The following is a 57671-nucleotide window of genomic DNA, read 5'->3' as shown; positions in this document are numbered from 1 at the left end:
GGTCGTCAGGACCCGCGGACGGCGGCGGCACCGACCCAGCGGTGGTAGGCGTCCACGTCGACGTTGCTGCCGCACACGACGGTGACCACGTGCCGGCCGGCGAAGCGGTCGCGGTCTTCGAGGACCGCCGCGATGCCGAGCGCGGCCGACGGTTCCACGACGAGACCGGCGTGATGGAGGAGCATCCGCATGCCGGCCATGATCGACTCCTCCCGGACCAGGACGGCATCGTCGGCGACCAGGAGAAGGTCGTCCAGGACGGCCGGGACGGGACACCGGCCGGCGACGCCGTCTGCGATGGTGTCGGCCGAGTCGGTGACGACGACACGCCGCTCGCGCCACGAGCGGGTCATCGCGGGTGCGCCCAGCGGCTGGACGGAGATCACCTCGACACCGGGCGCCAGAGCCTTCACCACGTGCCCCACACCGGTGGCCAGCGCCCCGCCGCCGAGAGCGATCAGGACGGTGTCGAACGACGGCGCGGTGCCGACCAGTTCCAGGCCGATGGTCGCCGCGCCCTCGCAGGTCTCGATGTCCAGGCTGTCCTCGACCAGCCGGATGCCCTCGCGGCGCGCGACGGCCGCCGCCCGCTCACGGGCCATTTCGTGATCGCCGTCCACCAGTTCCAGCCTGGCCCCCAGCGCGCGGATGCGGTCGAGCTTGGCCGCGGTCGCGAAGCGCGACGCCACGACGGTCACGTCGAGTCCCCGGACCCGACCGGACCAGGCGAGCGCCTGGCCCAGGTTGCCCGCGCTCGCACACACCGCGGCCGCTTCCCCGCCCTCGGCGAGCCGGCTCGCGACCACTTCGGTGCCGCGGCCCTTGAAGCTGCGGACCGGGTTCGCCGTTTCGAGCTTGATGCTCACCCTGCATCCCAGACCGGGTTCCAGCGCCTCACAGCGGTACAGCGGAGTGTCCAGGAAAACCGGGTCGATCACCCGGCGAGCCGCCCGGATCCGAGCCGTGTCGAGACGTGTCCCCCGCATGACACGGCAGCGTAGCGCCGCCGGCGGGGTGCTGGGGTGGTGGAGCCCCGGCCGAGGCGAGGGCCGTGGTGTCACATGCCACGGCAGGCCGTGGCCTTGAACCGCGTCAGGGGGACGACGGCTGTGAACTCGTCGCCGTCGTCCGAGAAGTCGTCGTACAGGACTTCTCCCGGCGCGAGCCGGTCCCGGTCGGCCCGGGTGAAGAAGACGTTCCCCGCTGACCAGGAGTTGTCCCTGGTCCAGCCGTAGAGGGAGTAGGTGGTCCCGGCGGTGAGCGGGGCGAGCGCCCGGGTCGTGGTCCAGCCGGCGGCGGGAGAGTCGAGGGGCCAGATGACGAGACCGGCCTTGTGCGGGCGGGCGGACGTCCACGAACCGACCGTCACCGTCTTGTCGGGGCCGTCGCTGTCCACGTAGAGGGTCGCGCCGTCGATGTGATGCCCGCAGATCATCATGACGCCGAGCAGATGTCCGTCGCCGGTCACGGAGACACCGGCGACGGCGTCGACGGGAACCGTGCACCCGGACGCCGCGGCCAGGGCGACGCCGGCCACGACGGCACCGACGAGGCGCCGGAACACCGGCCGTGAAATGGCCAACCGCACGGTCCCCCCCCGTCGCCCGGGGGGCTCCCCACCCCCTGCCCCCGGATGCTAGGGGCGAGCGCCGTGGGGTGGGCGGCGTCGCCGCCCACCCGATGCACGCCTGTTGCCGCCCCGTAGCCACGGCCGCCGGGTCGGCCAGGTGGCCGGGTCAGCAGCCAACGGCGTCGTTGCCCGGGGCCTAGTGCCGCAACAGGCAACGTTCGCCCCGTCACGACGCCCGGCACGCACTCTCGCCGCACCAGCCGAAAGCCCAAGTACATCCAGTACGAGGACTTCCGGCCGGCACGCCGAGAGCACGCACCGGACGCCGCTCCTTGACGGGCAAACGTTGCCTGCCGCGGCACTAGTCAGGCGCTCAGCCGCTTTCGGTCACCCATCACCACGACCGGGTGACGACGGGGATCGAGGGTGCGCAGCAGGGTCTTCATGCCGGACTCGGGAACGGTGACACAGGCGGACGTGCCGTCGCCGTGGTCCAGGTGCAGCCATATGCCGCCGCCCTTCTCCACTCCGTCGGGGCGGCTCCAGTCGAACGGCGGGACGCCCTTGAGCCGGTTGTAGTTGATGGCGATGACGTAGTCGAAGTCGTGGACGTGCTCGTCGCCGTCCTCGATCATGGAGGCGAAGGCGTTGTCGTCGTACCAGTAGCGCAGGCGGCTGCCCGGATCGTCGAGCGATCCTCCCGCATCCGTCACGGAGAACACGCCGACGGGACTGCGCTCGTCGTCCATGCGATGGTCGGTCGTCCAGCCCAGTCTGCCGTTGTGCGCGGGCCAACTGCCCTGGCGTTTCCAGGCGGTGCCCTGTTTCTCGTAGAGCACGACGGTGCTCTCGGCGGAGTCCGCGTCGTCGCCGTAGACGACCACGGCCTGGCGGGCGTCGGCCGGTACGCGCTTGCCCAGGCGGCTTCCCACGCCCGGAAGGCGCGGGCCCGCTTCCGTGCCCGGGGAGCCGGACGCGGCCGGGTTGTTGACACCCGGTGCACCGACGTGACTCCTGTGCCCGTCGGCTCCGGCGCACGCCGTGGTGCCGGCCAGCAGCAGCCCGCAGGCGAGGGCCGCGGGTATGGCATGACGCGCCCCGCCGCGCCGCACCGGAGGAGAACAGGGCCGTATCTGGGAAGTTGTCCGCATGACAGGGATCTTGTGGCGGTCCGCCCGGGCCCGCACCCCGAGGACGCCATCCGGCCTAGCGGCCGGGCGGGCCGGCGGGTCAGGGCGGAGGCGAAGTGCCGTCGGCACAACGGGATCCCAGGTGTGCACGAACGGAAGACCCCTTCGGTCGTCCCGACGAGGGGTGACGCCACCGTGCATCGTGGTGTGCGTGCTCGGTGGTCAGCCGGCGTTGCCGAGGACTGCGGCGGCTGCTGTGCGGAAGTCCTTCACGGCCTCGTAGAGGGCGCGTTCCCGCGCGGCGGCGAGAGCGGTGTCCGCGGGCTTCCCGGAGGTGTCCCCCGCATGGGCGTTCCGCACCATGCGGCGCATCACACCGGAGAGCTCGCCGGACCTGCGCGCCACGCGGTCGGCTGCTTCCGCCGTGGAAGGGGGGCCTTCGAGCATGACGACTTCCGCGGCGCGGTGGACCTCCCGAGCCAGGGCGACGAAACGGTGGACCTTCTCGTCCACGTCCCGCAGGTCGGGAGCCTCGGGCCGCAGTGCGTCCAACACCGCGTCCATGGCGATGTCCCGGTGGTCGCGTAGGCATCCCTGCGGTGCTGCCGGCGCCACTGGCCGGACTGCGCGCGTGCCGTCGCACGCCCGTTCACCGTCGCGGCACCGAGGGTGGCGAGGGAACCTACGGCGGAGCCGAGCAGCGCGGAGAGTCCTGCATCCATGGCCTCCATACTGTCCTTCGCCGCCGGCCCGCCGGCAGCGAAGTACGCGGTCCGCGCCGGTTGTTGGGTCACGTGGGTGGGGGTGGCAGGGGCTGCTCCGTCCAGACGGTCTTGCCTTCGTGGGTGTAGCGCGTGCCCCAGCGCTCGGTGAGCTGCGCGACCAGGAAGAGCCCGCGTCCGCCCTCGTCCGTGCTGAGGGCCCGCCGGAGGTGCGGCGAGGTGTGGCTGCTGTCGGACACCTCACAGATCAGGCAGTGCGTACGGATGAGGCGCAGGGTGGCGGGGCCGGTCGCGTACCGGTAGGCGTTGGTGACGAGCTCACTGGCGACCAGTTCGGTGGTGAACGCCAGCTCGGTCAGCCCCCATTCGGTCAGTTTCACCGCCGTCAGCTCCCTGGCCCGGGCGGCTGCGGTCGCCTCCAGAGGCAGCTGCCACGAGGCGACGTTCTCCGGCGGCAGCACCCGGGTGCGCGCGATGAGCAGCGCGATGTCGTCGATGGGCCGGTGATCCTTGGGCAGCAGCGCCTCGACCACGGCGTGGCAGGTCTGCTCCAGAGGTTCGGTGACATAGCCGAGACACGTGTGCAGGTCCTTCAGCGCGGCGTCGACGTTCCCGTTGCGCGCCTCCAGCAGACCGTTGGTGTACAGCGTGAGCAGGCTGCCCTCCGGGAGGTCGAGTTCGTACGTCTCGAACGGCAGGCCGCCCAGGCCCAGCGGCGGCCCCGCGGGCAGTTCGAGCACGGTCACCTCGCCGTCTGGGGAGGACAGCAACGGCGCCGGGTGGCCGGCGCGCGCCAGGGAGCAGCGCTGGGAGATCGGGTCGTAGACGGCGTAGAGGCAGGTGGCCCCGACGACCTGCTCGATCGCCATGTGATTGCCCTCGGCGTTCGCCTCCAGCTCGGCGGCGAGCAGGCTGACCAGATCGTCAAGGCGCGCGATCACCTCGTCCGGTTCCAGGTCGAGGCTGGCCAGGGTGCGCGCAGAGGCCCGCAGCCGGCCCATCGAGGCCGCGGCGTGGATCCCGTGGCCTACCACGTCCCCCACGACGAGGGCCACTCGGGCCCCCGACAACGGGATCACGTCGAACCAGTCGCCCCCGATCCCCGGCTCCCCGCTCGCGGGCAGGTACCGGCAGGCCACCTCCACGGCCGGCAGGTCGGACGCCACGCTGGGCAGCAGACTGCGCTGGAGAGTCAGCGCGGCGCTCTGCTGCTGGGTGAAGCGGCGCGCGTTGTCGATGCACACGGCCGCACGCGAGGTCAGCTCCTGGGCCACCGCGGCATCGTCGTCCTCGAACGGCTCCGCATGGCGCGACCGCCACAGGCTCACCACGCCCAGGACGAGGCCGCGCGCGACCAGGGGCACCGCGATCAGTGAATGAACGCCGAGACCCGAGGCGATCTCGATCCGCCGCCGGTCCATGGCGTACCACTCGGGGCGCAGCGACAGCAGCCCTTCCAGGATCGGGCGGCGCTCGGCCAGGCACCGCGCCTGCGGCGAGTCCGCAAGCAGCGGGACCACCTCGCCCTCCTGGTACGGCACCCGCGGTTCCGGCGGCGCGAGGGCGGCACGGAGCAGCGGGCCCGCCGACTCCGCGACGGGTTCGTCGCCGAGCGTGACCGATGTGAGGAGGTCCACCGAGCAGTGGTCGGCCAGGCCGCGGACGGCCACCTGGGCCAGTTCCCGAGCGGTCTGTGTCACATCGAGTGAGGTACCGATCAGGCTGCTCGCCTCGTTCAGCAGCGCGAGCCTGCGTTGCGCCCGGTGACGGTCGGTGACGTCCTGGATCGTCTCCGCCACACCGAGAACGCGGCCCGCGGAGTCCTCCATCCGGAAGGCCGAGACGGACACGATCCGTTCCCGGCCGGGGTCGTGGCGTGCCCGGGCGGACTGCTCAGTGAAGATCAACGGCTCGCCGGTCTCCAGGACGTGCCGTACCCGGTCGTCGGTCGGACCCGCGTCCTCGCCGACCATGAACTCCGAGGGGTGATGGCCCACCGGTGCCTCGGCCGGGACGCCGCTCGCCTTCTCGACGGCGCGATTGACCCGGATCACCGTCCTGTCCGGGCCGTAGGTGACCAGACCGATCGGGGAGCGGCGGTACAGGCCGTCCAGCAGCGCGCGGTCCCGTTGCCAGGCGATGACCTCCGCGGCCGGAGCACCGACCAGGAGCCACTCCTGACCGCCCCCTTCCCGGGTGATCACGCGGGCCCGGAAGCCCATCTGCACACGGTGCCCGTCGCGGTGCCGGACGGGCAGCACACCGAACCAGCCCCCCGCTTTCACGGCGTCCACGACGACCGACCGCACGACGTGCAGGTCCGCGGCGTCCACCAGGACGTCCTGCCACGCCCGGCCGAGCACCTTGTCGGCCGGGTAGCCCAGCAACTCCTGCGCACGTGCGCTCCAGCCGACCACGGTGCCTCGCGCGTCGAGCGCGGCCGAGGCGCCGCGCCCGAGCGCGAACGGGTCCTCGGGACTCTCGCTGAAATGCGCCGAGGGCATCCCCATGGCCATCACCTTGCCTCCGTGCCTTCGATGGTCCTCCCCGCGCCCTCCGTCCGCGACTCTCCGCTCGACCCGCCGGAAACCGTAGGGGGCGGTCGGGTCCCGCGCGGCCTCACATCCGGGATCTCGGCACGTGGACCGCACAGCCCGGCGCGGAGGGGTCGAAGCCGTGCTCGGTCAGCCAGCGGCCTGTCAGCAGGCTGCGCGACGACCACCACGCGTGGATCACGTCGAGGTCGGCGCCGTAGCCGGCGAGGACGTCGCCGAGGTGCTCCTCGTGGCCGAGCGTGAAGGTGGCGAGGTCGTACAGGGCATCGCCCCGGCCCGCCTCGGACTAGGCATTGATGCCCGTGACCTCGTGGCTGTCGATGGTGCCTGTGACCTTCGTGGCCGTTGATGGTGCCTGTGACCTTCGTGGCCGTTGATGGTGCCTGTGACCTTCGTGGCCGTCGATGGTGCCTGTGACCTTCGTGGCCGTCGATGGTGCCTGTGACCTTCGTGGCCGTCGATGGTGCCTGTGACCTTCGTGGCCGTCGATGGTGCCTGTGACCTTCGTGGCCGTCGACGGTGCCTGTGACCTTCGTGGCCGTCGATGGTGCCTGTGACCTTCGTGGCCGTCGATGGTGCCTGTGACCTTCGTGGCCGTCGACGGTGCCCGTGACCCTCGTCGCCGTCGACGACGACGTGCGCGATCTGCAGGTCGCCGTGTGTGAACGCCGCAGGCCACGGCCGCGAGCCACGGCTGCGGAAGCCGGAGCGCCGCGACGCGGCCTCGGCGACATGGCGGTTGCGGGTGACGAGGCCTGTGGGCGCGACGCCGTCGCGCACGAGCGCCTCGCACTCCCGGGCAGTGCGGCGAACGCGAGCACGGGCGGCTTGCGCCGGAGGACCTCCAGGGTCGGGACCGGCGCCGGCGCCTCGACCTCGGCATCGACCCGCGCCTGATCGGCGTCCACGTTCAGGACCACGTCCCGGACGCGCAGAGTCGCGCGCTCGGAATGGCGACGACTCTGACCTCATCCGTGGCCGCAAGTGTCCCGGGGGGCTGACCGTGCTCAGAGCCGGCTGTACTTGTCGATGTCCTCGGTGAACTCCTCGATCGTGTGCGGGGTGAGAGTCGGCCGGGTGTCACGGATGGCGGCCATGTAGTCCTCGGTGGTGGCCGCTCGCCCCTGGCGGTGCGTGACCTCGTACTCGAACGCCGCCTGCGCACCCTTGCGGGCGGCGAACTCGATGTCGGCGGGGGTGAACAGCTCGCTGGCCTCGACCAGTTGGCCGAGATCCACCGAGTCGCCCGTGGACCTGAGATAGCGGGCCCAGATCGCCGCGCGGGCGGTGGGGTCCGGCGGGCCGATGGGGATGACGTAGTCGAAGCGGCCCGGCCGCAGGAACGCCGCGTCGAGGGAGCGCACCGAGTTGGTGGCGCAGGCCAGCAGCCGCGCGTCGTGCTCACGGAAGACGGGGATGAGCTTGAGCAGTTCGTTGGTCACTCCGTGCCCGGGGTCGACAGCCTTCCCCGAGCGCACGCCGGCGATCTCCTCGACCTCGTCGATGAAGAGCAGCACGGCGTCCAGTTCCGCCAGGTCCGCGAAGGCCTCCCGCAGCGCCACGGCCAGCCCCTCGCTCGTGTCGGCCGCGAGCCGGGAGGGGAAGAGCTCGACGAACGGCCAGCCGAGCCGCGAGGCCACCGCCTTGGCGAAACTGGTCTTTCCGGTGCCGGGCGGACCGAACAGGATGATCGACTTGGGTGGCACGACGCCGTAGCGGTCCGCCAGCGCCGGCTCGGTCAGCGGCAGCACGACACGACGTTCGACGATCTGCTTCTCCCGGTCCATGCCGGCCATGGCGTCCCAGAGGCCCTCGGGCAGCATGCGGCCGCCCAGCGCGGCCAGGACGTCGGCGTTGGCGGTGCCGGGCGGCTCGAGCTTCTCGTAGTAGGTCAGGTCGGCGCGGGACCGGTAGCCGGAGTTCTCCAGAGCCTTCGTCCCGGCGGCGCCGGCCGGCAGCAGGGCACTGACGTGGCGCACGCCCAGTGCCCGTAGACGCCGTTCCAGCTCGGTGAGGAGCGCGCTGCCGATCCCGCGTTCCCGCCATCGTGCGGCGAGTGCCACCAGCAGGATCCATCCCCGCTTGTCGTGGGCCTGCGCCACGGCCATGCCCACCAACTGGTCACCGACCACGGCGACCACCGCCGTCTGACCGGCCTTGGCCGCGGCCATCACCTCGGAGACCGGAAACACCCGGTGTTCGTCGGCCTGCCGGCTCTGGTCCCAGATCTGGATGGCCTGGTCGAGATCGTCGTCGTGATAGTCACGCAGATGCCAAGCGGGCATCGCCATCACCTCACCCGGCGCGGAACTCCCATTTTCCCCCATGGTGTGACATGCAGCGAGCCCGATCGTCCGGCCGACGAGCCGGCAGCCGTGGTCGCCGGGCGGCGGCGTCCGCCTGCCGGGCGGCCACGGGCTGACGTGACCCGCGCGGGGCCGGGGAGCGCGGTGTCGGAGGGCGCGGGAGCCGGGGATCGCGGGGTCAGAACCAGTGCGGGCAGTGCGGCGGGCGGTCGGCGCGGACGAGGGCGTCGGCGAGGGCGGCCGCGTCCGGGTGGTGGGCTCGGACGTGTGCGGCGCGTACGAGCGTGCTCGGGGCGGTGCCGCCGAGGTACAGGGAGCCCAGGTCGCGCACGTCCAGGGAGAGGTCGGGCTGCCGGTCCGTGGGGACGCGGTACCTCGACCGAGCCGCTGTCACCCCCGCTGTCCGACCCGTTGTCCGGGCCGCCGGCCCGCAGGTCGGCGAGCTGTCGCCGCATCATCGCGGGCCGCCGGCCCGCAGGTCGACGAGCTGTCGCCGCATACTCGCGCTGAGCACGCCCCGGCGCCGGTGTGAGGGCAGGACGCCTACGGCGGTCACTCCGGCGGCCGGGACGAGGGTCCCACCGGGCAGGTGAGCTCGGGCGGCTGGTGTCCGGCCACAGTGGAGTGCCCCCCGTGGCCGGGGCAAGCGAATACGGCCAAGCCCGCGGCCGGAGACGGCACGGCCCGGTCCGAGTCCGGCACAGGCGCACGGCCCGGCCGGGTGGCAGGCGGTCGCCGGTCACCGGGATGACGGCGGCAACGAGCCGACATTCAGGGCGACTTTTCCCTGCCAGGCAACCAGCGCCGGCTTCCGCCCCTTTTCACAGAGGGCACACAAACACCTCCTTCCGTGCCCCAAGACGTGCACGACTCGTCCCGACCAGACGCAGAAAGAGCACCCATGACCAGACACCACCCCACCGCTTTACGGCGTTCGGCGGTCATCGCCGCTGCCGCACTCACCGTCGGCGCCGCCGCAACCCTCGCCGCGCCCGGCGCGGGAGCGGCGACACCGGCGGGCACGCCGAAGCTCGAACTCATCGCCGCCACCCCCGCGGTGACCGTCGACCGATGGGAGGGCGAGCCGGGGGTCTACCTGGACCTCGGCACTTACCTCACGGTCGACGGGGGACCGTTCGAAGTTCGGGTGACGCGCAAGTCCTACAACGACCCCGTCGTCGCGTCGCAGGTGATCCACTCCGGCGGCCGGACGATCACCAAGACCCTGCCGAAGGGTCTGGTGAAAGACTTCTCGGGCCTGCCGGGCTTCCTCAAGGTCAGCATCAGCGACGCGTCGGGCGTGAAGAAGGTCGACACCACGCAGTCGTTCTGCCCGAACAACCGGGCCGGCCGGATCCGGCCGGACGCCCCGGCCACCTCGAAGTACCCCGACGGCTGCTCCGACAACCCGTTCGCGCTCGGTGGTGTGTGGGGTGTCGAGAAGGGCTGGGCGGCCGCCACCTCCCAGGGCTTCCGTGGGGACAACCCGATCGACCTGCCGGCCGGCGTCTACACCGCCAAGGTGTCGGTGGCGAAGAAGTACCGCGACCTGTTCGGGATACCGGACAAGACGCAGACCATCCAGGTGACGGTCCGCCAGCAGGACTCCGGCGGCGGCCAGGGTCGGGCCGGCGCACAGCGCGGGCGGAAGGGCGCGTCGAAGAGCCTGAAGGCGCCCGCCGGCCGCCCGGTCGGCAAGGTGGCCGTCGCCGCCGACATGCCCAAGCCCGACCTGCGTGCCCTCCCCGCGTACGGCATCGCGATCACCGACGGGGGCGAGGGCGGAGAGGGTGCCGTCGCCGGCAAGGACTACCTCGCCTTCAGCGCCACCGTCTGGAACGGCGGCCCCTCGCCGCTGGTCGTGGACGGGTTCCGCAAGCCCGGCGCGGAGAAGATGGACGCCTACCAGTACTTCTACGACGCCAAGGGCAAGCAGGTCGGGTACACGCCCACCGGCACCATGGAGTGGGACCCGCGGGAGGGCCACCAGCACTGGCACTTCAGCGACTTCGCCAGCTACCGGCTGCTCGGTGCGGACAAGAAGGAGATCGTCCGCAGCGGCAAGGAGGCGTTCTGCCTGGCCAACACCGACGCCATCGACTACACGGTGAAGAACGCCAACTGGCACCCGTACAACACCGACCTGGCCACCGCCTGCGGTGAGGAAACCGCCGTCTCGGTGCGCGAGGTCCTCGACGTCGGCAACGGCGACACCTACAGCCAGTACCGCCCCGGTCAGTCCTTCGACGTCACGGACCTGCCGAACGGCACCTACTACATCCAGGTCATCGCCAACCCCGACAACCGGCTCAAGGAGCAGAGCACGGCCAACAACGTCACCTACCGCAAGGTCGTCCTCGGCGGCACGCCGGGCGCCCGCACAGTGACCGTGCCGAAGTACGGCCTCATCGACGCCCCCTGATCATCTGGCGGCGGGCGGGGGCAGGCGCCTCCGCCCGCTCACCGGCAGGCCGCCGGACGCCGGACGCCGGTCCGCGGCTCCGCCACGGCCCGTTCTGCCCGGACACCAAACCGACCGCGCACAGCGCGGGGCGCACCGCCTGCGGCCGGCACGCTCCGTCGGATCGAGCAACGGGTCGAAAACCGGTGGTCATCCGAGCTGGCCGATTCCACGCTGTACGCCATGGAAGAACCGCTCCACAGGATTCGCGCGCTCCACACGGCGTCCACGATCACCGTCTACCAGGCGTACTCGCCCGAGATCGGACTGCCCGCCATCCGGGACGGCCGTTTTCCGGCAGCGTGGAAGCCCGACCGCATGACGTGGATCAAACCCAGTTTCATGTGGATGATGTACCGCTCCGGCTGGGGCACGAAGGAGGGGCAGGAGACCGTCATCGCCGTCGAGATCAGCCGCGACGGCTTCGACTGGGCACTACGCCGTGCCTGCCTGTCGAGTTACTTCCGCGGACTGCATCCCGACCGTGGCACGTGGCAGCGTGACCTCAAGCGCGCACCGGCCCGTGTCCAGTGGGATCCCGAACGCGATCTGCACCTGCGTCCCTTGCCACACCGCTCGCTGCAACTGGGGCTCTCGGGAGAGGCGTCGGCGCGTTATGCGGACGAGTGGATCGAGTCCATCAGCGACGTGACCCCGCTCGCCCAGGAGATCCACTCCCTCGTCAAGGACGGCGAACTGGACTCAGCCACCCGACTCCTCCCTCAGGAGCGGGAATATCCCGCCGGCGCAGAACTCCTGACCCATCTGCGTCCCTGACCGGCAATCCGCGCACACCAGCCGACACCACCCCGGGTCACATGCAGCACAGGTCTGTGAACGCCGGGTGAGCCGGATCAAGCCGCGTTGGCAAACCTCCACGGAGCAGGACCGGACCAGGACTGCCCTGCTCCGGTAGCAGCGCTCACCACGGCATCGCCTCAGCCCGGTCACGCCTCGGCGCTGCCACCCCCTCCTTTGCCGCCCGATCGACGGGGGCCGAGGGACCGCGGACCGATCAGAGCACCGCAAGTGATTTCCGTATGCGCCGCGATGCGCCCTCGTGCGTGATCCACCTGCTCAGGGTCTCCAGTTCGAGCCGTGCTGTCCGGTCCCCGATCAGAGCCAGGGCGACAATGCCCGCCTCGGCCACCCGAGGGGCGCGGGGAGCGTCTCCGGACCGATGGTCCAGGGAGGTCTCGACGAGGCCGGCGAGGGCATGGACGGTGTCCGTCCGGGGTGGAAGGAAGGAGAGCATCCAGGCGAGACCACGCAGCACGTGTGAGTTGTAGGGGTCGAAGCACACGTTCACATCGAACGGGAGATGCGGATGACCGAGAAGCGGGAGCGTCCGGTCACGTCCGACCAGTTCGAACCACCTCAGCACCGCGCGCCGCGCCTCCTCCGGGCCTACGGCGTCCAGCAGGGCCGATCCGGCGTTTCTCCACTTCGCGGAGGGGACGTCGGCCGTCGCGGGAGCCGCGTGCTCCAGCAGTCGCTGCCACGGCTCTCCTCGGGCGGCTGCATCCCGGAGCGCCGTGTCGGCCCACGGTTCACCAGGGTTGAGCGTCGGACCGGGGTAATGGGCCAGCAGGTTCCGCATCCCGGGTTCCCTGCCGTTCGCGGCCGCATGTGTGCGCCGTACAGCCGGCAGGTGCACGGCCGCACCTGTACGCCGGAAGACGGCCAGGACGGCCGGACCGGGATTGCGTCCGGCGGCGAGTTCCGCATCGGCCAGCTCCCAGATCCGGTGGCCGGACCAGACGACGAACTGGTCCTCCAATCCGGAGAGCACGTCCTGGCGTTCGGCAGCCAACAGGTCTCCGTCAAGGTCACGGACGACACCGGAGGCGACCATGAGCAGTTCGGTGCGGAGGTATCCCGAATCCCGCCCGAACTCCTCGGCCGAACAGTCGTCCTCCACGTGGGCGTACCAACGGGCCCACATGCCACCGAGCTCCAGCCGGTCCTGGTCGGACAGTCCGCGGAGAAGCTTCATGTTCTCGGACCCCACGCCGGTCATGGAGCCGTTGTGGCAGGCGGCCCGCAGGACGGCGCGAGACAGTTCCGGAAGACTGCCACGCTCGGCGAGGGCACGGAACTGAGCGGCCTGTTCTGCCAGGACCTTGGTGTTCGCCATCCATCTGCTCATGGCGGCAGAGTAGGACGGGCCACTGACACCGCATCGTCACCCATGAGGGGAGGAGGGTCAGATCCGGGCGCAGGCCTCCGACGGCAATGAGGCAACGGTTTCAGTGCTGGGGTCGGCGCTACTCACGTCGGTGCTCTCGCCGCATTGGCCGACGCCTCGGTCGAGTGGGGGCCGAAGCGACGGCTCACGTCAGTACCAGCGCACTTGGCCGGCTGCTCCACAGCCCGTGGAGGCGGCGTGGCGGAGAACACGGAGCGGGCCGTCAAGAAGTTCGTCCGCGTCGTGGTCGGGGTCGTCCCCCACACCGGTCATCCACGCGGGAGAGGCCGTTCCGCGGCCGGGTCAGATTGGCTGCGGGGCCGGTGGCAGGAGTGCCCGTAGCGGGCCCGTGTCGGGGTGGTCGGCCAGCGCGGCGGCCACCGCGGCGTGCAGCGCGGCCTCCGTGCCCGTCTCGCCGTCGAGGTCCGGTGCGCGGGTGCCCGTGGCCGCCGCGAGTTCCCGCACCAGCGCCCACAGCCGGGGCTCGTCGGCCTCCGTGACCGGGATGCCGGGCGGGTCCTCGCCCATGGGGGTGCGGAGCATGAACATCCCTCGGACGACCGGGACCGCCAGCAGCAGGGAGACGATCACGATCTTCCCGGCGAAGGCGTCGGGCGCCCACGTCACCGCCGCCACGTCGACGACGGCCGCCACCGCCAGCAGAACGAGGCTCAGCAGATAGAAACCGCAGAGCAGGACAAGGGCGCGCAGCGCCCGCAGAGTTGCGCCCATCGGGCAGATCCTCCCACCAACGGAAACCAACCGGACTCAAGCGCCCCGACGAGCGCTGCGGGTACCCCCGGCCGACGGCTGGGGGAGGAACCGCGCGATCAGCCCCCGCTCACCCCTCAGCCGGCACGCGACGTGTCTTTCGTCGGCCCCCTCAGCTGTGCAGCGTCGCCGGGCTCCCGCCGTTCGCCTCGTAGCCCGCCACCGCCAGGGCGCGGAAGAGGGCGAACTCGGCCGCCGGGTTCGCCGACAGCGTCCAGGGCAGGGCGCCGACATGCCCGTCGACCCGTATCAGCTCGCCCATGGCCTCCGCCCAGCGCTCCGAGCGGACCAGGAAGAAGACCAGCAGGTGACGGACGTGCGCGAGCATCGGGTCGTCCTGACGGGCCGAGTGCACCGCGTGCAGGGCGCCGTGCACGGCCTTGGTGACGACCTCGCTCTGGTAGAAGCTCACCACCAGGTTCACCTCGGGCAGGTGCTCGAAGACCGCGAACAGCGGCATCGCGGCCAGCAGCGAGCCCTGCGGGGCGCGGGCGGCGGCGGCCTCGGCGAAGGAGTACGCCAGCTCGCGCGAGCCGTGCCACTTCTCGCACCAGTAGTGCAGCGCCGCGAGGTGCGCTCCCATGTGCGTGGGCGCGCGGTCCAGGATCTTCAGCCACAGCTGCTCGAACTCCGGCTGCGGGTAGTTCAGCCCGCGCGCCACCGACAGCTCGACGATGTACGGCACCGGGTCGCCGGGAGAGAGCAGCGCGGCCTGCCCGCAGGCGTCCCTGGCCTCCTCCATGATGATCCGGAAGTCGTCGGTGCCGGGCACCGACGTCCGCCACGCCTGCTGCACCAGGAACTCCGCGTGGACGGCGGCGCCGCCGGCGTCCTTGGGCTGCTCGGCCCGCCAGACCCGCAGCCACTGCCCGCCAGGCGTCTCGCTGACCCCGCCCGGCCGCTCCTTGAGCTCCAGCGCCGCCGCGCCGGCGAAGGCCTGCACGCGCTGCCAGCGCAGCTCGCCCGCGATCTCCGTGCCCGCGAGCAGCTGCGAGGCCGCCCGGTAGTCCTGGGTGCGCTGCACCACGTCGAGGACGTCCAGCAGGTCCTGGTCGGGGCCGGGCATGCGGATGTCCAGGTCCTCCTCCCGCACGAAGCCGTAGTCCGCCGGGTCGGCGGCGTCCGGGTGGCTCGGGTGGACCTGCTCGATCATGCCGCGCCGCCGCCGCAGGACGGGGAGCAGCACGAAGCTCAGCAGGAGCGCCGCCATCAGGGCCCAGAGAATCGCCATGCGCCAAGCGAACCAGACGGCGCCGACAATTGGCCAACCGGTGCCCTGACCTGTGGACAACCGGCACCGCGGCCTGTGGACGAAGCGCCGGGGCCGTCCGGGCACTAGGCTCGTGAACCATGAGCGACAGGCACCACATCAGTCAGCACTTCGAGACGCTCGCCATCCACGCGGGCAACACGGCGGACCCCCTCACCGGTGCGGTCGTACCGCCGATCTACCAGGTCTCGACCTACAAGCAGGACGGCGTCGGCGGTCTGCGCGGCGGCTACGAGTACAGCCGTAGCGCCAACCCGACCAGGACCGCCCTGGAGGAGAACCTCGCCGCCCTGGAAGGCGGGCGGCGCGGGCTCGCGTTCGCCTCCGGGCTGGCGGCCGAGGACGCCCTGCTGCGCACGCTGCTCAGCCCCGGCGACCACGTGGTCATCCCGAACGACGCCTACGGCGGCACGTTCCGGCTGTTCGCGAAGGTCGTCTCCCGGTGGGGCGTGGAGTGGTCCGTCGCCGACACCAGCGACCCGTCCGCGGTACGGGCCGCGATCACCCCGAAGACCAAGGCGGTCTGGGTGGAGACCCCCTCCAACCCGCTGCTCGGCATCACCGACATCGCCGCCGTCGCCCAGGTCGCCCACGACGCCGGTGCCCGGCTCGTCGTCGACAACACCTTCGCCACGCCCTACCTCCAGCAGCCGCTCGCGCTCGGGGCGGACGTCGTCTTGCACTCGCTGACGAAGTACATGGGCGGTCACTCGGACGTGGTCGGCGGCGCGCTGATCGTCTCCGACCAGACGCTCGGCGAGGAGCTGGCCTACCACCAGAACGCGATGGGCGCGGTCGCCGGTCCCTTCGACTCGTGGCTGGTGCTGCGCGGCACCAAGACGCTCGCGGTGCGCATGGACCGGCACAGCGAGAACGCCACGCGGATCGCCGACATGCTGACACGGCACGCGCGCGTGACACGGGTCCTGTACCCGGGCCTGCCCGAGCACCCGGGCCACGAGACCGCGGCCAAGCAGATGAAGGCGTTCGGCGGCATGGTGTCCTTCCGGGTCACAGGGGGCGAGGAGGCGGCCGTCGAGGTCTGCAACCGAGCGAAGGTGTTCACGCTCGGCGAGTCCCTGGGCGGTGTCGAGTCCCTGATCGAGCACCCGGGACGCATGACGCACGCCTCGGTGGCCGGCTCCGCCCTGGAGGTGCCCGGCGACCTGGTGCGTCTCTCCGTGGGCATCGAGAACGTCGACGACCTGCTGGAGGACCTCCAGCAGGCGCTCGGCTGATCGTTTCACCTGTCGACGACTGGTCCACCGGCGGACGACTGGTCCACCGGCGGACGACTCCACGGGCGGACGGCCGGTCCACCGACGGCGGACCGGTCCGCCGGCCGGCGCTCGGTCCTACCAGCCGACGATGGGTGGAGTCGTCGTGGACGGCGGCTCCACCCACGGATGCACCGTCGCCGCCCAGACCGTGAACGCCACGGCCGCCGCGCCCAGCAGCAGCCACAGCAGGCGGCGGGCCCTGCGCCGGCGCCGCAGCATCCGCCCGCCCCGGCGCAGTACCTCGCCGTAGAGGTCGGGCGGTACCGGCGGCGGTGTCCGGTCCATGACCCGCCGGGCCGCCGCCTCGCGCTCGACACGGTTCACGACGGTGCCACCTTCGCCCCGAGTACCGCGGGCGCCGCCTTCCGCGGCGGATGCAGCAGGGTGGCCGTCGCCCGGTCGCAGAGGGCGCGCACGCGCTCCGCGGGCAGGCCGAGCAGCGCCGCCGTCTGCTCCTCGGCGACCCCCTCGTACAGCCGCAGCACCAGGATCAGGCGCTCCTGGGGCGTGAGCGCGGCGAGGGCGCTGCGGGGGTGCGGGCGGGTGCGGCTGAGCGGACCGCCGTGCTGGTGCCAGGCGGAGTTCGCGAAGCGCAGGGCGAGGTGCTGACGGGCCCGGTCGTACGGGTCCTCGCCGCGCAGCCGGTCCCAGCCCGCGTACGTGTGCGCGAGCGCGAGGGTCAGCAGGCGCCGCGCGCGGGGGTTGGCGTCCGGCGCCTCGGCGGTCAGCAGGGTGGCGGCATGCAGCAGCCGGCCGGCCGCGCCCGCGACGAACGCCTCGAACTCCCGGGCCCGGCGGGCGTCCTGCAGAGCCTGCCGATCACGCACCGCCCCTCCTCGGCTGTGAGGGCCCGGACACGGTCACACCGGGGCCCGGTCTCATATGAGGCCAGGGCCGGGCCCTCGGTCAAGAGCCGCGCAGCCCGCGCGCGTGGCGGATATGTGCGGCACGCGCGCGTGGCGGATGCGGCGGCTGCCTGCGGGGGCCGGTCGGGGTGGTCAGGAGGCCGGCGTGGTGTCCGAGCCCGGCGGCACCGCCATCCGCGCCGACAGCGCGCTGTTGAAGCGGGTGAGCAGCGCGCAGAACGTCTCGCGCTCCGCCGGCTCCCAGTCCTGCGTCAGCTCCGCCATCAACTGGCGCCGCGACGATCGCACTTCCTCCAGCCGCGACAGCCCGCGCGGGGACAGCTGGAGCACCACGGCCCGGCCGTCCTCGGGGTGGGAGGTGCGCTTGACGAGCCCGGTGTCGACCAGCGGAGCCACCTGCCGGGTGACCGTGGACGAGTCGATCCCCATGCTCGCGGCGAGCGCCTTGACCCCCATGGGGCCTTCCTTGTCCAGGCGGTTGAGCAGCAGATACGCGGCGCGGTCCATGGAGTTGCGCACCTGCCCGACGCCTCCGAGCCGGGTCTGTTCGGCACGGCGGGCGAACACCGCCACCTCGTGCTGCAGCGTGTCGAGAAGACCGGTGTCACCGACGGTCGTCATGTCCATCGACATTTCGGGTGTTGTGGGCATGGCCGGGGGCTCGCTTCATGAAAGGAGTGCTGATGTGGGGGACAGAGTACGCGGACAGGGGGCGAGCCGTACCGGCGCTGCGCAAACCGGTCTCGGAGGTTGGTCACACCCGCGCCTCCGGCCTGTGAACTGCGAGACTTGAGTCATGAGCTACAGCACGGCTGACTCCTTGCGCCCCGTCACCCTCGACGACGTGCGAGGCGCCCAGAAGATGCTCACGGGCGTGGCGCGGACGACCGCGATGGAGGGCAGCAGGCATCTGTCCCAGTTGGTCGGCTCGCCGGTGCACCTCAAGTGCGAGAACCTCCAGCGGACCGGTTCGTTCAAGCTGCGCGGCGCCTACGTCCGGATCGCCGGGCTGCTGCCCGAGGAGCGTGCCGCCGGGGTCGTCGCCGCGAGCGCCGGGAACCACGCGCAGGGCGTGGCGCTGGCATCGTCACTGCTCGGCGTGCACTCGACGGTGTTCATGCCCAACGGCGCCCCGCTGCCCAAGATCAGTGCCACCCGGGAGTACGGAGCCGAGGTGCGGCTGCACGGCCAGGTGGTCGACGAGACGCTGGCCGCCGCCCAGGAGTACGCGGCCGAGACCGGCGCGGTGTTCATCCACCCCTTCGACCACCCGGACGTCATCGCCGGCCAGGGCACGGTGGGGCTGGAGATCCTGGACCAGTGCCCGGAGGTCGGCACGATCGTCGTCGGGATCGGCGGCGGCGGGCTCGCGGCGGGGATCGCGGTCGCGGTGAAGGCGGTCCGGCCGGACGTGCGGATCGTCGGCGTCCAGGCGGCGGGCGCGGCCGCGTATCCGCCCTCGCTGGCTGCCGGGCGCCCGGTCACGGTGGCGAACCCGGCGACGATGGCCGACGGCATCAGGGTCGGACGGCCCGGTGACGTGCCGTTCGCACTCGTCGAGGAGCTGGTCGACGAGGTCCGCACGGTCAGCGAGGACCAGCTGTCCGCCGCGCTGCTGCTCTGCCTGGAGCGGGCCAAGATGGTCGTGGAACCGGCCGGGGCCAGCCCGGTCGCGGCGCTGCTCGGCGAGCCCGGCGCCTTCGCCGGACCGGTCGTCGCCGTGCTGTCCGGCGGCAACGTGGACCCGGTGCTGCTGCAGCGGGTGCTGCGGCACGGCATGGCCGCGCAGGGCCGCTACCTGGCCGTACGGCTGCGGCTGACCGACCGGCCGGGCGCGCTCGCCACCCTGCTCGGGGTGCTGTCCGCGGTCGACGCGAACGTCCTCGACGTGAGCCACATCCGCACCGACCCCCGCCTCGGGCTCACGGAGGCGGAGGTCGAACTCCACCTGGAGACCAAGGGTCCGGTCCACTGCACCGAGGTCGGCCGGTCCCTGCGGGAGGCCGGTTACACGGTCATCGACTGAGCTCGGCGGCCGTTCCCGGCGGTAAAGGCCCAGGTCGGCAGCTGTTCAGTCACTCGTTCGGGGAAACCCGTCGACGGACGCGATACATCGCGTTATGGTGTGTCTCGTGGCCGTCGCGCCCTCTCCTGCCCGCCGTCGCCCCGGCGGAAAACCATAGGCGGACCGAGGGCCGCGTACCTAGCCTTCTCACAGCAACCCCGACGACGTGGAGACCCATATGCCAGGCGCCATCTATGCCGAAGGTCTGGTCAAGACCTTCGGCGACGTAAGGGCTTTGGACGGCGTCGACCTCGACGTCCCCGAAGGCACGGTCCTCGGACTGCTCGGGCCGAACGGCGCGGGCAAGACGACAGCCGTCCGCTGCCTGACGACCCTGCTCCGCCCCGACAGCGGCAAGGCCGTCGTCGCGGGCATAGACGTCCTCGGGCAACCGGACGCCGTACGCCGCTCCATCGGCCTGTCCGGACAGTTCGCGGCGGTCGACGAGTACCTCACCGGCCGCGAGAACCTGCAGATGGTCGGCCAGCTCTACCAGATGCGGGCCAAGCAGGCCAAGGCCCGCGCGATCGAGCTGCTTGAGCAGTTCAATCTCACCGACGCCGCCGACCGCCCCACCAAGACCTACTCCGGCGGCATGCGCCGCCGCCTCGACCTCGCCGCCGCCCTGGTCGTCTCCCCGCCGGTGATGTTCATGGACGAGCCGACCACCGGCCTCGACCCGCGCAACCGCCAGCAGCTGTGGGAGGTCATCCAGCAACTGGTCTCCGGTGGCACCACCCTGCTGCTCACCACCCAGTACCTGGAAGAGGCCGACCACCTCGCCCACGACATCGCGGTCGTCGACCACGGCAAGGTCATCGCCCAGGGCACCTCCGACGAACTCAAGGCCCGCACCGGCGGCGAGCGCGTCGAGGTCGTGGTGCACGAGCGCGACCACATCCGGACCGCCGCCGAGGTGCTGCGCGGCTTCGGCAAGGGCGACACCACCGTCGAGGAGCACACCCGCAAGCTCACCGTCCCCGTCACCGGCGGCGCCAAGCTGCTCGCCGAGGTCATCCGCGAGCTGGACTCCCGGGGCATCGAGATCGACGACATCGCCCTGCGCCGCCCCACCCTCGACGACGTCTTCCTCTCCCTGACCGGACACGTGGCCGAGGAGAAGCCCGAGGGCAACGGCGAGCCGGGCAGCAAGAAGAACACCCGCAAGGAGGCCGTGAAGTGAGCGCCGTCAGCGACACCGCGCGGGTGCCGGCCGCCCCCGGCAACGCCCTGACCCAGTCGTTCCGCGACTCGATGGTCGTGGCGAAGAGGAACCTGATCCGGATGTCCCGGATCCCTGAAATGATTATCTACGGGCTGATCCAGCCCATCATGTTCGTGGTGCTGTTCACCTACGTCTTCGGCGGGTCCATGCAGATCGGCGGCAGCACCAGCGCCGTCGACTACAAGAACTTCCTGATGGCCGGCATCTTCGCGCAGACCGTCACCTTCGCGACGGCCAGCTCCGGAGCCGGCATCGCCGACGACATGCACAAGGGACTCATCGACCGCTTCCGCTCCCTGCCCATGGCGCGCGGTGCGGTGCTGACCGGGCGCACACTCGCCGACCTGGTGCAGACGGCCCTGACCCTGGTGGTCCTGGCCGTGGTCGCCCTGATCGTCGGCTGGCGCGTCGGGACCGACGGCGACACCAACGTCGGCAAGGTCCTCGCCGCCTTCGCGCTCCTGCTCCTGCTCGGCTACGCGTTCACCTGGATCGGCGCCCTGATCGGCATGTCCGTCCGCACTCCCGAGGCGGCCACCTCCAGCGGACTGATCTGGCTGTTCCCGGTCACCTTCATCTCGAACGCCTTCGTGGACACCGGCCACATGACCCCGTGGCTGCGGCACATCGCCGAGTGGAACCCGTTCAGCGCCACGGTGCAGGCCTGCCGGGTGCTCTTCGGCAACCCCGGCCAGTCCCTGTCGCAGGCCTGGCCGATGCAGCACCCGGTGTGGGCCTCGCTGATCTACTCGGTCCTGATCATCGCGATATTCCGGACGCTCGCGGTCCGCAAGTACCGCTCCGCCACCGCCTGACGCCCGGCACGACAAAAGCCCCCGGCGTCACCTGGACGCCGGGGGCGGATGTCTGTCCGGGGTCAGCCCGAGTAGGGCTCGGCCTTCAGGATCCTCACCGAGGCCTTCTTGCCGTTCGGCAGCTCGTACTCCGCGTCCTCGCCCACCTTGTGACCGATCACGCCGGTACCCAGGGGGGACTGCGGGGAGTACGTCTCGATGTCGGCGCTGGCGTACTCGCGGGAGGCCAGAAGGAAGGTCATGGTGTCGTCCTCGTCACCGTCGAAGGCGATGGTCACCACCATGCCGGGCGCGACGGCGCCGTCCGCGGACGCCGGGGCCTCGCCGACCTTGGCGTTCTCCAGAAGCTGGGTCAGCTGGCGCACACGGAGCTCCTGCTTGCCCTGCTCCTCCTTGGCCGCGTGGTACCCGCCGTTCTCGCGCAGGTCGCCCTCCTCGCGCGCGGCGGCGATCTTGGCGGCGATCTCCGTGCGCGCAGGACCAGACAGGTACTCCAGCTCGGCCTTGAGCTGGTTGTACGCCTCCTGGGTCAGCCAGGTGACGTTCTCGCTGGTCTGGGTCACAGGTGCTCCTCGTCGGTACTGGGAATACAAAGCATCGCCCTACCCGGAAGCATGTTCCTTCTTGGAAGGGCGAAACCACGAGCCTAACAATTCAACGACGGAAGGGGGAGGACATAAGCCATGAGAATTACGTCAACGCAGGTCAGGGCCTACGTATTCCGGCTGATGTCAGTCGGCGTGGCAGCCGAGCAGCTCCGCTGTGGTGCCCCGGGCCGTCGTACGCAGGGTGACCACCCGGTCGATCTCGGTCGCGGAGCCGGTGAAGCGGAAGTCCGCCCGGCCCACCTCGGAGCCGTCCGCCGCCTGGGAGCGCAGCGTGCAGTAGCCGGAGGCGCCGGAGTCCTTGTGGACCTCCAGATGCACCTCGACCGCGTGGGCCGAAGCGGCGAAGGTCACGACCTGGGCGCTGATCTTGCTCTGTACGACATAGTGGTAGGCCCAGTAGCCGACCAGGACGAGCAGCAGGGCACCCAGCACCGCACCGGCGACCCTGAGCTTGCGGTCTGCGCGCTCGTCCGAGGAGCTGCCGTAACGGCCCTCGGGCAGCCGCGTGCTCGCGGTACTCATGATCGTCCTCCTGGCAGGAACCACCCCCGGACCCGCTCGGGAACCGGACCCCGGAATTATTCGCCCCCCGATTCGGTCACTATAGAAGCCGCCGATTGCCCCCGGGCTACCGGGGCGCCGACTTACCAAGGATTGAGTCTTGACTGACCAGCTGCGACTGATGGCCGTCCACGCGCACCCCGACGACGAGTCGAGCAAGGGCGCGGCCACCATGGCGAAGTACGTGTCCGAGGGGGTGGACGTGCTGGTCGTGACCTGCACGGGCGGGGAGCGCGGCTCCATCCTCAATCCCAAGCTGCAGGGCGACAAGTACCTCGAGGAGCACATCCACGAGGTACGCAAGAAGGAGATGGACGAGGCCCGCGAGATCCTCGGGGTCAAGCAGCAGTGGCTCGGCTTCGTCGACTCCGGTCTGCCCGAGGGCGACCCGCTGCCGCCGCTGCCCGAGGGCTGCTTCGCCCTGGAGGACGTCGACAAGGCGGCCGGCGAGCTGGTGCGCAGGATCCGCGCGTTCCGTCCCCAGGTGATCACCACCTACGACGAGAACGGCGGCTACCCGCACCCGGACCACATCATGACCCACAAGATCTCGATGGTGGCCTTCGAGGGCGCGGCCGACGCCGAGAAGTACCCCGAGGGCGAGTTCGGGCCGGTCTTCCAGCCGCAGAAGCTCTACTACAACCAGGGCTTCAACCGCCCGCGCACCGAGGCGCTGCACCAGGCCATGCTGGACCGTGGCCTGGAGTCGCCGTACGGGGACTGGCTGAAGCGGTGGAACGAGATGGAGCGCACCGAGCGCACCCTGACCACGCACATCCCGTGCGCGGACTTCTTCGAGATCCGTGACAAGGCGCTGATCGCGCACGCCACGCAGATCGATCCGGACGGCGGCTGGTTCAAGGTGCCGATGGAGCTCCAGAAGGAGGTCTGGCCGACCGAGGAGTACGAGCTGGCGAAGTCGCTCGTCGACACCTCCCTCCCCGAGGACGACCTCTTTGCGGGCATCCGCGACAATGCCTGACATGAGCGCAAGCCTGGCACTGACGCACCTCGTCCCTCTTGCCAAGGAGGTCGACGAGAACAAGGTCACCCCCGGAGTCCTCGGCTTCATCGTCTTCGCGGTGATGGCCCTGGCGGTCTGGGGTCTGATGAAGTCCATGAACAAGCACATGCAGAAGGTCGACTTCAAGGAGTCCGTCCAGACCGGGGCGGACTCCAAGACGCCGACGGCCGACCCCAGGAGCTGACCGGCGTCAGATCGCGGCCGGCACCGGTACGCCCATCACCTCGCGGGCGTGCCGGCCTGGCACCATGCCCAGACGCCAGGCCTGCCAGCCCGCCTCCAGCTGCACTCCGCGTTCCAGCAGCAGGCCGTACGCCGTGACGTACTCGGCCAGCTTCTCGTCGCGCAGCGGGTGCGCGGCGCGGGCGAGCTGGGCCAGGTCCTCCTGCGCGACGGCGGTGCCCACCTCCACGCCGCCGGGCGCGGCGTACGGCAGCAGGGTGCAGCGCAGGAAGCGGGCCCAGTCCTCGCCGCGCCGGTCGCCGTACGACGTGAACAGGGTGACCGCCTCGTCGCACAGGGCGAGGGCCTGCTGGATGCGGGTGTTGCCGGCGTCGACGACGGCCAGCTCCAGGCACGTCCAGGCCTCGCCGTGCACCACGCCGATGCGCTGGAAGTCGGCGCGGGCGTCGACCAGGAGCTGGCGGGCGAAGCCGGAGTTTCGCAGCGAGCCGGTCTGGGCCGCCCGCTGGTCACGAGTGACCCGGGCCGAGTGGTGGCGGGCACAGGCCAGGCCGTAGACGTCCCGTATCCGGGAGAACATCGACCGCGAGCGCTCCAGCTCACGGACCGCCTGGTCCAGGGTGCCGGTCTCCTCCAGGGCCAGGCCCAGGTAGTACACCGACCAGGCCTCGCCGCGCGCGTCCTCGTTCTCCCGGTGCCGGGCCGCCGCCGCGCGCAGTCCGTCCGTAGCCGGGGACGCGTCGCCGGCCACCAGCCTGGCCCTCGCCAGCTGGGTCAGCGCCCACGCCGCGCCCCGTGCGTCCCGGGTGCGGCCGTAACGGTCCAGCGCCGCCCCGAGCTCCTGCTCGGCCCGCGGTACGTCGCCCATGCGCAGCGCCAGCTGGCCGAGCTGGAAGTGCGCCCAGGCCTCGCCGTGCACCGAGCCGCCCTCCCGGTGCAGGACGAGCGAGCGGGTGAGCAGGTCGAGGGACTCCGGCAGCCGGGCCCGGTCGCGCTGCACCGCCGCCAGCGCGTGCATCGTCCACGCCCGGTCGGTGGCCAGGTCGGGGGCCGCCTGGAGATCCAGGGCCTCCTGCAGCTTGGCGGCCGCCTCGGTGAGGTGGCCCTGATGGTGCAGGGTGATCCCGAGCGAGCACAGCGCGCGGGCCGCGCCGGCGTCGTGATGCGCCTCCAGGTAGAGGTCGACGACGGAGGTGAGAGTGGTGCGGGCCTTGTCCAGCTCGCCGAGCTGACGGGCCGCGATACCGGTACGCCACTGCACCGACCGCACCAGGAGGCCCTGGTCGACGGCTTGGGCAAGCTCGCTGATCTCGCCGAGCCGGTAGAGGTCGCCGCGCAGCAGGCAGTAGTCGCACAGCGCCCCCAGCAGGTTCTGCACGGCCGCCTGGTCGACGCCCTCCGCATGCCGCAGCGCCGCCGTGATGAAGCTCGACTCGTCGTCCAGCCAGCGCAGCGCCTCGTCGAGCGAGGTGAAGCCGTGCGGGCTGAACCGGTCCGAGCGGGTCGACATGTTGCCGTCGACCAGCCGCAGCACCGAGTCGGCCAGCTCCGCGTAGTTCACGATCAGCCGTTCCTGCGCCGCCGTGCGGTCGGCCGGGGACTCCTCGTCCACGAGCCGTGCCTGGGCGAACGAGCGGACCAGGTCGTGCAGGCGGTAGCGGCTGCCCCGGACGTGGTCGACCAGGCCCGCCCGGGTGAGCGCGACCAGGTGCCGGGTGGCCTCCGCCTCGTCGGCGCCCAGCAGGGCGGCGGCGGCCGCCGCGCCCATCGAGGCCCGGCCCGCCAGCGCAAGCCTGCGCAGCAGCCGCCGCCCGGCCTCCGGCTGGTCGGTGTACCGCAGCCACAGCACCCGCTCCACCGGCCCGACCGGACCGTACGCGCCCAGGTCCGTGGCCAGTTGGAGCGGTGAACGCGAACCCAGCGACGACCCCGCCACCCGCAGTGCCAGCGGCAGCCCGCCGCACAGCTCCCGGATCCGGTCCGCGGACTGCGCGTCGTACGGCCCCGACGCGTCCTCGGCCACCGCGTCCAGCAGCTCCTCCGCGCCTGCCGCGTCCAGCGCCGTGACCGGCAGCCGGTGCACCCACGCCGACAGGTCGGCGGGCAGGTCGAGCTGGTCCCGGGCGGTGACCAGGACCAGGCTGTCGGAACGCTCCGGCACCAGGGCGCGCACCTGCTCCGGATCCGAGGCGTCGTCCAGCACGATCGTCACCGGCAGCCCCGTCAGGTGCTGGTGGTACAGCTCGCTCAGCCGCTTGACCTGCTGATCGGCGGAGGAACGCTCACGGAACAGCAACTGCTCGCGCGGCGCGCCCAGCCGGTTGAGCAGGTGCAGCAGGGCGTCCCGGGTGGGCAGCGGCGGCTCCTCCCGGCTGGCGCCGCGCAGGTCCACGACGACCGCACCCCGGAAGAGGTCCTTCAGCTCGTGGGTGGCCCGGACGGCGAGGGCGGTACGGCCGGAGCCGGGCTCCCCGTGCAGCACCACGACGGTCGGCCGGGTCTCCGTGGCCGCCCGGGCCGCCTGCGCCCACTGCCGGATCCGCGCCAGCTCCTGCTGCCGGCCGGCGAACGGACGGCCCGCGTCGGGGAGCTGACCGAACGACTGCTCCAGCACCGACCGCCGCCGGGCCGCCGCGCTCTTGTCCGCGCCGCGCAGCCCCGGGCCCTGCTTCTTCGGTCCCGTGGAGGCGCTGAGCACCCGCTGCTGATCGAGGAACGGCCGGATGCCCCGCACCTCCAGCGCGGTCAGCCACTGCAGCCGCAACTGCTCGGGACCGCCGGGCTGGCCGGCCGCGCCGGCGTGGTGATGAGCGGCGGGCAGATGGGAAGCCGCGGCCTTGACGACCGTGGCGGCCGCCCCGACCACCCCGACGGCCACGCCGGCGCCGAGCGCCGTGGCCGCCCCGGTGCCCAGGGAGAGGTCGGCGACGGTGGCGGCGACCGCCGCGACGGCCGCGACCAGCAGGGGAGTTCCGGAGCCTTCCTTGGCGTAGCGCCGGCCGAAGCGCGGCCGCCCGGCTTCCGTCTCGTCGAGGGCGTGGGTGTACGCCGTGTACTCCTCGGCGGCCGTCCGCTCCATCTCCGCCAGCCCGCCGCGCGCCCGGGACAGCAGCACCTGCCCGTCGACGCGGCCGCCCGAACGGCGGACCTCCTCCTCCACGGCCCGAACCAGCAGCCGATCGGCTTCCGCCCGATGGGCGTCCCGCATGTTCCGTCCCCCTCCAGCGGTAACTCCTTTGTCCACAAGTGTCCTTGCGGAGGGGCGCGCTGGCGAGAGGGCGGCGATCAGGGGCGGGTGAGGGTTCGGTGGTGGTCGAGACCACCGGGCGGCCGGTCCTGCTACCGGGCGGCCGGTCCTGCTATCGGGCGGCCGGTCCGGGCTGGGCGGCCACCCGGCCCCACCCCTTGGACAGCGCCAGGTACACGCAGGCCGCCGCCAGCCCCGCCTCGGCCACCGCGCTCGCCAGCGCCTCCAGCAACTCGGTGCCCACCGCCGACGTCGTTATGTCGAACCACGCGTCCAGCACCGCGACCGACGCCGTCGCCGACGCGGTGAGCCGGGCCCGGGCGTCGCCCCGCAGGCCCAGTACCGCCGTCGCGGCGCACCCCGCCGCCATCAGGACGTCCAGTCCGATCCAGGCCATCGCCCAGTTGTGCACCTCGGTCCTGGCGGGCAGCGTCAGTGCCAGCACCACCGTCCACGGCACGAGCAGCACGGCGGACGACCCGAGCAGGATCAGTGCCCACCGCTTCAGCCGCCTCATCCGCTTCGCCCCTCGGGTCTGCGTCGCCGTCAGCCGGTCCAACACCTGATCCCCCTCGCCTTGTTCCGGATCCGAGCCTGTGGAACCTGTGAATCCGTCCGGGGCCGTCCGAGCCCGTCCGAGCCCGTCCGGCACTTCCGCCATCGCCTTCACGCTAGATCGCAGAGAAAAGTCTGCAAAGGGAATTCGGCATACATGGGGGAGGGCTCAGGGAGACTCAGGGACGTCTCGGGGTTCCGGGAGGTCTCGGGGTTCTCGGGGTTCCAGGGCTCGGGGATACGGTGGCCGCATGACCGACGGCACGCCCCGGACGGCCGGACCACCCGAGCCCGCCGAACCCGCCGAGAAGACCGCCGCGCCCGCCGAGACGCCCACCGAGCTGACCAGCCTCGAACGCGCCGCCCTCTACAGGTCCCTCGGCAACCCGCTGCGCCGCCGGATCCTCGACTACCTGGGCCGGCACGGCGAGGCCAACTCGACCGTGCTCGCCCGCGAACTCGGCGAGAGTTCCGGCACCACCAGCTACCACCTGCGCAAACTCGCCGAGCAGAAGCTCATCGAGGAGATCCCCGAGAAGTCGCGCGGCCGGGAACGCTGGTGGCGGGGCCTGCCCTTCAGCCACACCACACCGGACCCGGCCGCCATGACGCCCGAGGAGTACGTGGCGGCCGAACACCTCGCCCTCCTGAAGATCGAGGTCGACACCAGACTCTTCCGTCGCGCCCACCAGGAGTACCGCGGACCGCAGGGCTGGGCCCAGGTGCAGCGCACCGGCACCTGGATGACGCAGACCGACCTCCACGAGTTCGTCCGCGCCTACCAGGAACTCCTCGACCGCTACAGTCACCCCGACGACGCCGTCCCCGAGGGGGCACGCCGGGTGAATCTGCGCTTCTACGCGGCTCCCGACCCCGTGGGAGAGTGGGAGGGTGAACCGACTGGCCCATGAGACGTCCCCGTACCTCCTCCAGCACGCCGACAACCCCGTCGACTGGTGGCCCTGGTCGGCCGAGGCCTTCGAGGCCGCGCGGACCGCGAACAGACCCGTGCTGCTGAGCGTCGGGTACAGCTCCTGCCACTGGTGCCACGTCATGGCCCACGAGTCCTTCGAGGACGAGGCCACCGCCGGCTACCTCAACGAGCACTTCGTCAGCATCAAGGTCGACCGTGAGGAGCGGCCGGACGTCGACGCCGTCTACATGGAGGCCGTGCAGGCCGCCACCGGGCAGGGTGGCTGGCCCATGACGGTGTTTCTCACGCCGGATGCCGAACCCTTCTACTTCGGTACGTACTTCCCGCCCGCCCCGCGCCACGGCATGCCCTCGTTCCGGCAGGTGCTGGAAGGTGTGCGGGCCGCGTGGGCGGACCGGCGGGACGAGGTGGCCGAGGTGGCCGGGAAGATCGTCCGGGATCTCGCCCAGCGGGAGCTGGGGCACCAGGGCGGGCGGCCGCCCGGTGAACAGGAGCTGGCGCAGGCGCTGCTCGGGCTCACCCGTGAGTACGACCCGCAGCGCGGCGGATTCGGCGGTGCGCCCAAGTTCCCGCCGTCCATGGTCATCGAGTTCCTGCTGCGGCACCACGCCCGGACCGGTTCCGAGGGCGCGCTGCAGATGGCCGTGGACACCTGCGAGCGGATGGCCCGGGGCGGTCTCTACGACCAGCTCGGCGGCGGCTTTGCCCGTTACTCCGTCGACCGGGACTGGGTCGTGCCGCACTTCGAGAAGATGCTGTACGACAACGCCCTGCTCTGCCGGGTGTACGCCCACCTGTGGCGGGCCACCGGGTCCGACCTGGCCCGCCGGGTCGCCCTGGAGACCGCCGACTTCATGGTCCGCGAACTGCGCACCGCCGAGGGCGGGTTCGCCTCGGCGCTGGACGCCGACAGCGACGACGGGAGCGGCCGGCACGTGGAGGGCGCGTACTACGTGTGGACGCCCGCCCAACTCCGCGAGGTCCTCGGGGAGGACGACGCGGACCTGGCCGCCCGGTACTTCGGGGTCACCGCGGAGGGCACCTTCGAGGAGGGGCAGTCCGTGCTGCAACTCCCGCAACAGGAAGGGGTGTTCGACGCCGAGCGGATCGAGTCCGTCCGGCGGCGGCTGCTGGCCGCACGGGCCGGACGCCCGGCCCCGGGCCGGGACGACAAGGTCGTCGCCGCCTGGAACGGCCTCGCCGTCGCCGCGCTCGCGGAGACCGGCGCCTACTTCGACCGTCCCGATCTCGTGGAGGCCGCCGTCGGCGCCGCCGACCTCCTCGTACGGCTCCATCTCGACGACCGCGCGCGGCTCGCCCGTACCAGCCGGGACGGCAGGGCCGGCGCCAACGCGGGCGTCCTGGAGGACTACGGCGACGTCGCCGAGGGCTTCCTCGTGCTGGCGTCCGTGACCGGTGAGGGTGTCTGGCTGGAGTTCGCGGGACTCCTCCTCGACCATGTCCTGGCCCGCTTCACCGACCGGGAGAGCCCGGAGAGCGGCGCCCTGTACGACACCGCCGCCGACGCCGAGCAGTTGATCCGCCGGCCGCAGGACCCCACCGACAACGCCACACCCTCGGGCTGGAGCGCCGCCGCCGGTGCACTGCTCGGCTACGCGGCCCACACCGGTTCCGAACCTCATCGCACCGCGGCGGAGCGGGCGTTGGGGATCGTCCGGACGCTCGGACCGCGCGTGCCGCGCTTCGTCGGGTGGGGGCTCGCCGTCGCCGAGGCGCTGCTGGACGGTCCGCGCGAGGTCGCGGTCGTCGGACCGGACGCGACGGATCCGCGCGCGGCCGATCTGCACCGTACGGCGCTGCTGGGTACCGCGCCCGGTGCGGTGGTGGCCGTGGGGACGGTGGGGAGCGACGAGTTCCCGCTGCTCGCGGGGCGGCCGCTGGTCGGTGGGGAGGCGGCCGCGTACGTGTGCCGCAACTTCACGTGTGACGCGCCGACCGTCGACCCGGAGCGGCTGCGGGCGGCACTCGGGGGCTGAAGCCCGCCGGAGCCCGCCGGAGCCCGTCGAAGGGTGCGGGTGCGTGGTCGCCTGCGGGCGCGTGGGGTTGCTCGCGCGGTTCCGCGCGCCCTGCACGGGACGCGGGCTTTCCGGTCGCCGCGCCGAAACATGCCATTTATCAGTCGAGTTCACGCTCTTCACATCTCCCTCATAGGATCCACTCCGTGCCGTGACAGGTGTGACCCGCCATCACGGTTGGGGCGGATGAGTGTGAAGACCTCGTAAGTGAAGTTCGTGTTTTGTGTGATCTCCGTTCACTCAAGCGCCCCTAGCATCGCTGGAGCAGCGCCCGGTTCCGTCGTATTTTCGGACCGCGGCAGTCGTGTCATGTGGGGGGAGAGCACAACATTGTCCGAGTTCTTCGACCAGCTCTGGTCGTGGATCGTCGAGGCCGTGGGGGAAACTTCGTGGCGAGAGCTGATGCCGCTGGGGCTGGCCGGACTGTTCGTCTGGGCCCTGTGGTTGTACCGAGCGGTGCTCTCCCGGTTCGCCAAGCCAGTCGTCAACAAATTCCGTACCAGCGTCTCCGTGGTGGTCCCGGCCTACCGGGAGGACCCGGAGATCCTGCTGGAGTGCCTGGAGACCTGGCTCGCCCAGGATCCGGCCGAGATCATCATCGTTCCTGACGTCGAGGACCACGAGGTACTGCACCGGCTGTCGCTGGTGGAGGACCCCCGGGTCCGGGTGCTCGCCTTCGAGCACAGAGGGAAACGTTCCGCCCTGGGGGTCGGCATACGGGCCGCCACCAGCGAACTCCTCGTCCTGGTGGACTCCGACACCCGCTGGGAGCCGGGTCTCCTCGACGCCGTGCAGATGCCCTTCGAGGACCCGGCGGTCGGCGGCGTGGGCACCCAGCAGAACGTCTACCAGCGCACCACCAGCGTCTGGCGCCGGGTCGCCGACTGGCTGGTCAACCTCCGTTACTACGACTACGTTCCGGCCATGGGCCGGGCCGGTGCCGTGGCCTGTCTGTCCGGCCGTACCGCCGCGTACCGCCGCGAAGCGGTCCTGCCGGTCCTCGAGAACCTCGAGAACGAGTTCTTCCTCGGCCGCCGCTGCGTGGCGGGCGACGACGGCCGGCTGACCTGGCTGGTGCTCGCCTCGGGCTACAAGACCGTGCACCAGTCCTCCGCGCGGGCCGTCTCCATGTTCCCGTCCTCCTTCCGCGCCTTCGTGAAGCAGCGCGTCCGGTGGAGCCGCAACTCCTACCGGTGCTACCTGACCGCGCTGTACAAGGGCTGGCTGTGGCGCGTCCCGCTGGTCACCAAGATCACGGTGCTGCAGATCCTGCTGACCCCGGTGACCATGGGCATGGCCCTCGGCTACCTGCTGACGAGCCGGCTCGACCTCAGCGGCCGCGGCATCGTCCTCACCCTGATCTGGCTGCTGCTGGGCCGTGCCGTCCGCGGCTACTCGCACCTGCGCAGGCACCCGCAGGAGATCCTCCTGCTGCCGTTGACGGCCCTGGTGGTCATCATGATCTCGCTGCCGCTCAAGCTCTACGCATTCGTCACCATGAACAAGCAGGGCTGGCTCACCCGCACCAGCACCAGCATCGGAGGCGAGGGCCAGAGCGCGGCCACGCTCTCCGGACCCGCCGGCGGCCAGAGCCACACCGCCCTCCAGCCCGAGGTGATCTGACGCCATGACCACCCCCCTCATGACGCACCCCCTGACGAGGAGAAGACCCGGCCCCGGCATCCGTCTGCGCCGGGCCGGTGCCAGGACGGCGGCCCTGCTCGGCGCCTTCGCGGTGGCGGCGACGCTGCTGCTGGGCACCTCGGCCACGGCCCACGCCGACGGGGACGGCGACAAGAAGCAGAAGCCGGCCGCCCAGGACGCGGAGACCGAGGCCGCGCTGGTCGCCGACGAGGACCACCGGCTCAACCAGGTACGGGCGTTCAGCTCGGTGGCGCCCCTTCAGAGCACCAAGTGGACGGTGCCGTACCGGCTGGACACCGACAATGGGTACACCCTGGTGCTCACCCAGCGCCGCAACGCCTACACCATCGCCGACCTGCTGAAACTCGCCCCGCAGACCTTCGTGCGGCGCAAGGACGGCTCGTACCTGCTGACCGAGAACATCTACCTCAACGTCGGCGCCAAGCTGAAGCTGTCCAACCCCGGCGGCCTCACCCTGCGCATGGCCAGCAACCGCAGCGGCTTCGTCTCCATCGTCTCCTTCGGCGGCGAACTGATCCTCCAGGGCACCGCCCAGGCGCCGCTGACCGTCACCAGCTGGGACCCGCAGGCCAACGAGGCCGACAGCGACGTCCGGGACGGCCGCGCCTACATCCGCACCATCGGCGGCCAGTTCGAGATGGCGCACGCCAAACTCGCGAACCTCGGGTTCTGGAGCGGCCGAACCGGCGGGCTCAGCCTCACCGGCACCGACCGGCCCAACACCGGCTCGCTGGAGGACACCGGGCAGGTGCACGGCAAGACCGCGCGCGAACGGGCCGACCGGCAGGGCGACGAGAACGACCAGAACACCTCCAGCGGTGACGTCACGGCCATGCCCTCGGGCGAACTGACCACTCCCGACGCCCGGTTCTCGACCGGCGGCATGTCCTACGTCTCCGGGTCGATCACGCACTCGACCATCACCGGCAACGCGTTCGGGATCTTCATCTCCAGCGCCACCGGGATCGAGATCAGCGACACGACCGTGGAGAACAGCCTGGAGGACGGGGTGGTCATGCACCGGTTCGTCTCCAGCTCGCTCGTGCAGCGCACGGTCGCCAAGGACAACGGCGGCGACGGCTTCATCCTCTCCCGGGCCACCCAGCAGGTGCGGGTCAGCGGCTCCACCGCCGAGGGCAACGGCGGCAACGGCTACACCCTCAGCGGCAAGCCGCTGGCCGACGGCCCCTCCGCCTCCGGGCAGGCCGTCGACAGCTACGGCTCCAACTCGGTCGCCAACAGCGTGGCCAAGGACAACGGCCGCTACGGCGTCGAGGTGCTCGGCGGTTTCGACGTCGGCGTGCAGAACAACCGCATCGAGGGCGGCGACATGGGTATCGTGGCCCGCCTCGCCGCGGACAAGGTGTCCATCACCGGCAACCGCCTGAGCGGCCAGAACCGGCAGGGCATCTCGGTCCGCGACGGCGTCACCGACGCCACCGTCACCGGCAACATCATCGACGGGGCCCAGACCGGCGTCTACGTCCGCGACTCGGACGCCGAGATACGCGGCAACACCGTCCAGGACGCGACCAACCACGGCGTCAGCCTGGTCGGCGGCGTGGACGGCACGACCGTCTCCTACAACGTCATCGGCGGGGTCGGCCCCAGCGCACTGGACTCCAGTCGCTCCCACGGCGGCGCCGACATCAAGGAGAACCAGACCTTCGCCTGGTACGACACCAGCTCCTTCTGGGTCAAGGTGAAGCACTACGCCAGCCCGATGACGCTGCTGTGGACGGGCATCCTGCTCCTCATCCTGTTCTCGGCCGCCATGGGCCGGCGCAGGCGGCGAGCGGCCGGGCAGGGGGCGGGCATCGTGCACCCGTACTCCGACAAGGCGCCGCTGCCCGCCCCGCCGCCGAACGAGATCTCCGTGGTCGGCCGCCGCCGGGAGCCGGTGATGAGCGAATGAACAAGGACACCCCGACGGGCCCGCCCGACGAAGGCGTTCCACGCGATGACGGCGTTCCGGGCGAAGGCGGTCCACGCGATGACGGCGTTCCGGGCGAAGGCGGTCCACGCGACGACGGCGTTCCGGGCGACGGCGGTCCGGGCAGCGGAGGCATTCCGCGCGAGGACGGTGTTCCGGGCGGTGGCGCCGGTCCGGGCGAGGGTGGTGGTTCCGCACCGGCCGGGTCCGCCGCTGAGCGGGCGCGCCGGATCTGGCTCGCCGGCGGGCCGCCGCTCTGGGTGGCCTCGGCCGCCCTGCTGATCTCGGTGGTGGCGCTGATCGTGGCGGGCGTCTCGGCCGGCGCCGACCGGTCCGTCGTGTACGGCGCCGGCCCCACCGCGGGCCCCACCATCCCGGTCGCCGAACCCACCGACGACGGGGACGACACCGGCGACCCCGGTGACGCCGGTGCCACGGCCTCCGGTCCGGCGCCGGGCGGCACGGCGGCCACCGACGGTCCGGCCACGCCCACCGCCACCGGCCCCGCCGCGGCCGCCCCGGGACCTGTGAAGTGCCCGGCCGCCACCGTCACCGTCAGCGACGCCAAGTCCCTGAAGGACGCGCTGGACCAGGCGCAGCCGGGTGACGTCATCGAGATGCGGGACGGGGTCTACACGGACCGCTTCACCGCCGCCACCCCCGGTACGGCGGACCGTCCGATCTTCCTGTGCGGCGGTCCCGGCGCGGTGATCGACGCCGGCGGTGTCGACGGCGGCTACGCCTTCCACCTCGACGGCGCCAGCCACTGGCGGCTGATCGGCTTCACCGTGCGCAACGCCCAGAAGGGGGTCATGGCGGACCGGGTCCAGGGCTCCGTCATCCAGGGCCTGACCGTCGAGAACATCGGCGACGAGGGCATCCACCTGCGCGACTTCAGCTCCGGCAACGTGGTCGAGAACAACACCGTCCGCGCCACGGGCAAGCGCAAGGAGCAGTTCGGCGAGGGCATCTACGTCGGGTCCGCGCAGTCCAACTGGTGCACCGTCACCGACTGCAAGCCCGACAAGAGCGACGACAACGTGATCCGCGGCAACCACGTCAGCGACACCACTGCGGAGTCCGTCGACATCAAGGAGGGCACCACCGGGGGCTCCCTCGTCGGCAACACCTTCGACGGCTCCGGTCTCAGCGGGGGGCACGACGACTCCTGGGTCGACGTCAAGGGCAACGACTGGCTGATCAAGGCCAACATCGGCCGGCACTCCAACGAGGACGGCTTCCAGACCCACCGGATCCTCGACGGCTGGGGCACCGGAAACGTGTTCCAGGCCAACACCGCGCAGGTGGACGGCCCCGGCTACGGCTTCCACTTCGCGCCCGTCGAGAACAACAAGGTCACCTGCGACAACAAGGTCACCGACGCGGCGAAGGGCCTCGCCAACGTCACCTGCTCCTCCTGACGGCGTGGGGCCCGGTCCGCACCCGGGCCCCACGTGGTCGCGGCTCCCTCTCCTTCACCCACCGCACCCATCGCACCCACGCGCGTCCTCGGCATGCGCGCTTCCAGCCCGGAAACCCCCTCGGAGGCATCATGGACACCCTGCCCGCCGCCACCTACGGCACCGGATCCACCGTCGGCGCCGACGCCCCCCGTCTCACGGTCATCGGCACCGGCTACCTGGGCGCCACGCACGCCGTGTGCATGGCGGCGCTCGGCTACGAGGTCCTCGGCGTCGACGTCGACCCCGGCAAGATCGAGCTGCTGAGAGCCGGGCAGGTGCCCTTCTTCGAGCCAGGACTGCCCGAACTCCTGGTCAAGGCCCAGGAGTCAGGCAGGCTGCACTTCACGACCAGCCTCGCGGAGGCCGCCGAGTTCGGCGACATCCACTTCGTCTGCGTGGGCACCCCGCAGCAGCCCGGCTCCTACGCCGCCGACCTGCGCTACGTCGAAGGCGCGGTGACCGAGCTGGCCCGGCACCTGAACCGCCGGGCCCTGGTGGTCGGGAAGTCGACGGTGCCGGTGGGCACCGCGGCCCGCCTCGCCGAGCTGGTCCGTACCACCGCCCCGGCCGGGGACGCCGTGGAGCTGGCCTGGAACCCGGAGTTCCTGCGGGAGGGCTTCGCGGTGGAGGACACCCTGCACCCGGACCGGCTGGTGTTCGGCACCGAGTCCGCGTGGGCGGAGCAGCAACTGCGCGCCGCGTTCGCCCCGGTCATCGCGCAGGGCACCCCGGTGGTGGTCGCCGACCTGCCGACCGCCGAACTGGTCAAGGTCGCCGCCAACTCCTTCCTGGCCACGAAGATCTCGTACATCAACGCCATGGCGGAGGTCTGCGAGGCCACCGGCGCCGACGTGCACCGGCTGGCCGAGGCGCTGGCCTACGACGACCGGATCGGCGGCCGGTTCCTGAAGCCCGGTCTGGGCTTCGGCGGCGGCTGCCTGCCCAAGGACATCAGGGCGTTCATCCACCGCGCCGAGGAACTGGACGTCGCCCAGGCGGTCGCCTTCCTGCGCGAGGTGGACGCGATCAACCAGCGCCGCCGGGCCCGTACCGTGGACCTGGTCCGCGAGCTGGCCGGCGGCGATCTCGCCGGGACGAAGGTGGCCGCGCTCGGGGCGGCCTTCAAGCCCAACTCCGACGACATCCGCGACGCCCCCGCGCTGGACGTCGCCGCCGGGCTGCACCGGGCCGGCGCCCACGTGACGGTCTACGACCCGGTGGCGATGGACAACGCCCGCCGCGTCCACCCCGAGCTGGCGTACGGGACCGACGCGCTGCAGGCCGCGACCGGCGCCGACGTCGTGGTCCTGCTCACCGAGTGGACGCAGTTTCGGGAGATCGACCCGGAGGTCATGGGCGCGGTGGTGAACCGGCGCCGGGTCGTGGACGGCCGGCACGCCCTCGACCCCGCCCAGTGGCGCGCGGCCGGCTGGGAGTACCGGGCGCTGGGCCGCAACTGACCCTCAGCCGGCGGAAGGTCAGGCGAACTCGGCGAGGGCGCGCGCCACGATGGCCTCCAGCTGCTGGTGGTGCGCGCCCTTCCAGTACGCGCGCCCGCACTCCGCGCACTGCGCGAAGACGTCGTACGACTTCTGTGTCCCGCCCTTCAGCTGGTCCGCCACCTCGTCCTTCGTGGCCTCCCGCAGCAGGCCGTTGCAGGCGGTGCAGCGGGTCCAGGGGCGCATGTCGGGGGCGAACCGGTCGAGGACGTCGCGGAGCTGGTCGTCGGGGCCGGTGCTGTAGACGTACCCGCCCGCCCAGAGTTCACGGCGGCGCAGCAGGCCCCGGTCGCGGCTGAGCAGGACGCGCTTCTCGGCCGCCGAGCGGGCGGCGAGGGCCGGGTCGCCGATGTCCGTCGACTCGTACGCCGCGTCCACGCCGAGCAGGCGGAGGCGGCGGGCGAGGGTGCCGAGGTGGACGTCGAGGAGGAAGCGGAGCGGGGCGCCGGGGACGCGCTGCGGGCGGGCGACCGGGCGTACGGCCACCCGCTCGCCGTGCGCCGGGACGTGCGCCACGGGGACCTCCCGGCCGTCCACCACCAGGGCGCCCACCTCCGTCAGGGGGACGCCCAGGGACTCGATGACGTGGCCGAGGGTCGAGACGCCGTCGACGGCGAGGGGGTGGACGCCGACGCGGCGGGCGTGCGGGACGAACAGGGCCAGCTCGGGGGCGACTTCGACCTGGATCTGGGAAGCGTTCACCTGGTCAGGATGGCACGGGTGGCGGCCGTGACCTCAGCGGTTTTCCGGGGGCAGGCCGTACTCGATGACGTCCAGGGCGCGGTCGACGAGGGCCTCGAAGTCGCCCTCGTGCGCGTTCTCCGCCCAGTACATCGATACCTCCATCAGCCCGCCGACGAAGGACATCGCGTAGACCCGGACCTCCAGGCTGTCGGGGTCACGGCCGGTGCGCTCCCCGATGGCCTGGCAGAGCAGGCGCCCGGTGGACGACATGCTCTCCATCATCCGGGAGCGCACCGAGGGGACCTCGACCATCAGCCGGGTGCGCAGCCGGGAGACCACCGGATCGTCCTTGACGCCCAGCCGGATCGCCCGGTGCATCACATAGCGGAGGGACGTCGGCCACGGCTCGTCGGCGGGCCGCGACCGGAGCTCTTCCATGATCAGCAAGTCGTACTCGTCCGTGAGGACGATGTCCTCCTTGGTCGGGAAGTACCGGAAGACCGTCGACGGCGACACCTCGGCACGGTCGGCGATCTGCTCGATCGTCGTGGCGTCCCAGCCCTGCACCTCGACCAGCGCGTACGTGGCCGCACGGATGGCCTCGCGGGTCTTGATCTTCTTCCGTTCGCGGAGGCCGGGCTGGGGGGAGGTGTGCGGTGCCGTCATGCCGGTCATTGTCCGGCATCGGCGGTGGCGGCGGCCACGGCCGGGGACTCGTCTCCTTCGGTACGGCGCTGGGTGGGGGTGTTGGGCAGGAGCGCGGCGGCCAGCAGGGCGGTGGCGAGCGCGGCGATGCCGCACACCAGCAGGACGAGGCCCATGCCGTGCACGTAGGAGGCGTCGGCGGAGGCGACGAGGCGGGCGGAGCCGGTCTTCTCGGCGACCAGGTGGGCGGCGACCACCGACTCGCCCGCGGTGTGGCCGAGCGGGGCGGGCAGGCCGGTGACGTCGAGGCGGTCACGGAGGGTACTGGCCAGCAGGCTGCCGAGCAGGGCGATGCCGATCGCGCCGCCGACCTGGCGCGTCGTCATCAGCAGCCCGGAGCCGCTGCCGGCCCGGTTCGCGGGCAGGGCGCCGAGGGCGCCGTCCATGGAGGGGACCACGGAGAAGCCGAAGCCGAGGCCGGCGACGGAGAGCCACAGCGCGGTGAAGCCGTAGCCGTCGCTGACCGAGGTGCGGCTGCCGAGCAGGGCGGCGAAGGCGAGGACGACCAGGCCCGCGGCGACCACGGCGCGGGCGCCGAAGCGGGCGACGACCGGCTGGGCGGCCCGAGCGGCGACGATGAGGCCGCCCATCATGGGCAGCAGCCGCAGGCCGGTGCCGAAGGCGTCGTTGCCGAGGACGGCCTGGAGGTAGGGCGGCAGTACGAACATCAGGCCGGACAGCACGAACATCACCAGGGTCGCGGCGAGGGTGTTGAGCAGGAAGCCGCGGTGGGTGAGGAGTTCCATGTCGAGCATCGGGCGCTGGGCCCGGCGCTCGCGCAGCACCAGGGCGGTGACCAGGACGACGGCGACCGCGAACAGGGCGAGGACCAGCGGGTCGCCCATGCCGCGGTCGGGGGCCTCGATGATCGCGTAGACCAGGGCGCCGAGGCCGATCGCGGTGAGCGCGGTGGAGAGGACGTCGACCGTGGGGGAGGCGGGGTCGCTGGTCTCGGGCAGCAGGAGGACGCAGGCGGCGACGCCGATGGCGGCCATCGGCACGTTGATCAGGAAGACCGAGCCCCACCAGAAGTGGTTGAGCAGGAAGCCGCCGATGATCGGGCCGAGCGGCAGGCCGAGCGCCGAGGCGGCCGAGACGATCCCGACGGCCCGGGTGCGCTCGGACGGCCCGAACAGCGAGGGCAGCACGGACATCGCGAGCGGCATCACCAGCGCGGCGCCGACGCCCATCGAGGCGCGGGCGGCGATCACCCAGTGCACGTCTCCGGCCAGCGAGCCCATCACCGACCCGGCCAGGAAGATCAGGAGGCCCACGACCAGCATCCGGCGGCGGCCGAAGCGGTCGCCGAGGAGTCCGGCGGGGAGCATCAGCGACGCGAAGACGATGACGTACGCGTCCGCCATCCACTGCTGCTGGCTGGTGGTGGCGCCGAGCTCCCCGGCCATCGTCGGGAGCGCCACGTTGAGGATCGTCGTGTCGAAGCCGAGCACCAGCATGCTCGCGACCAGGGCACCGAGGGCCCACCACCGGCGGGGGTTCTGATGCGTCTCTTCGGGACGAGTGACAGTAGCCATGAAATGATAGTAGCTTTCAAAATCTAGTAACTGTCAATGGCGAGCTGATGTCGTCATGTGCGGGAGGGCATGAAAAAGGCGGCCACGGCTCGGGAGCCGTGGCCGCCTGGAGAAGCGGCGGTGGAGCTATGCGTGCTGGTAGGCCACCAGGGAGATGCCGACGTAGTGCACGACGAACGCGGCCAGCGTGAAGGAGTGGAACACCTCGTGGAAGCCGAAGTACCGCGGTGACGGGTTCGGGCGCTTGATGCCGTAGATCACGCCGCCCGCGCTGTAGAGCAGGCCGCCTACGATCACCAGGACCAGGACGGCGATACCGCCGGTGCGCATGAAGTCGGGCAGGTAGAAGACCGCCGCCCAGCCCATCGCTATGTAGCAGGGCGTGTACAGCCAGCGCGGGGCGCCGACCCAGAAGACCCGGAAGGCGATGCCCGCGGCCGCCGCGGCCCAGATGCCCCACAGCAGCCACTGGCCCTTGGCGGCGGGCAGGAGCAGCAGGGTCAGCGGGGTGTAGGTGCCCGCGATGATCAGGAAGATGTTGGCGTGGTCGAGTCTGCGCAGCACGCCGTCCATGCGCGGACTCCAGTTGCCCCGGTGGTAGAGCGCGCTCACGCCGAACAGCAGGCACGCCGTCAGGGCGAAGATCCCGCAGGCGATGCGGCCGCGCGGTGAGTCGGCGAGGGCGGTGAGGACGAGGCCCGCTACGAGTACGGCCGGGAACATGCCCAGGTGCAGCCAGCCGCGCAGTTTGGGCTTGACCTGTTGCGACAGGGACGAGAGCGCTGCGGGACCGCGGCCGGCGGCCGGCGGTTCCGAGGGCGCGTCGGGGGCGGACGCAGTCATGAGGGGCATCGTACCTACGGAACCGTAAGTTACGGATCAGTCCCGCTCCATCACCGGCCGAGAGTGGCCATCGTCTCACGGAGTCCCGGTTGCGCTCGCGTCGGCTCGCATCGGTGAGCAAAAAGACCTTGAGGCGAACTCAATGTGGACGCAAAGAAACGCAGGTGGACCCAGAAACCGTGGCCTTCCTCACGTCGCTCATCTGTGACTCCCTCTGGACAGATGGGAGATCCAGTCGGAGGATCAAATGAGTGCGGTCGGCACCGGATGAGCGGCTACGAAGCATCCGGGTCGCAGCCCCCACGGGGCAAGCAAGGCCTGAAAGCCGGGCCAAAAGATCAAAAATCCCTCATTTAGGAGCAATCGTGGCGCGCGACATCGCGGCTCCCCCCGTCATCCCCACCAAACATCAGGAACTGGTCTCGTGGGTCAACGAGATCGCCGAACTGACGCAACCGGACAGCGTGGTCTGGTGTGACGGATCCGAGGCCGAGTACGAGCGACTGTGCGAGGAGCTCGTGGCGAAGGGCACCTTCAAGAAGCTCGACCCGATCAAGCGCCCCCACTCCTACTACGCGGCCTCCGACCCGACCGACGTCGCCCGGGTCGAGGACCGCACGTTCATCTGCTCCGAGCGGGAGCAGGACGCCGGCCCGACCAACCACTGGAAGGCCCCCGCGGAGATGCGGGAGATCTTCAGTGGCGAGAAGGGCCTGTTCCGCGGCTCGATGAAGGGCCGGACGATGTACGTCGTCCCGTTCTGCATGGGTCCCCTCGGCTCGCCGCTGTCCGCCCTCGGCGTGGAGATCACGGACTCGGCGTACGTCGCCGCCTCGATGCGCACGATGACGCGCATGGGCCAGGCCGTCCTCGACGAGCTCGGCGACGACGGCTTCTTCGTCAAGGCCGTCCACACCCTCGGCGCGCCCCTCGCGGAGGGCGAGGCCGACGTCCCCTGGCCGTGCAACCAGACCAAGTACATCTCGCACTTCCCCGAGTCCCGCGAGATCTGGTCCTACGGCTCCGGCTACGGCGGCAACGCCCTGCTCGGCAAGAAGTGCTACGCCCTGCGCATCGCCTCCGTCATGGCGCGCGACGAGGGCTGGCTCGCCGAGCACATGCTGATCCTCAAGCTCACGCCCCCGCAGGGCGAGTCCAAGTACGTCGCCGCGGCCTTCCCGAGCGCCTGCGGCAAGACGAACCTCGCCATGCTGGAGCCCACCGTCTCCGGCTGGACCGTCGAGACGATCGGCGACGACATCGCCTGGATGCGGTTCGGCGCCGACGGCCGCCTCTACGCGATCAACCCCGAGGCCGGCTTCTTCGGCGTCGCGCCCGGCACCGGTGAGCACACCAACGCCAACGCGATGAAGACGCTGTGGGGCAACGCGGTCTTCACCAACGTCGCGCTCACGGACGACGACGACGTCTGGTGGGAGGGCATGACGGAGGAGCTTCCGGCCCACCTCACGGACTGGAAGGGCAACGACTGGACGCCGGGCTCCGAGACCCCGGCCGCCCACCCCAACGCCCGCTTCACCGTCCCCGCCGCCCAGTGCCCGATCATCGCGCCGGAGTGGGAGGACCCCAAGGGCGTGCCGATCTCGGCGATCCTCTTCGGCGGCCGCCGCGCCACCGCCGTCCCGCTGGTGACCGAGTCCTTCGACTGGAACCACGGCGTCTTCCTGGGTGCCAACGTGGCCTCCGAGAAGACCGCCGCCGCCGAGGGCAAGGTCGGCGAGCTGCGCCGCGACCCGTTCGCGATGCTGCCGTTCTGCGGCTACAACATGGGCGACTACATGGCCCACTGGATCGACGTGGCCAAGGACAAGGACCAGGCCAAGCTGCCGAAGATCTACTACGTCAACTGGTTCCGCAAGAACGACGAGGGCAAGTTCGTCTGGCCCGGCTTCGGCGAGAACTCCCGTGTCCTGAAGTGGATCGTGGAGCGGCTGGACGGCAAGGCGGACGGCGTGGAGACGCCGATCGGCGTGCTGCCGACGCGGGACGCCCTCGACACCGACGGGCTCGACCTCGACGACAGCGACCTCGACTTCCTGCTGACCGTCGACAAGGAGGTCTGGCGGGAGGAGGCGGCGCTCGTCCCCGACCACCTCGACACCTTCGGTGAGCACACGCCGAAGGAGCTGTGGGCGGAGTACCGGGCGCTGGTGGAGCGGCTGGGATAACTCCCCCTCCGAAAGACTCCGCGGCCGGTTTGGATGTGCCCTGACCAGCGATCGTCACGACCGGCCGCGGTGTGAAACGGCGAGGCCGCGCACAACGGCGTGCACGGCTCCCGGGCCTGTCGCCACCTGCTCCCGTCCGCCCCGACGGGAGCCCGGCGGCGACAGGCCCTCGCCTGTGCGGGCCTCACCCGCGCGGGTGGATTCCCTGCGGCCGGTGAGCGCAACACGGCTCGTGGCGAGCCGACTTGTGGGCCCGCGTCGGAACGCTGTCGCCCATGCTCACACCTCACGTTCGATCGTTCACACCTCGTGTTCGATCACTCACGGTCCGAGCCGGAACCGTGGCGGCCACCCTCCTGGCGCTCGTCCTGGCCCTGCCCGGCACCGCGGTCGCCGCCCCCGGCGACCTGGACCCCGCCTTCGCCGGCGACGGCACGGTCCTCACCGACTTCGGCGGCAACGACTCCGCCGCCGACGTGGCGGTGCAGTCCGACGGCAGGATCGTCTCCGTCGGCACCTCCTTCGACAGCTCCGGCGCCGAGAGTGACTTCGCGCTGACCCGGCACAACGCCGACGGCACCCTGGACCCCACCTTCGGCGGCGACGGCAGGGTGACCACCGCCGTCAACAACCTGCCGTCGAACGAGGGCCTCCAGTTGAGCGAGGCGCACGCCGTGGCCCTGCAGCCCGACGACGGCAACATCGTGGTGGCGGGCAGCAGCTGGCGAGGCCCCGAGAACTGCTGCTGGTTCACGCTGGTCCGGTACAAGGCGAGCGACGGCTCGCTGGACACGAGTTTCGGCAACGGAGACGGCCGGGTCTTCACCGACTTCGGCGTCCCCGAGGAGGCCACGGACGTGGTGGCGCTGCCCGGCGGCAAGATCGTCGCCGCGGGCTATGTGGGCGGCCAGGCCGCGGTGGCCCGCTACAACGCCGACGGCTCCCTGGACCCCACCTTCGGCGGCGACGGCAAGGTGACCACCGCTCTGGGCGGGTCCCTCCAGGAGGGCGGCGACCTGCGGGCCCTGGCCGTACAGCCCGACGGCAAGATCGTGGTCGCGGGCGAGGTCGGGACGACCCGCTTCGACTTCGTGCTCGTCCGCTACAACACCGACGGCAGCCTCGACACCGGGTTCGGCACCCGCGGCATCCAGCGCACCGACTTCGGTGACTACGACTCCGCGGAGGCGCTCGCGGTCCAGCCCGACGGCAGGATCGTCGCGGCCGGTTCGAGCGGCGGCCGGACCGCACTGGCCCGCTACAACACCAACGGCACGCTGGACCCGAGCTTCGACGGCAACGGCCTGGTCGTCACCCCCGGCGGTGGCGCCGAGGACATGAAGCTGCAGAGCGACGGGCGGATCGTCGTCTCCGGCAGCGGCCCGGGCGGCTTCAACGTGCTGCGCTACAACACCGACGGCGGCCTGGACAGCGGCTTCGGCAGCGGCGGCCGGGTGGTCACGAGCTTCGGCGGCAGCGACGCCGCCCACGGCGTGGCCATCCAGTCCGACGGCCGGATCGTCGCCGCCGGGCAGGGCGGACCGGACAACGACTTCGCGCTCGCCCGCTACCTGGGCGGCGGAGGCAGCACACCCCCGCCGCCCAGCGCGGACCTCTCCGTCACCAAGACGGGCCCGTCCACCGTCACCATCGGCGACCGGGCCACGTACACGGTCCGCGTGACCAACGCGACCGCCTCGACCGCGGCCGCCACCGGCGTCACGCTGACCGACACCCTTTCCGGAGCGGGCGCGACCCCGGTCTCGGCCACGCCCTCCCAGGGCGGCTGCACCACCACCGCGACCGGCGCCACCTGCGCCCTCGGCACCCTCGCCCCGGGCGCGAGCGCCACGGTCACGGTCGTCGCCGAACCCCGCGCCACCGGCACGCTCAGGAACACGGCCACGGTCACGGCCACCCAGACCGATCCGGCGACGGGCAACAACACCGCCACCGCGACCGGCACCGTCAACAACTCCCGGGGCTGCACGATCATCGGCACCAGCGGGGCCGACGCCCTCAACGGCACGATCGGCAACGACGTGATCTGCGGCCTGGGCGGCAACGACACCCTCAACGGGAACGGCGGCACCGACACCGTCTACGGCGACTACGGCAACGACACCGTCGACGGCGGCCCCGGCAACGACACGCTGTACGGCGGCCCGGGCAACGACACGGTGAACGGGTCCGCCGGCAACGACCGGGTGATCACCACCGACGGTGTGTCGGGCAACGACACGGCCAACGGCGGCCTCGGCTTCGACACCTGCACCACCGACCCGGGGGACAGCCGCATCAGCTGCCCCTGAGCACCCGCTCCGGCCCGGCCCCTCGCGCGCACGCGGGGGGCCGGTTCGGTTGTTCCGGTCCTCCGGGTACCGCGTGTGCGTCTCCTGGCGACTGGCCTCGGTGTTCCCCAGCCCGGCCGCCAACTGCCCGGCCTCCTTCAGGAGGGCCGGCCGGCGCTCCAGATGCCGCTCCGGCGGTCCCTGCCCGGGCGTCGGACGCGCCCACCATTGGGTCCGTACGAGAAGCTGTCGACCGCCTCCGGGACGTCCTGCCGTACCGTCCGCGACAGCACATGGACGCCCTCCGGGTCCTGGGCCGGCAACTCGTCGGCCCAGCCGCGGTCCGGCAACGCCGTCAGCGGTTGTGGCAACCCGGTCCGCGCGTCGCTGCGGGAGCGCGCGGACCGGGGCCGTGCGGGGGGTGGGTCAGCCGGCCGAGGTGAGTTCCGTGGCGGTCGTGTGGGCGTCCATGCGCTCCGCCGCGAGGATCGCCGCCGCGGTGTCCGCGCGGGACGCCGCGACCACCAGGGCGCGGCCGGCGAGCGCGTGCGCACGCTCGTGGAGCGCGGCCGGCTCCTGGACCGCCGTCAGCGACGCGCGGACCGGCGTACGTCCGCCCCGTAGCCGGGCGACCTGCTCGGCCAGCCGGGTCGCGGCGGCGTCGAGGTCGCCGGACGGCGTGAGCGCGCGCAGTTCGTCGGTGACGGCGAGCAGCGCGGCGAGGTGTCCCGCGAGCTGGATGTCCAGCTCCTCCTCGCGCGTCCGGTGGGGGAAGTCGGAAGGGGGGCCGGCCATCGTGCTGTGGACCGACTTGGTGCGGATCGGTTCGTACATGGGAGATGGCCTCCTGTGCTCTGACAGGAAGCCATCCTAGCTTAGATTCCGTCTAAAGTTGACCCGGTTCACGGACGGTGGGCCGGTGACCGCTCACGGCTGGCCGTAGCCGTCCAGGAACCGCCCGATCCGGGTGATCGCGTCCCGCAGGTCCCCGACCGTCGGCAGGGTCACCACCCGGAAGTGGTCCGGCTCCGGCCAGTTGAAGCCGGTGCCCTGGACGACCATGATCTTCTCCTGCCGCAGCAGGTCGAGGACCATCTGGCGGTCGTCCTTGATCTTGAAGACCTGGGGGTCGAGGCGCGGGAAGAGGTACAGCGCGCCCTTGGGGCGGACACAGCTCACGCCCGGGATCTGGGTGAGCAGGTCGTAGGCGACGTCCACCTGCTCCTTCAGCCGGCCGCCCGGCAGGACGAGGTCGTTGATCGTCTGGCGTCCGCTGAGCGCGGCCACGACTCCGTGCTGACCGGGCATGTTCGCGCACAGCCGCATGTTCGCGAGGATCGTCAGGCCCTCGATGTAGGAGTCGGCGTGCGCCCGGGGCCCGGAGACGGACATCCAGCCGACCCGGTATCCGGCCACCCGGTACGCCTTGGACATGCCGTTGAAGGTGAGCGTGAGGAGATCCGGGGCGACGGCGGCGGTCGGCGTGTGCGTGGCGCCGTCGTAGAGGATCTTGTCGTAGATCTCGTCCGAGCAGACGAGGAGGTTGTGGCGGCGGGCGATGTCGGTCAGCCCGCGCAGCATCGCCTCGTCGTACACCGCACCCGTCGGGTTGTTCGGGTTGATGATGACGATCGCCTTGGTGCGGTCGGTGACCTTGCGCTCGACGTCGGCGAGGTCGGGCATCCAGTCCGACTGCTCGTCGCAGCGGTAGTGCACGGCCGTACCGCCGCTCAGGGAGACGGCCGCGGTCCACAGCGGGTAGTCCGGGGCGGGTACGAGGACCTCGTCCCCGTCGTCCAGGAGCCCCTGCATCGCCATCACGATCAGCTCGGAGACGCCGTTGCCGATGAAGACGTGCTCGACGTCGGTCTCGATGCCTATGGTCTGGTTGTGCATGACGACCGCGCGCCGGGCGGCCAGCAGGCCCTTCGCGTCGCCGTAGCCGTGTGCCGAGGAGACGTTGCGGAGGATGTCCTCCAGGATCTCCGGCGGGCACTCGAAGCCGAAGGCGGCCGGGTTGCCGGTGTTGAGCTTGAGGATGCGGTGCCCCGCCGCCTCGAGCCGCATCGCCTCCTCGAGAACCGGACCCCGGATCTCGTAACAGACGTTGGCGAGCTTGGTCGACTGGATCACCTGCATGCCGTTGAGCTTACGGGGCGGTAACGCCCACCGGTCCGTGGTTTCCGCCACGTGAGACACGTGTGGGGGACAGGCGGGAGTGGGGAGCGGTCCGGCGATTTGGCCTGTTATCGCCGGTAGCTGTCTCAAAGGCCTCTCAACTCCCTACAATCCGCGTCCATGCCGAGACCCGCCGAGGACCAGCCCGGGGCACCCCGCGTCTACCGACCCGAGGGCGAACCGGCCCCCTCCTATGAGGAGTACCGGGACCCGGCGGCCGCGCACGGCTGGCTCAACGCATACGACGAGACGCGCGAGCTGCCGAGGATCGCGCCCGTCGCGCCGGGACCGGGCCGTGCGGAGCGGCGGCGGAAGGCGCGCGGGGCGGGTGGCCGGCGCGGCAGGTACGTGGTGGCCGCGGCGGGAGCGGTGGGAGCCGCGTCCGTGCTCGCGCTCGTCGTCGGCCTCTCCTCTTCCTCCTCGTCGCCGGCCGACGGGACGCCGGGCGGACCCGGCCGTACGAAGCGCACGTCCGGCGAGTCGTCGGCCGTGGCGGCACCCGGGCAGAGCGCGCACACCGCCGTCCCCTCCTCGTCGGCGTCGGCCGCACCGGCCGCGGCCTCGGCCACCGTGCCGCCGTCGGTGCGGTCCACCGCGTCGGCGGGCGCCGCGCCCCACGCCTCGCCGGACGCCACCGTGACCCGCGGAACGGGCGCGTCACCGTCACCGTCGGCCGCCACCACGTCGCCGACGGCGAGTCCCACGGACGGCCGGCACGGCTGGGGGCACGGGAGGGGTGGTGGCGGCAGATCCCATTGAGGGACTGCGGAAGTCCTTGGGGGGACATCGGCATCCGTTCGTCGTCGTTCGTCCCGGAAAGTCCCAACCGCGGCGAGGGATCGCGCCAACAAGCCGACCGGAAACGACTCCTTGCCCACGTGTGTCCGAATGGTGAGAATGTGCATGACAAAAAAGCGGGTGGCCGGAAGATCTCCGGTCACCTCGTCGTATAGAGGGGACCCCCACATGAACAAGCCTCTCGTCGCCGCGCTCGCCTCCCTGGCCATCACCGGGATCGGCGCGGCTCCGGCGGTCGCCGTGCCGCAGCCGGCGAAGGCCGCCGCGGTGACCGTCAACTTCGCGGGCACCGTCTCGCTCAGCAACTGCTCCGGCTCGGTCATCCGCTTCCCGAACTCCGCGGACAGCGACCCGGCGCTGGTCCTCACCAACGGCCACTGCCTGGAGACCGGCTTCCCGGAGCCCGGCGAGGTCATCACCGGCCAGTCCTCCAGCCGCACCTTCGGGCTGCTCAACTCCTCCGGCAGCAAGGTCGCCACGCTCCGCGCCAACCAGGTCGTCTACTCGACGATGACCGACACCGACATCACGATCTACCGCACCACCACGACGTACGCGGCGATCAAGAACTCCTACGGCATCAGCCCGCTCACCGTCAGCGCCGGTCACCCCGTCGCCGGCACCGCCATCAAGGTCGTCTCCGGCTACTGGAAGACGATCTACAGCTGCACCATCGACGGGTTCGTGTACCGGCTGAAGGAGGGCGACTGGACCTGGAAGGACTCGGTCCGCTACACCTCCGCCTGCAACACGATCGGCGGCACGTCGGGGTCGCCGGTGATCGACACCACCACGGGCCAGGTCGTCGCCGTCAACAACACGGGCAACGAGGACGGGGAGCGGTGCACCGTCGACAACCCGTGCGAGGTGGACGCGAACGGGAACGTGACGGTTCGGCAGGGGATCAACTACGCCGAGGAGACGTACATCATTCCGGCGTGCTTCACGACGGGGAACGTGCTGAACCTGAGTGCGAGTGGTTGCACCCTGCCCAAGCCGTAGTGCTCCGCCGGGGGCGCCGCTTTGGGGTGCGGGCGGGTGGGGGCTGGTCGCGCAGTTCCTCCCCCGGCCTTCGGCCGGGGGCACCCCCACCGCCCCTGAAGGGGCGCTACAGCGGGGTGCGCCGGATTGCTCGGCCCGCCAGTGCGTCCGTGCGGCGACCGTCCTCGATCACGAAACGGCCGTCGATCAGCACGTGCGGGATGCCGGTCGGGAGGCGGCGCGGGGCCGCGAACGTCGAGCCCGCCGCCACCGTTCGCGGGTCGAAGAGGACGAGGTCGGCCCGGTAGCCCTCGCGTACGAGTCCGCGGTCCGGCAGGCGCAGCCGGGCCGCGGGGCGGGCGGTGAGGTGGGCGACGCACTCCTCCAGGGAGAGGACGCCCAGCTCCCGCACGTAGTGGCCGAGGTAGTGCGGAAACGTGCCGTAGGCGCGGGGGTGGGGCTTCGTGCCCTGGAGGATGCCGTCGGAGCCGCCCGTGTGGACCGGGTGGCGCATGATCGTGCGGACGTTCTCCTCGTGGCCGACGTGCTGGAGGATCGTGGTGCCCAGGCGGTCGGTGAGCAGGAGGCGGCGGGCCGTCGTCCAGGGCGACTCCCCGCGGGCGTCCGCCGACTCCTGGACCGTCCGGCCGACGAACGCCGTGAGGGCGGGGTCGGTCACGCCCGAGATCTCGATGGTGTCCCACTCGATGGGGACGCCGTGGCAGCCGTCGGAGCCGACGGTCTCCAGGTGGTGGCGGATGCGTTCGGATGTCCCGTCGTCCGTCAGACGGGTGAGGGCCGCCGCCGGGCCGCCCTCGTTCGCCCAGCTCGGCAGCATCGCCGCGAGGGTCGTGCTGCCGGGGGTGTAGGGGTAGGTGTCGAGGGTGATGTCGGCGCCGGCGGCGAGGGCCTCGTCGAGGAGGGCCAGCAGGTCGGGGGCCCGGCCCTTGTTCACGCCGAAGTTCATGGTGGCGTGGGCCAGGTGGAGCGGGCAGCCGGCTTCCCGGGCCAGGGCCACCATCTCCGCGTACGCCTCCAGGGCGCCCGCGCCGTACGAGCGGTGGTGCGGGCAGTAGTAGCCGCCGTACTCCGCCACCACCCGGCACAGCTCGGTCAGTTCGGCGTCCGGCGCGTACATGCCGGGGGTGTAGGTGAGCCCGGAGGACAGGCCGACCGCGCCCTGGGCCATGCCCTCGGCCACCAGCCGGCGCATGTGGTCCAGTTCGGCCGGGGTCGCCGCGCGGTCCTCCCAGCCCACGGCGAGCGCGCGGACCGTGCCCTGGGGGACGAGGTACGCCGCGTTGACGGCGATGCCCCGGTCGAGGCGGTCCAGGTACTCGCCGACCGACCGCCAGTCGAAGTCGATGTCGTCGCCGGGGCCGTTCCAGCCGGCGATCGCACCGCGGACCTCCGCCAGCGTGCGGTCGTCGACCGGGGCGTACGACAGGCCGTCCTGGCCCAGCACCTCCAGGGTCACCCCCTGTGCGGCCTTGGCACTGTGGTCGGGGTCGCGCAGCAGCGCCAGGTCGCTGTGGGCGTGCATGTCGACGAAGCCGGGGGAGAGGACCAGCCCCTCCGCGTCCAGCTCGCGCACCGCGCGCGGACGCTGGCAGCCCGCGGCCGCGGCCTCCTTGACGATCGACACGATCCGGCCGCCGTCGATCACCACGTCGGCGCGGTAGGAGGGTTCCCCGCTGCCGTCGACGACCTCCGCGTCCCGGATGACGAGTTGCTCCACGGCCCCTCCTAGAAGAACGTGCGGACGTAGTCGACGACCGTCCCGTCCGCCTCGGCCACCGGGATCAGCTGCCACTTGTCGAACGACGTGCACGGGTGGGAGAGGCCGAGGCCCACCCAGTCCCCGACCTCCAGGTCCGCCCCGGGCTCGGTGCGCAGCCAGGCGTGCTGGTCGGACAGGCCGGTGACCGAGACGCCGGTCGCCGGGCGCTCGGTGGCCGCCCGGCGGATCACCTGGGCGACGGGCAGGTCGAGGTCGTAGGCCGCGTCCCGCTTGCCCGCGTTGGCGAAGGCCTGCTCCGGGGAGGGGCGGGAGACGATCTGCGCCCAGAGCCGGAAGGCGGGCTCCAGGCTGCCCTCCTCGGGGATCCGGTTGAAGGGGGTGACGTCCCGGTAGCGGCCGTCGTCGTGCGAGACGTAGGCACCCGAGCGCAGCAACTTCAGTACGGGGGCGGACAGTTCCGGGATGCCGGCGAAGACGTCCGCGACCGCGTCGAACCAGGCGCTGCCGCCCGCGCTCACCACGATCTCCGCCAGGCCCGCGAACCGGCCCGCCTCGTCGAAGCCGACGGCGAGGGCGACCAGCCGGCGCAGATAGGCGCGCACCCGGTCCGGGTCGGCCTGCGGGACCTCGCCCTCGTACCCGGCCACCCCGACCAGCCGCAGCGTCTCCGTCCCGGCCACCGCGTCCGCGACCGCCGCGCACTGCGTCTCGGTACGGACGCCGGTGCGGGCGCCCTCCCCGGCGGCGAGCTCGACCACGACGTCCACGGGGCGGCCGGACCCGCGCAGCGCCGCGTCCATCAGCTCGACCCCGCGCACGGAGTCGACGTAGCAGACGAACCGGAAGTCGGCGTCGCGCTCCAGCTCGGCGGCGATCCAGCGGAGCGCCGGGGCGTCCACCAGTTCGTTCGCCAGGAAGATACGGCGGGTGCCGAACGCCCGCGCCACCCGCACCTGATGCGGCAGCGCGAGGGTGATGCCCCATGCGCCGCGCGCGGTCTGCCGGTGGAAGAGCTGCGGGGCCATCGAGGTCTTGCCGTGCGGGGCGAAGGCCAGGCCGTGCCGTTCGGTGTACGACTCCATCAGCGCGAGGTTGTGCTCCAGGCGCTCGGCGGACAGGGCCAGCACCGGGGTCGCGAAGCCGTCCGAGAACAGGTTGCGGCGCTGGGCGGCCAGTTCGCCGACGGTGAGGCCCTCGGCGTCCGGCGGGAGGCCCTTGAAGCGGTGGTCGACGCGTTCCTCCGCGAGCCGGGCGAGCGCTTCGGTGCCGGTGTCGAGGGACACGGAGCCTCCCTGATCAGGTTGGTTGCATTCTCTGCAACATGCATTGCGCATGTCGCTTACCGCTGTCTAACATCCACGCCAACGCCGGGTCAATGGAGCCCGTAGCGACCCTTCCCCGACGACGAGGAGCCACGACCATCGTGAAGGCCACCGGCGCGGTCGACGCCGTGGACGTCGTCGCGCTCGGCGAGTCCATGGTCACGTTTCTGCCCACCCGGCCCGGGCGCCTCGCGGACGTGCCGTCCTTCGACCGCGCGATCGGCGGCGCCGAGTCCAACGTGGCCTGCGCGCTGGCCGCCGCCGGACACGCCGTGCGCTGGGTCAGCCGGGTCGGCGCGGACGGGTTCGGCGACCACCTGCTGGAGACCGTCGCCGCGTACGGCGTGGACGTCTCGTGCGTGGACCGCGACCCCGGGCGGCCGACGGGGGTGTACTTCCGTACGGCCGGTGACCGGGCGACGGACGCGCACGAGGTCGCGTACTACCGGGCGGGGTCGGCGGCGTCCGCGATGTCGGCGGCGACGGTGGACCTGACGGCGGTGCGCGCGGGCCGGGTCCTGCACCTGTCGGGGATCACGGCCGCCCTGTCCGAGGGCTGCCGGGGGCTGCTCCGCGAGCTGACGGCGTCCGCCGGGGAACGGCCGCCGGTGGTGTCGTTCGACGTGAACTACCGGGCGGGGCTGTGGGCCGAGTCCGACGGCGCGGAGGTGCTGCTGGAGCTGGCGCGCCGGGCCGACATCGTCTTTGTGGGGGAGGACGAGGCGGAGCTGGCGTGGGGGGTGACGGGAGGGCCGTCGGCGGTCCGGGAACTGCTGCCCGAGCCGGCGGTGCTGGTGGTGAAGCAGGGAGCAGCGGGGGCGACGGCTTTCGTGCCGGCCGCGGCCCGGTCGGGGCCGGCCGCGCGGTTCCCCGCGCCCCTGACGGGGCGCCACAGCCTCCGCTCCCTGCCGGCCGCGGGCAGTGGTGCCGCTGGGGGTTTCCCCTCCGGGGCAGGCACCCTGCCGGCGCCGACAAACGTCCCCACCCCCGTCCCGGCCCCCACCGCCGGCACCTTCGAACCCGCCCCCACCGTCGGCATCGTGGCAACCGTCGGCGCCGGTGACGCCTTCGCCGCCGGTTTCCTCTCCGGGGTCCTGCGCGGCCTCCCGCTCCGGCGGACGCTCCGGCTCGGCCACCTCTTCGCCGCCGCCGCCCTCACCACCCCCGCCGACCTCGCCCCGCCCCCCGGCCGCGACACCACCGACCGCCTGACCGCCCTGGACGCCGGCGCGTGGGGGAGACTTCGACTCGGCCCCGGCTGGACCGAAGCCGGCGCGGCCGAACAGGAGGAACGCACCCCATGAGCCAGACCGTCGACCGAGCGCTCAGCATCCTGCCCCTGCTCGCCGAGGGCCCCGCCGACCTCGGCCAGGTCGCCGACCGCCTCGGCGTGCACAAGTCGACCGCGCTGCGGCTGCTGCGCACCCTCCACGAACACGGCCTCGTCTACCGCCAGTCCGACCAGCGCTACCGCCTCGGCGCCCGCCTCTTCGCCCTCGCCCAGGAGGCGATGGAGAACCTCGACGTCCGCGAGATCGCCCACCCCCACCTGGCCCGCCTCAACACCGCCTGCGGACACACCGTGCACCTCGCCGTGTTCGAGGAGGGCGAGGTCCTCTACATCGACAAGGTCGAGAGCCGCTACCCGGTGCGCATGTACTCCCGCATCGGCAAGCCCGTCGCCATCACCGTCGCCGCCGTCGCCAAGCTGCTCCTCGCCGACCTGCCCGAGCCCGAGCGGCGGGCCCTCGCCGACAAGCTCGACTACCCCATGTACACGGCCCGTTCGACGCCCAACGCGGAGGCCTTCCTCAGGGAACTGGCCAGGGTGCGCGAACAGGGCTGGGCCACCGACCTCGGCGGCCACGAGGAGTCCATCAACTGCGTCGCGGCCCCCATTCGCGGCGCCGACGGGCGGGTCGTCGCCGCGATGTCGGTCTCCGCGCCGAACGTCGTCGTCACCGCGGACGAACTCCTCACCCTGCTCCCGCAGGTGCGCCGCACGGCGGACGCGATCAGCGGCGAGTACTCAGGCAGAACACCGATCAAGGAAGCCGGCACCGGATGACCGAGAAGACCGCCCTCACCCCCACGACCCACACCACGCCGCCCGCGAAGTTCTCGCACGGCGTCCGCAAGGGCAACATCCTCCAGGTCGCCGGCCAGGTCGGCTTCCTGCCCGCCGAGGAGGGCAGGCCGCCGACCCCGGCCGGTCCCACCCTGCGCGAGCAGACCCTCCAGACCCTCGCCAACGTCAAGGCGATCCTGGAGGAGGGCGGCGCCTCCTGGGACGACGTCATGATGATCCGCGTCTATCTGACGGACGTGGACCACTTCGCCGAGATGAACGGCATCTACAACACCTACTTCGAGGAGCAGGGCCTCACCGCGCCGCCCGCCGCCCGCACGACCGTGTACGTCGGTCTGCCCGCCGGCCTCCTCATCGAGATCGACGCCCTCGCCGTCCTCGGCTGAGGCCGACGACCCCTCGACTCCCGCACGCCGCACGCCCGTCACGGCACGGCGGCGCCCGCCCGGGCCGCCGTGCCGCGATGCCCCCTGCCCGAAAGCCCGATGAACTCACGCAGAGGACCCCCACATGTCCCTACCGCTCGCCGCCTCCGCCACCCCCACGACCCCACCCCACACCGGAGGCCTGCTCCTCCTCCTCGACGGCACCGCCGGACTCCTCACCGTCGCGGCCATCGGCATCGCCCTGCTCCTCTTCCTCATCATCAGGGCGCGGCTCCAGCCGTTCGTGGCCCTCCTCGCCGTCTCCATAGCCGTCGGCCTGCTCGCCGGTCTCTCGGTCACCGAACTCTTCGGCACCGTCCAGCGGTCGGACGCCGTCTCCACCGTCGAGTCCGGCATGGGCGGCATCCTCGGTCACGTCGCGATCATCATCGGCCTCGGCACGATGCTCGGCGCGATCCTCGAAGTCAGCGGCGGTGCCGAGGTGCTGGCCGGCCGGCTGCTCGGCCTCTTCGGCGAGCGGCGGGCCCCGCTCGCCATGGGCCTGACCGGCCTGATCTTCGGCATCCCCGTCTTCTTCGACGTCGGCATCTTCGTCCTGGCCCCCCTCGTCTACGCGGCGGCCAAGCGCGGCGGCAAGTCGATCCTGCTGTACTGCCTCCCGCTCCTCGCCGGCCTCTCGATGACCCACGCCTTCCTGCCGCCGCACCCCGGCCCGGTGGCCGCCGCCGCGCTGCTGCACGTCCAGCTCGGCTGGGTCATCCTCATGGGCGTCGTCTGCGGCATCCCGGCGGTGCTCGCGGCGTGGGCGTACTCGGCGTGGATCGGCAGGCGGATCTTCGTCGCCGTACCGCAGGACATGGTCGAGGCGGCCGAGGAGGCCAGGCAGGCGGTGGTGGCGGAGCAGCGGGCGGCCGGCGTGACACCGCAGGAGAAGCCCGTGCCGCTGGGCACGGTCCTCGCCATCATCGGCACGCCCCTCGTCCTCATCCTCGCCGCGACCTTCTCCTCCATCGCCCTCGACCCCTCCACCGGCCGCTCGGTCCTCGAGTTCTTCGGCACGCCGATGGTCGCCCTCACCATCGCCCTGGTCCTCGCCTACTACCTGCTCGGCATCCGGCGCGGCTGGTCCCGCAAGTCCCTGGAGACCGTGTCGACCGCGTCCCTCAAGCCGGTCGGCAACATCCTGCTGGTGGTCGGCGCGGGCGGGATCTTCGGCGCCGTACTGAAGGCGAGCGGCGTCGCCCAGGCCCTCTCCGACACCTTCCACGGCGTCGGGCTCCCGGTGATCGTCCTGTCGTACCTGATCTCGGTGGTGCTGCGGGTCGCCCAGGGCTCCGCGACGGTGGCGATCGTGACGACGGCCGGCATCGTCGCCCCGCTCCTCACCGAGGGCCACCACTCCCAGGCCTTCGTCGCCCTCGTGATCATGGCCATCTCGGCCGGCTCCATCTTCGCCTCGCACGTCAACGACGGCGGATTCTGGATGGTGGCCAAGTACTTCGGCATCAGCGAGCGGGACACCCTGAAGACCTGGACCGTGCTGGAGACGGTGCTGTCGGTGGCCGGGTTCGCGGTGGCGGGCGTGCTCAGCGTCTTCGTGTAGGCGTCTGATAACGAAGTCCGGGGCTGGCTGTGTCCGGCACAGGTTCTTGGACCATACTGCCCGCTGTGGAGCAGCGCATAGGAGCCAACAGCCAGCCCCTGGAGGGCGCCGGATTCGACCCGGCCTTCATCCCCGGGCTCACCTCACCCGCGTCCGCGGAGCCCGCGGACGCGAAGGCGGAGGCGGAGGCCGCGGAGGCGGAGACCTCGAAGGTGGAGGACGCCCGGCCGGAGAAGACCGAGCAGGCGGAGGCGGCGGCGGAACCCGCGGCCGATGCCGATGCCGGGGCCGCGCAGGACGACGACGCCGGTGACGCCGCGGACGACGAGGAGACCCCCTCGGGCCCTGTCTTCGAGGCCGCCGACCGGCGCGCCCGGATAGTGGCCGACCACCACGGCGTGCGCCTCAGCCTGGACGAGGAGAAGTGCGAGTTCCGCTGGGACGAGATCGGCGCGGTCGAGACCGAGGCGCCGCGCTTCGGCAAGCGCTTCACGGTCACGGTCCACACGCCGGAGCGCCGCTGGTACCCCATCGAGATCGAGGCGACGTCCCGCTCCCGCTTCAACGAGTGGGAGCAGCAGTTGGACGAGGTCCTCGACGCGTACTTCGACGACGGTTCGGAAGACGAGGACGCCCCGGAGACGGAAGCGGGGGCGGAAGTCGAGACGGGGACCGAGACGGAGGCCGAGGACAGGGCCGCCGACGAGACCGAGACCGAGGCCAAGACCAGGACCAAGACCGAGGCCAAGGCCAAGGACAAGGTCCTCGGCCAGGAGTAGTCCCTTCCGTAGCCGATCGAACCGCTCCGGCCCCGGCGGCTGCCCCACGGCCGGAGCGGCTCCGGCCGGCTAGCCGCAGTACTGCGCTTCCTTCCCGATCGACCGGTACATGCAGTCCGCGTTCTCCAGCAGTTGGAACACCGCGTCCCGGTTCCGGGAGGTCTCCCGCTCGATCACCTCGTCGGGCGGGTAGAAGCCGCCCCCGGAGCTGGACGTCGGGTACATCTCGAAGGTGTAGTCGAAGATCTTCTGGGTGCCCCAGAGGTAGTCGTCGATCGAGCCGTCGGTGATGTACAGGTCGCTCGACTGTTCCGGCGTGTAGCCGTTGCTCGCCGCCATCTTCCGCCCGACGGCCTTGAACGCGGCCGCGTCGTCCGCGGTCATCCCGGTGGCGGTGTCGGCCGTCGTGTAGCCGAACGGCCACAGCACCAGCTCGCTGTACGTGTGGAAGTCGATCCCGGCCTTGATCTGCTGCTTGCCGCCGACCACCCGGCTGCGCACGAAGTCGGCGACCACCTTGACCTCGGGTGCCGACTCCGCGGACGCACCCCGGTACGTCTCGGACGACGTCGAGCCCGACGAACCGCCGCAGCAGCCCCACTTGTAGTTCCAGTT

General features: G+C 71.7%; 48 protein-coding genes and 5 pseudogenes (1 of these 53 only partly in view). 22 read left to right on the top strand and 31 right to left on the bottom strand.

Features of this window, described 5'->3' with window-relative positions; genetic code table 11:
* Positions 1–5: 5 nt before the first annotated feature.
* The 10 genes and pseudogenes from BLW82_RS15810 to BLW82_RS46290 form a co-directional block, all read right to left on the bottom strand.
* Positions 6–986, bottom strand: coding sequence for a threonine ammonia-lyase (locus BLW82_RS15810; protein ID WP_093499414.1), 981 nt, complete (start codon positions 984–986; stop codon positions 6–8).
* Between the two features lie 71 nt (positions 987–1057).
* Positions 1058–1582 (bottom strand): hypothetical protein, encoded by a 525-nt coding sequence (locus tag BLW82_RS15805; RefSeq protein WP_256215818.1) that lies wholly within the window; start codon positions 1580–1582, stop codon positions 1058–1060.
* Positions 1583–1935: 353 nt separating this feature from the next.
* Positions 1936–2502, bottom strand: coding sequence for a L,D-transpeptidase family protein (locus tag BLW82_RS15795; protein ID WP_371131346.1), 567 nt, complete (start codon positions 2500–2502; stop codon positions 1936–1938).
* Positions 2503–2922: 420 nt separating this feature from the next.
* Positions 2923–3264, bottom strand: coding sequence for a hypothetical protein (locus BLW82_RS15790; protein ID WP_256215817.1), 342 nt, complete (start codon positions 3262–3264; stop codon positions 2923–2925).
* A 226-nt stretch (positions 3265–3490) separates the two neighbouring features.
* Positions 3491–5932: a SpoIIE family protein phosphatase gene (locus tag BLW82_RS15785; RefSeq protein ID WP_371131345.1), complete on the bottom strand. Its 2442-nt coding sequence runs from the start codon at positions 5930–5932 to the stop codon at positions 3491–3493.
* Between the two features lie 109 nt (positions 5933–6041).
* Positions 6042–6263 (bottom strand): annotated as a pseudogene (locus tag BLW82_RS15780) (aminoglycoside phosphotransferase family protein); the annotation flags it as partial.
* A gap of 329 nt (positions 6264–6592) precedes the next feature.
* A pseudogene (locus BLW82_RS46300) lies at positions 6593–6772 on the bottom strand (hypothetical protein); the annotation flags it as partial.
* Positions 6773–6984: 212 nt separating this feature from the next.
* Entirely contained in the window at positions 6985–8268 is a 1284-nt protein-coding gene (locus BLW82_RS15770) for an ATP-binding protein (protein ID WP_218162372.1), read from the bottom strand.
* Positions 8269–8461: 193 nt separating this feature from the next.
* Positions 8462–8650: pseudogene (locus tag BLW82_RS46295) on the bottom strand (sterol carrier protein domain-containing protein); the annotation flags it as partial.
* Between the two features lie 87 nt (positions 8651–8737).
* On the bottom strand, positions 8738–8929 hold the full coding sequence (locus BLW82_RS46290) for a GNAT family N-acetyltransferase (protein WP_371131344.1): 192 nt from the start codon (positions 8927–8929) through the stop codon (positions 8738–8740).
* A 255-nt stretch (positions 8930–9184) separates the two neighbouring features.
* Here BLW82_RS46290 and BLW82_RS15760 point away from each other — a divergent pair, with 255 nt between their 5' ends.
* Both BLW82_RS15760 and BLW82_RS15755 read left to right on the top strand, forming a co-directional pair.
* Positions 9185–10705, top strand: coding sequence for a lysyl oxidase family protein (locus tag BLW82_RS15760; protein ID WP_093499410.1), 1521 nt, complete (start codon positions 9185–9187; stop codon positions 10703–10705).
* Between the two features lie 222 nt (positions 10706–10927).
* Positions 10928–11521: a DUF4291 domain-containing protein gene (locus BLW82_RS15755; protein ID WP_093499409.1), complete on the top strand. Its 594-nt coding sequence runs from the start codon at positions 10928–10930 to the stop codon at positions 11519–11521.
* A gap of 238 nt (positions 11522–11759) precedes the next feature.
* Here BLW82_RS15755 and BLW82_RS15750 read toward each other — a convergent pair whose 3' ends face one another.
* From BLW82_RS15750 to BLW82_RS15740, 3 genes and pseudogenes are all read right to left on the bottom strand, one after another.
* A complete protein-coding gene (locus BLW82_RS15750; RefSeq protein WP_143063669.1) occupies positions 11760–12893 on the bottom strand; it encodes a hypothetical protein in 1134 nt (377 codons plus the stop codon).
* A 465-nt stretch (positions 12894–13358) separates the two neighbouring features.
* Positions 13359–13664, bottom strand: a pseudogene (locus BLW82_RS15745) (peptidase); the annotation flags it as partial.
* A gap of 151 nt (positions 13665–13815) precedes the next feature.
* Complete coding sequence (locus BLW82_RS15740) at positions 13816–14934, bottom strand: hypothetical protein (RefSeq protein ID WP_093499406.1); 1119 nt, start codon at positions 14932–14934, stop codon at positions 13816–13818.
* Positions 14935–15053: 119 nt separating this feature from the next.
* On the opposite strand from BLW82_RS15740, the gene BLW82_RS15735 reads away from it, so the two are divergent.
* Positions 15054–16211, top strand: a complete 1158-nt coding sequence (locus BLW82_RS15735; protein ID WP_093499405.1) for a cystathionine gamma-synthase — start codon at positions 15054–15056, stop codon at positions 16209–16211.
* A gap of 117 nt (positions 16212–16328) precedes the next feature.
* Here the strand turns inward: BLW82_RS15735 and BLW82_RS44440 are convergent, their stop codons facing one another.
* From BLW82_RS44440 to BLW82_RS15725, 3 genes are all read right to left on the bottom strand, one after another.
* A complete protein-coding gene (locus BLW82_RS44440; protein WP_177232961.1) occupies positions 16329–16577 on the bottom strand; it encodes a hypothetical protein in 249 nt (82 codons plus the stop codon).
* Positions 16574–17080, bottom strand: coding sequence for a sigma factor-like helix-turn-helix DNA-binding protein (locus BLW82_RS44435; protein WP_177232960.1), 507 nt, complete (start codon positions 17078–17080; stop codon positions 16574–16576). The genes BLW82_RS44440 and BLW82_RS44435 overlap by 4 nt, the downstream gene beginning before the upstream one ends.
* A gap of 171 nt (positions 17081–17251) precedes the next feature.
* Complete coding sequence (locus BLW82_RS15725; protein ID WP_093508064.1) at positions 17252–17746, bottom strand: MarR family winged helix-turn-helix transcriptional regulator; 495 nt, start codon at positions 17744–17746, stop codon at positions 17252–17254.
* 169 nt (positions 17747–17915) lie between these two features.
* Between BLW82_RS15725 and ilvA the strand changes: the two genes are divergently transcribed.
* From ilvA to BLW82_RS15710, 3 genes are all read left to right on the top strand, one after another.
* On the top strand, positions 17916–19145 hold the full coding sequence (gene ilvA, locus BLW82_RS15720; protein ID WP_093499403.1) for a threonine ammonia-lyase: 1230 nt from the start codon (positions 17916–17918) through the stop codon (positions 19143–19145).
* 217 nt (positions 19146–19362) lie between these two features.
* The gene (locus BLW82_RS15715; protein WP_093499402.1) at positions 19363–20367 is read left to right on the top strand and encodes an ATP-binding cassette domain-containing protein; all 1005 of its coding nucleotides are present in this window, start codon (positions 19363–19365) and stop codon (positions 20365–20367) included.
* The gene (locus BLW82_RS15710) at positions 20364–21224 is read left to right on the top strand and encodes an ABC transporter permease (protein WP_093499401.1); all 861 of its coding nucleotides are present in this window, start codon (positions 20364–20366) and stop codon (positions 21222–21224) included. Before BLW82_RS15715 ends, BLW82_RS15710 begins: the two co-directional genes overlap by 4 nt.
* A 62-nt stretch (positions 21225–21286) precedes the next feature.
* Here the strand turns inward: BLW82_RS15710 and greA are convergent, their stop codons facing one another.
* Both greA and BLW82_RS15700 read right to left on the bottom strand, forming a co-directional pair.
* The gene (gene greA / locus BLW82_RS15705) at positions 21287–21787 is read right to left on the bottom strand and encodes a transcription elongation factor GreA (RefSeq protein WP_093499400.1); all 501 of its coding nucleotides are present in this window, start codon (positions 21785–21787) and stop codon (positions 21287–21289) included.
* A 168-nt stretch (positions 21788–21955) separates the two neighbouring features.
* Entirely contained in the window at positions 21956–22354 is a 399-nt protein-coding gene (locus tag BLW82_RS15700) for a DUF4307 domain-containing protein (RefSeq protein WP_093499399.1), read from the bottom strand.
* Between the two features lie 139 nt (positions 22355–22493).
* Between BLW82_RS15700 and mca the strand changes: the two genes are divergently transcribed.
* Together mca and BLW82_RS15690 are read left to right on the top strand one after the other, a co-directional pair.
* Complete coding sequence (gene mca / locus BLW82_RS15695) at positions 22494–23375, top strand: mycothiol conjugate amidase Mca (protein WP_093499398.1); 882 nt, start codon at positions 22494–22496, stop codon at positions 23373–23375.
* Positions 23368–23601: a hypothetical protein gene (locus tag BLW82_RS15690; RefSeq protein WP_177232958.1), complete on the top strand. Its 234-nt coding sequence runs from the start codon at positions 23368–23370 to the stop codon at positions 23599–23601. Before mca ends, BLW82_RS15690 begins: the two co-directional genes overlap by 8 nt.
* 6 nt (positions 23602–23607) lie before the next feature.
* Here the strand turns inward: BLW82_RS15690 and BLW82_RS15685 are convergent, their stop codons facing one another.
* Positions 23608–26808, bottom strand: a complete 3201-nt coding sequence (locus BLW82_RS15685; RefSeq protein WP_093499396.1) for a tetratricopeptide repeat protein — start codon at positions 26806–26808, stop codon at positions 23608–23610.
* 151 nt (positions 26809–26959) lie between these two features.
* The gene (locus BLW82_RS15680) at positions 26960–27364 is read right to left on the bottom strand and encodes a hypothetical protein (protein ID WP_143063668.1); all 405 of its coding nucleotides are present in this window, start codon (positions 27362–27364) and stop codon (positions 26960–26962) included.
* Between the two features lie 289 nt (positions 27365–27653).
* Here BLW82_RS15680 and BLW82_RS15675 point away from each other — a divergent pair, with 289 nt between their 5' ends.
* From BLW82_RS15675 to BLW82_RS15650, 6 genes are all read left to right on the top strand, one after another.
* A complete protein-coding gene (locus BLW82_RS15675) occupies positions 27654–28313 on the top strand; it encodes an ArsR/SmtB family transcription factor (RefSeq protein WP_093499394.1) in 660 nt (219 codons plus the stop codon).
* Entirely contained in the window at positions 28294–30333 is a 2040-nt protein-coding gene (locus tag BLW82_RS15670; RefSeq protein WP_093499393.1) for a thioredoxin domain-containing protein, read from the top strand. The genes BLW82_RS15675 and BLW82_RS15670 overlap by 20 nt, the downstream gene beginning before the upstream one ends.
* 369 nt (positions 30334–30702) lie before the next feature.
* The gene (locus tag BLW82_RS15665; protein WP_256215815.1) at positions 30703–31995 is read left to right on the top strand and encodes a glycosyltransferase family 2 protein; all 1293 of its coding nucleotides are present in this window, start codon (positions 30703–30705) and stop codon (positions 31993–31995) included.
* A 4-nt stretch (positions 31996–31999) separates the two neighbouring features.
* On the top strand, positions 32000–33952 hold the full coding sequence (locus BLW82_RS15660; RefSeq protein WP_256215814.1) for a right-handed parallel beta-helix repeat-containing protein: 1953 nt from the start codon (positions 32000–32002) through the stop codon (positions 33950–33952).
* Positions 33953–34230: 278 nt separating this feature from the next.
* The gene (locus BLW82_RS15655) at positions 34231–35391 is read left to right on the top strand and encodes a right-handed parallel beta-helix repeat-containing protein (protein ID WP_256215813.1); all 1161 of its coding nucleotides are present in this window, start codon (positions 34231–34233) and stop codon (positions 35389–35391) included.
* A gap of 131 nt (positions 35392–35522) precedes the next feature.
* The gene (locus BLW82_RS15650) at positions 35523–36893 is read left to right on the top strand and encodes a UDP-glucose dehydrogenase family protein (protein WP_093499390.1); all 1371 of its coding nucleotides are present in this window, start codon (positions 35523–35525) and stop codon (positions 36891–36893) included.
* An 18-nt stretch (positions 36894–36911) separates the two neighbouring features.
* On the opposite strand, the gene BLW82_RS15645 is transcribed toward BLW82_RS15650, so the two are convergent.
* The 4 genes from BLW82_RS15645 to BLW82_RS15630 all read right to left on the bottom strand — a co-directional run bounded on the left by BLW82_RS15645 (position 36912) and on the right by BLW82_RS15630 (position 40699).
* Positions 36912–37634, bottom strand: a complete 723-nt coding sequence (locus tag BLW82_RS15645) for a Mut7-C RNAse domain-containing protein (protein WP_093499389.1) — start codon at positions 37632–37634, stop codon at positions 36912–36914.
* A 33-nt stretch (positions 37635–37667) separates the two neighbouring features.
* A complete protein-coding gene (locus BLW82_RS15640; RefSeq protein ID WP_093508062.1) occupies positions 37668–38282 on the bottom strand; it encodes a TetR/AcrR family transcriptional regulator in 615 nt (204 codons plus the stop codon).
* Between the two features lie 5 nt (positions 38283–38287).
* Entirely contained in the window at positions 38288–39856 is a 1569-nt protein-coding gene (locus BLW82_RS15635; RefSeq protein WP_093499388.1) for an MFS transporter, read from the bottom strand.
* Positions 39857–39982: 126 nt separating this feature from the next.
* Complete coding sequence (locus BLW82_RS15630; RefSeq protein WP_093499387.1) at positions 39983–40699, bottom strand: PAQR family membrane homeostasis protein TrhA; 717 nt, start codon at positions 40697–40699, stop codon at positions 39983–39985.
* A gap of 365 nt (positions 40700–41064) precedes the next feature.
* Between BLW82_RS15630 and BLW82_RS15625 the strand changes: the two genes are divergently transcribed.
* Together BLW82_RS15625 and BLW82_RS15620 are read left to right on the top strand one after the other, a co-directional pair.
* A complete protein-coding gene (locus tag BLW82_RS15625) occupies positions 41065–42888 on the top strand; it encodes a phosphoenolpyruvate carboxykinase (GTP) (RefSeq protein WP_093499386.1) in 1824 nt (607 codons plus the stop codon).
* Positions 42889–43229: 341 nt separating this feature from the next.
* Complete coding sequence (locus BLW82_RS15620) at positions 43230–45200, top strand: calcium-binding protein (RefSeq protein WP_256215812.1); 1971 nt, start codon at positions 43230–43232, stop codon at positions 45198–45200.
* A 51-nt stretch (positions 45201–45251) separates the two neighbouring features.
* Here the strand turns inward: BLW82_RS15620 and BLW82_RS45445 are convergent.
* The 4 genes and pseudogenes from BLW82_RS45445 to BLW82_RS15600 all read right to left on the bottom strand — a co-directional run.
* Positions 45252–45556, bottom strand: a pseudogene (locus tag BLW82_RS45445) (hypothetical protein); the annotation flags it as partial.
* 49 nt (positions 45557–45605) lie between these two features.
* Positions 45606–46013: an SCO4983 family protein gene (locus tag BLW82_RS15610; RefSeq protein ID WP_093499384.1), complete on the bottom strand. Its 408-nt coding sequence runs from the start codon at positions 46011–46013 to the stop codon at positions 45606–45608.
* A 93-nt stretch (positions 46014–46106) separates the two neighbouring features.
* A complete protein-coding gene (locus tag BLW82_RS15605; RefSeq protein ID WP_093499383.1) occupies positions 46107–47318 on the bottom strand; it encodes a pyridoxal phosphate-dependent aminotransferase in 1212 nt (403 codons plus the stop codon).
* Positions 47319–47548: 230 nt separating this feature from the next.
* Entirely contained in the window at positions 47549–48061 is a 513-nt protein-coding gene (locus BLW82_RS15600) for a hypothetical protein (RefSeq protein WP_093499382.1), read from the bottom strand.
* A gap of 262 nt (positions 48062–48323) precedes the next feature.
* Here BLW82_RS15600 and BLW82_RS15595 point away from each other — a divergent pair, with 262 nt between their 5' ends.
* On the top strand, positions 48324–49157 hold the full coding sequence (locus tag BLW82_RS15595; RefSeq protein ID WP_093499381.1) for a trypsin-like peptidase domain-containing protein: 834 nt from the start codon (positions 48324–48326) through the stop codon (positions 49155–49157).
* A gap of 106 nt (positions 49158–49263) precedes the next feature.
* Here BLW82_RS15595 and BLW82_RS15590 read toward each other — a convergent pair whose 3' ends face one another.
* Positions 49264–50874 (bottom strand): N-acyl-D-amino-acid deacylase family protein, encoded by a 1611-nt coding sequence (locus BLW82_RS15590; RefSeq protein WP_093499380.1) that lies wholly within the window; start codon positions 50872–50874, stop codon positions 49264–49266.
* A gap of 8 nt (positions 50875–50882) precedes the next feature.
* Positions 50883–52160 (bottom strand): amino acid deaminase, encoded by a 1278-nt coding sequence (locus BLW82_RS15585; protein WP_256215811.1) that lies wholly within the window; start codon positions 52158–52160, stop codon positions 50883–50885.
* A 194-nt stretch (positions 52161–52354) separates the two neighbouring features.
* Between BLW82_RS15585 and BLW82_RS15580 the strand changes: the two genes are divergently transcribed.
* The 5 genes from BLW82_RS15580 to BLW82_RS44430 all read left to right on the top strand — a co-directional run bounded on the left by BLW82_RS15580 (position 52355) and on the right by BLW82_RS44430 (position 57056).
* Positions 52355–53503: a sugar kinase gene (locus BLW82_RS15580; protein WP_256216210.1), complete on the top strand. Its 1149-nt coding sequence runs from the start codon at positions 52355–52357 to the stop codon at positions 53501–53503.
* Complete coding sequence (locus BLW82_RS15575) at positions 53500–54267, top strand: IclR family transcriptional regulator (protein WP_093499377.1); 768 nt, start codon at positions 53500–53502, stop codon at positions 54265–54267. Before BLW82_RS15580 ends, BLW82_RS15575 begins: the two co-directional genes overlap by 4 nt.
* Entirely contained in the window at positions 54264–54674 is a 411-nt protein-coding gene (locus BLW82_RS15570) for a RidA family protein (protein WP_093499376.1), read from the top strand. Before BLW82_RS15575 ends, BLW82_RS15570 begins: the two co-directional genes overlap by 4 nt.
* 124 nt (positions 54675–54798) lie before the next feature.
* Positions 54799–56277 carry a GntP family permease gene (locus tag BLW82_RS15565; protein ID WP_093499375.1) on the top strand — a complete coding sequence of 493 codons (1479 nt, stop codon included), beginning with the start codon at positions 54799–54801 and terminating at the stop codon, positions 56275–56277.
* Between the two features lie 65 nt (positions 56278–56342).
* On the top strand, positions 56343–57056 hold the full coding sequence (locus BLW82_RS44430) for a hypothetical protein (protein ID WP_093499374.1): 714 nt from the start codon (positions 56343–56345) through the stop codon (positions 57054–57056).
* 69 nt (positions 57057–57125) lie between these two features.
* Here BLW82_RS44430 and BLW82_RS15555 read toward each other — a convergent pair whose 3' ends face one another.
* Positions 57126–57671, bottom strand: the final stretch of a protein-coding gene (locus tag BLW82_RS15555; RefSeq protein ID WP_093499373.1) for a M14 family metallopeptidase. 810 nt of this gene lie beyond the right edge of the window; 546 of the gene's 1356 nt are visible here — the last part of the coding sequence; its start codon lies off the right edge, out of view; it ends in the stop codon at positions 57126–57128.

Source organism: Streptomyces sp. Ag109_O5-10 (assembly GCF_900105755.1).
Classification (GTDB): Bacteria; Actinomycetota; Actinomycetes; order Streptomycetales; family Streptomycetaceae; genus Streptomyces.
This window is presented reverse-complemented; position numbering and strand designations above follow the sequence as displayed.

What these genes read in the sequence shown, in the direction of transcription:
- BLW82_RS15635 (WP_093499388.1), bottom strand. Translation starts at nt 39,856, where the DNA reads ATGGCTACTGTCACTCGTCCCGAAGAGACGCATCAGAACCCCCGCCGG.
- BLW82_RS15810 (WP_093499414.1), bottom strand. Translation starts at nt 986, where the DNA reads ATGCGGGGGACACGTCTCGACACGGCTCGGATCCGGGCGGCTCGCCGG.
- BLW82_RS15690 (WP_177232958.1), top strand. Translation starts at nt 23,368, where the DNA reads ATGCCTGACATGAGCGCAAGCCTGGCACTGACGCACCTCGTCCCTCTT.
- BLW82_RS15755 (WP_093499409.1), top strand. Translation starts at nt 10,928, where the DNA reads ATGGAAGAACCGCTCCACAGGATTCGCGCGCTCCACACGGCGTCCACG.
- BLW82_RS15790 (WP_256215817.1), bottom strand. Translation starts at nt 3,264, where the DNA reads ATGGACGCGGTGTTGGACGCACTGCGGCCCGAGGCTCCCGACCTGCGG.
- BLW82_RS15735 (WP_093499405.1), top strand. Translation starts at nt 15,054, where the DNA reads ATGAGCGACAGGCACCACATCAGTCAGCACTTCGAGACGCTCGCCATC.
- BLW82_RS15610 (WP_093499384.1), bottom strand. Translation starts at nt 46,013, where the DNA reads ATGTACGAACCGATCCGCACCAAGTCGGTCCACAGCACGATGGCCGGC.
- ilvA (WP_093499403.1), top strand. Translation starts at nt 17,916, where the DNA reads ATGAGCTACAGCACGGCTGACTCCTTGCGCCCCGTCACCCTCGACGAC.
- BLW82_RS15660 (WP_256215814.1), top strand. Translation starts at nt 32,000, where the DNA reads ATGACCACCCCCCTCATGACGCACCCCCTGACGAGGAGAAGACCCGGC.
- BLW82_RS15565 (WP_093499375.1), top strand. Translation starts at nt 54,799, where the DNA reads ATGTCCCTACCGCTCGCCGCCTCCGCCACCCCCACGACCCCACCCCAC.
- BLW82_RS15760 (WP_093499410.1), top strand. Translation starts at nt 9,185, where the DNA reads ATGACCAGACACCACCCCACCGCTTTACGGCGTTCGGCGGTCATCGCC.
- BLW82_RS15595 (WP_093499381.1), top strand. Translation starts at nt 48,324, where the DNA reads ATGAACAAGCCTCTCGTCGCCGCGCTCGCCTCCCTGGCCATCACCGGG.
- BLW82_RS15580 (WP_256216210.1), top strand. Translation starts at nt 52,355, where the DNA reads ATGGTCACGTTTCTGCCCACCCGGCCCGGGCGCCTCGCGGACGTGCCG.
- BLW82_RS15715 (WP_093499402.1), top strand. Translation starts at nt 19,363, where the DNA reads ATGCCAGGCGCCATCTATGCCGAAGGTCTGGTCAAGACCTTCGGCGAC.
- BLW82_RS15605 (WP_093499383.1), bottom strand. Translation starts at nt 47,318, where the DNA reads ATGCAGGTGATCCAGTCGACCAAGCTCGCCAACGTCTGTTACGAGATC.
- BLW82_RS15650 (WP_093499390.1), top strand. Translation starts at nt 35,523, where the DNA reads ATGGACACCCTGCCCGCCGCCACCTACGGCACCGGATCCACCGTCGGC.
- BLW82_RS15740 (WP_093499406.1), bottom strand. Translation starts at nt 14,934, where the DNA reads ATGGCGATTCTCTGGGCCCTGATGGCGGCGCTCCTGCTGAGCTTCGTG.
- BLW82_RS15640 (WP_093508062.1), bottom strand. Translation starts at nt 38,282, where the DNA reads ATGACGGCACCGCACACCTCCCCCCAGCCCGGCCTCCGCGAACGGAAG.
- BLW82_RS15685 (WP_093499396.1), bottom strand. Translation starts at nt 26,808, where the DNA reads ATGCGGGACGCCCATCGGGCGGAAGCCGATCGGCTGCTGGTTCGGGCC.
- BLW82_RS15785 (WP_371131345.1), bottom strand. Translation starts at nt 5,932, where the DNA reads ATGGGGATGCCCTCGGCGCATTTCAGCGAGAGTCCCGAGGACCCGTTC.
- BLW82_RS15770 (WP_218162372.1), bottom strand. Translation starts at nt 8,268, where the DNA reads ATGGCGATGCCCGCTTGGCATCTGCGTGACTATCACGACGACGATCTC.
- BLW82_RS15700 (WP_093499399.1), bottom strand. Translation starts at nt 22,354, where the DNA reads ATGAGTACCGCGAGCACGCGGCTGCCCGAGGGCCGTTACGGCAGCTCC.
- BLW82_RS15750 (WP_143063669.1), bottom strand. Translation starts at nt 12,893, where the DNA reads ATGAGCAGATGGATGGCGAACACCAAGGTCCTGGCAGAACAGGCCGCT.
- BLW82_RS15675 (WP_093499394.1), top strand. Translation starts at nt 27,654, where the DNA reads ATGACCGACGGCACGCCCCGGACGGCCGGACCACCCGAGCCCGCCGAA.
- BLW82_RS15575 (WP_093499377.1), top strand. Translation starts at nt 53,500, where the DNA reads ATGAGCCAGACCGTCGACCGAGCGCTCAGCATCCTGCCCCTGCTCGCC.
- BLW82_RS15570 (WP_093499376.1), top strand. Translation starts at nt 54,264, where the DNA reads ATGACCGAGAAGACCGCCCTCACCCCCACGACCCACACCACGCCGCCC.
- BLW82_RS15630 (WP_093499387.1), bottom strand. Translation starts at nt 40,699, where the DNA reads ATGACTGCGTCCGCCCCCGACGCGCCCTCGGAACCGCCGGCCGCCGGC.
- BLW82_RS15680 (WP_143063668.1), bottom strand. Translation starts at nt 27,364, where the DNA reads ATGAGGCGGCTGAAGCGGTGGGCACTGATCCTGCTCGGGTCGTCCGCC.
- BLW82_RS15725 (WP_093508064.1), bottom strand. Translation starts at nt 17,746, where the DNA reads ATGGACATGACGACCGTCGGTGACACCGGTCTTCTCGACACGCTGCAG.